This window comes from Serpentinimonas maccroryi, from assembly GCF_000828915.1.
In the GTDB taxonomy this organism is placed as follows: domain Bacteria; phylum Pseudomonadota; class Gammaproteobacteria; order Burkholderiales; family Burkholderiaceae_C; genus Serpentinimonas; species Serpentinimonas maccroryi.
Map to the genome: position 1 here is coordinate 2,023,629 of NZ_AP014569.1, position 56,654 is coordinate 2,080,282.

Genomic DNA, 56,654 nt, shown 5'->3' on the forward strand with positions numbered 1-56,654 from the left:
GCGCAAGCCATTGACCAAGCGCATGTGCAACCAGGCGGCGTAAGTGAACCAGCTGATCAGCGACCAGGTTTCTTTGGGGTCCCAACTCCAGTACGCGCCCCACGCTTCAGCCGCCCACAGCGCGCCCAAAATGGTGGCGATGGTGAAAAACAGCAGCCCAATGGCGATGCACTTGTACATGATGTCGTCGAGCACCTCGAGCGCTGGCAGCTTGGCCGCAAAGCGGTCGCGCGCCATGACGATGAACCCGATGATCAGGACCGCCACACCCACGTAGACCGCCCAGAAGTTGCTCATGCCCACGGCGGCAGCGTAGTTGGTCTCACCCGGCGCCACGGTGTAAACCCCGAACAAAAACGGCTCGAGCAAAAACACGGCGGCCAGCAGCCAAACCGGCGTCAGCTTGAGCCAGCTCAACTTGAAGGTGCTTTGCTTGAGCAGATAGGCAAAGGCCAGCATGGCCGCGATGGTCCAAGTGCCGTAGCTCACGAAGTTGGTGGGCACGTGCAGCTTCATCCACCAGCTTTGCAGGGCCGGGATGAGCGGCTGGATCTCGTGCGCTTCTCGCGTCACCATGTACCAGAGCAAAAAAGCCACCGAGGCGCTGACCACCAGCATAGAAAAAGCGCCGATCTTGCGCGTTTGGTACCGGTCTTCGTAGTAGAGGATGTAGAGCGTGGTCATCCAGCCGAACATGATGAACACTTCGTACAAATTGCTGATCGGGATGTAGCCCAAGCCGGTGTTGTGCAGGTAGGTCTCGTACCAGCGCACGCAAAACGCCACCAAGCCCATGGTGACCGCCACCCAAGCGATCTTGGCACCGACTTCCTCGAACCCGGCACCGTTTTTCTTTGCCAGCAAGCCCACCCAGTAAAACACGGTGCTGGCCAGCAGCAGCAGGCTCATGTGCAACACGGCGGTCTGGCTGGCCAAGAAGAACTTGAGCAGAAACACCTCTTCGGCGCGGGCATAAACGCCTACGCCATCGACCTGATAGAGTTCTATGGCGGTGAGCGACAGCACCGCCACCACCACGCTCAGGTAGCTGATCGGGCGCCAGAACCAAGCCAGCGCGATCCAGCTCGGGGCGGTGAGCAGCAGCACGAAAATCTCGTAGCGGTCGAGGTACGGCTGAAACAGGAAGTAGCTGTAGGTGAGGCCGCCCACCACCATGGCGGCAAAAATCCAGTCCCAAGCCTTGAGCCGGGAAAAATAACCCGGCCGCATGGGCTGCGAGCCCGCGCTCTTCTTGAGTTCAATGGTCTGTGTGGCAGCAGTCATGAGGTGGCCTCGGGTGCTTGATTAAACAGGTGACGGCGCAATTGCTCAAACTCGCGGTCGTTGTCGGAGATTTTACGGTTGGACGACATCGCCATGGTGGCATCCAGTGTGTCGGAGTCGGGTTTAGGCGCCAGCCAGACCCAGACCCGGCGCTCGCGCACGTAGAGCATGGCGATCATGCCGAGCGTCAACAACAGGCAGCCAAAGTAGACGATGTTGCGCCCTGGTGCGCGCGATACCTGAAACACGCTGGCCTCGACCTGCTCGAAGCTGGTCATCATGAAGGTCAGGGGCGCGGGGTAAAAGAACGAATCGCTCAGGCCCAGCACCGATTGGGTCATGAAGCTGGCGGTCTGCTCGTTGAGCGGGGCTGGGTTCAGGCCGGCGCGCTCGCGCGTGATCTGGTAGAGCTCGAGCAGGCTGCCGTTGAGGATGCGCAACATGAGCTCGCCGGCGCGCTCGCGCTCGGTCTCGGGCACGTTGACCTCGAGGAAGGCCGACACCGCCTGCAGCCCAGCCAGCACGGGCATGTCGCGCCGTGGCAAGGTGGCGATTTCGGGGTCTTGGCCTGCGAACAAATCGAGCGCCCGCTGCGCCGACAGCATCAGGGCCTGCTGCAGCTCGGCGCGCTGACCGGCGGCCGCCGCCGCCACGTAGCGCAGCACCGCTTCGCGCCGCAGCTGCGGGTCGGCCAGCGCCGTGCGCAAGCGTATGAAACCGTCGATGCTGTCGCGGTCGTCTACCGGGATGCGCAGGTAGCGGAAGTCATCGGCCTCGGTCTCGCGCACGCCCAGCACGAACACGCGCCGGCCGTCGAGGTCGATGGGCAACATGAAGTTGTGGAACTCGCGCGCTTGGCCGGCTGCGTCGCGCAAGCGGTAGGTGATGCTGGGGCCGACGTTTTTCATCTGGGCCTCGGCGACGGTGCGGTGCGCCGAACCGAGGCGCTGCGTGATCTCATTTTGCAAACTGAAGCCAGCGATGGCCGCTGCCTCTTCGGCGGCTTGGGTGTTGGCCAGGTTTTCGACGTTGTAGAGGCTGAAGTCGGTGAACTCGAGCGTGAAGGTCTCGCCGCCCCGGTGCAGCGTGGTCGATTGGCCGATGCGGCCCTCAACGGTAAAGGCCTCGGCGCCGTCGCCCATGGGCAAGCCGCGCAGCTGCACCAGCGAGCCGCCGTCGTCGTAGCTGGCCTGGAAGATGGTGACGCCGCGGTGGTGCGCCGGGTGGTTGACCTCGACCCGCTTGGGGATGATCTCGCCGGTGTATTTGTCGTGGATCAGGATTTCGCTGGCAAACAGGCGCGGCATGCCGGTGTCGTAGTACTCGACGATGAAGTCTTTGAGCTCGATCGAAAACGGTAGCTCTTGCAACAACACCCCGCCCGGCTGCGGCAGGATGGCGGTGCCGGTGTTGGCGCCTTCGGTGACCAAGATGCTGCCGCGGAAGGTGGGGTTCCAGTCGCTCAGGCGGTGCTGCTCGGGCACGTCCGAGATCAGGCCACCGCCCTCGAAGGTGGTTTTGCCCAAAAACAGGGTGTGCAACTGCACCATCAGGCGCCCATCGAGCAAGGCCCCGGCGCAGATGATCACGATCGCTGAGTGCGTGAGGATGTAACCGAGCTTGTTCCACGCCCCGGCCTTGGCCGCCACCATCCAGCCCACGCCGGCGGCGCTCTCGCGCCGTTGCAGCTTCACTTTCCAGCCCGAAGCCAGCAGGGTTTGGCCGATGCGCTGCGCCGCCGCTTCACCCGCTTCGGCGAGTTCAGCCCGCGCCTTGAAGGGGAAGGCCTTCAGGCTTTGTTCGCGCATGTCCTCTTTGAACTGGCGAATGTCGTTGAGCATCTTGGGCGAGGTGCGCACCACGCACAGCAAGGTGCTGGTGACCAAAAACAGCAGCATCAGGGCATACCACCAGGCGCTGAAGATGGTGTAGATGCCCATGATCTCGAACACCCGGTACCAGAACGGGCCGAACTGGTTGATGTAGTTGTTGAGGGGCTCGTTTTGCAGCACCACGGTGCCGCTGACCGAGGCGATGCTGATCACCGTCAGCAACGCGATGGCAAAGCGCATCGACGACAACAGCTCGATCAGATCGCGCACCAGCGGCGAGCCACGCTCGATGACGATGCCAGCAGTAGAAACACTCATCAGTTGCAAACCAGTGTGGGGGTGGGGCTCGGTTGAGCTGGGCGTAGCTTAGTGGCGCGTTGGGCGCTGCAGGTTCCCATCTATCGCAGCGATTGTCGGCTCTGGAGCGATCAAGGTGCGAGGCCAAGCAAAAAACCCCTCGATTTAGGAGGGGCCCAGAAAGTGCGGTGCGCTATAGGCCTAGGCCTTAACGCAGGCCAGCAATGAAGTCGGACACGGCCTCGATTTCGCGGTCGGTCATGTGGCGGGCGATGCGCGCCATTTCGGGGCTGTTGCCGCGCGCACCGGTGCGGAACTGTTTCATTTGGTCGGCGGTGTAGCGGGCGTGCTGACCTGCCAGACGCGGGTACAGCGCCGGCATGCCGCGCCCGGCCGGGCCGTGGCAGGCCATGCAAGAGGCGATGTTGCGATCGGCCAAGCCGGCGCGCCAAATGCGCTCGCCTTCGCGCACCAGTTCGGGGTCGCGGGCGTAGTTGGGGGCCGGGGTTTGGCGCGCCAACCAGTGCGAAACGTCGCGCTTGTCGTCGTCGGTGAGTGCGGCTGCAAAGCCCGACATGATGGCGTTTTGGCGCTTGCCCGATTTGTAGTCGCGCAGTTGCTTGATCAGGTACTCTGGCAACTGCCCGGCCAGCGAGGGGTTTTCGGCCATGGTCGAGTTGCCGGCCACGCCGTGGCAGGCCATGCACATCTGCATGTAAATTTGTTCACCGCGGGCGAAGTTGGGCACCGAGTCGGAGCGCGCCGCCTGGGCATGCGCAAACGAAGCAGTGAACGAAAAAGCAGCCAACGCGGCGGCCCCGATGAGCGTGACGAAAGATTTCATGTCGGATTCGGAGGTCAACGGCAAAAAAGGGGGAAAGTGCCCACGCAGCCACGAGCACAGGAGATTTTGTGCGTAATTCTACAATGCCGTATGCTGCCCGCTTCAAACAACCACACCCTTTACTCCAGTGACCCCTCTCTCTGAAGCCGGCAAAGCCGCCATGGCGTGGCTGCACACGGCGCGCTTTTTGACCGAAGCGCCACAACTGCAGCACCTGCCCGACTCCACTTTGCCCGAGATCGCCTTCGTCGGCCGCTCCAACGCCGGCAAGTCCACCTGCATCAACACCCTGACGCAGCAAAAGCGCCTCGCTTTTGCCTCCAAAACCCCCGGGCGCACGCAGAGCATCAACCTCTTTGCCCTAGGCAAACAGGGGCTGACCGACGCCGTGCTGGCCGACCTGCCCGGCTACGGCTACGCGGCGGTGCCGCAAGCGGCCAAGCGGCGCTGGCAAGAGGTGATGGCCAACTACCTGGTGAGCCGGCCCAACCTGCGCGCCGTGGTGCTGCTGTGCGATGCGCGCTTAGGGCTGACCGAACTCGACGAAGCGCTGCTGCAGGTCATCCGCCCACGGGTCGAGGATGGGCTAGCCTTCAGGGTGCTGCTCACCAAAGCCGACAAGCTCAACCGGCAGGAGGCCGCCAAGGCCTTGTCGGTGGCGCGCCTGCAAACCGCCGGCGGCAGCGCGCAGCTGTTTTCGGCCAGCAGCAAGCTCGGGCTGGAAGAAACCGCGATCCAGATTTGGGATTGGGCGCACCCGGAGGCCCCCGCTGCGGCCCCACCCCCGGCCTAGCCCTTGTAGCGCGCATAGCCCCACAGGTACTGCGCCGGGCAGTGCCCGATCACCGCCTGCATGGCCTGGTTGATCTGCGCCGCTGCGGCCTGCGGCTCGTGCGCCAGCGGCGCGCCCACCACATCTATCCACGGGCGCACGTGCAGCACGTAGCCGCGGCCCCAGCGCCGCCGCTCGCCCCAGATCAGCAACACCTGCGTGCCCGGCACCTGCGCCAGCCGCGCCGCCAGCGTCATGGTGTAGGCGCGGCGACCAAAAAACGGCGCCCACACCCCCATGCCGGCGGGCGGCACTTGGTCGGGCAGCAGGCCCACGGTCTGCCCCTGCTTGAGCGCTTTGAGCAACTGGCGCACCCCGCTCAGGTCGGTGGGCACGCTGTGCATGCCGGGGCGCTCGCGCGCCGCCTGCAGCACCGGGTGCAGCGCCGCCACGCGCGGCGGCCGATAGAGCACGGTGATTGGGCGCGGGGCGTGCGCGTCCGCTTCCACCGCCCCCCCGCTTTGCCCCTCAGGCTGCACCCCAAAGCGCTGCGCATAGGCCTGAGCCGTGAGCTCAAAGCAGCCCAAGTGCGGTGTCAGAAACAGCAGCCCCTGGCCTTGGCGCAGCGCAGCTTCGATGTGCTGCGCCCCGTCCCAGCGCAGCGGAACCGGGGCCCCAAACCAGATGCGCGGCAGCTCCGCCATCTGTTGCCCGGCCGCGCCCACCGAGGCCCAGCGCACCCGCCCGGCCAGCCCGGCCTGGGCCGTGTGGTCGCGCCAGCGCTGGCGGTAGGTGGGGCTCAACAGCCAGATCAGCCAGCCCAGCAACCAGCCCAGCGCGTGCAGCGGCGGCAGCGGCAGCCGCCCCATGAGCCTGAAAAAAAACAGCATCGGGTGTCGATAGAAGCGGTGTCGTTACAATGCGCGCATCGCCGAGTTAGAGAACAACTTGCGGGCGATTCATAAATCCTGCTAAAGCGTTCGCCGCAGCACCTCCAGCGCCGGGCGAATCGCCCAAGCGCAATCCTTGGAGTGTATGCAACAAATGGCGAACGACTTTCTTTTCACCTCCGAATCGGTTTCCGAAGGCCACCCGGACAAGGTCGCCGACCAGATCTCGGACGCGATCCTGGACGCGATCTTCGAGCAAGACCCGCGCTCGCGCGTGGCTGCCGAAACGCTGACCAACACCGGGCTGGTGGTGCTGGCCGGCGAGATCACCACCAACGCGCACGTCGATTACATCCAGACCGCGCGCGACACCATTAAGCGCATCGGCTACGACAACACCGACTACGGCATCGACTACAAGGGCTGCGCCGTCATGGTCTGCTACGACAAGCAGAGCAACGACATCGCCCAAGGCGTGGACCACGCCAGCGACGACTACCTCAACACCGGCGCCGGCGACCAGGGCCTGATGTTCGGCTACGCCTGCGATGAAACGCCGGTGCTCATGCCCGCGCCCATCTACTACGCGCACCGCATCGTCGAGCGCCAGGCGCAACTGCGCAAAGACGGCCGCCTGCCCTTCTTGCGCCCCGACGCCAAGAGCCAGGTCACCATGCGCTACGTCGATGGCCGGCCACACAGCATCGACACCGTGGTGCTCTCGAGCCAACACGCGCCCGAGATGAGCGACGGCAAGCACATGCTGCCGGCCTTCATCGAGGCCTGCGTCGAAGAAATCATCAAGCCGGTGCTGCCGCGCGAGTGGCTGCAAAACACGCGCTACCTCATCAACCCCACCGGGCGCTTCGTGATTGGCGGCCCGCAAGGCGACTGCGGCCTGACCGGGCGCAAGATCATCGTGGACACCTACGGCGGCGCCTGCCCGCACGGCGGCGGTGCCTTCAGCGGCAAGGACCCGACCAAGGTCGATCGCTCGGCCGCCTACGCGGCGCGCTACGTGGCCAAAAACATCGTCGCCGCCGGGCTGGCCAAGCAGTGCCAGATTCAGGTCGCCTACGCCATCGGCGTGGCCAGGCCCATGAACGTGACCGTCTATACCGAAGGCACGGGCGTGATCCCGGACGACAAAATCGCCCACATCGTCGGTGAGGTGTTCGACCTGCGCCCGCGCGGCATCATCCAGATGCTGGACTTGTTGCGCCCGATCTACAGCAAAACCGCCGCCTACGGCCACTTCGGCCGCGACGAACCCGAGTTCACCTGGGAGCGCACCGACAAGGTGCAGGTGCTGCGCGAGCTGGCTGGGTTGAAGTAATCACCGCTGCCCGCTCAATCAAAACACTCCGCCTGCGCCAAGCTGGCCGCAGCCACGTCTTTGGCCGCCAGCAGCGGCTGCTCCACTCCGGCCTGCGTCAAGGGCCAGTGGATGCCCAGTGCCGCGTCGCACCAGAGCACGCTGCGCTCGTGCGCCGGGCTGTAATAGGCGGTGGTTTTGTAGAGGAATTCGGCCGATTCGCTGAGGGTGAGAAAGCCGTGCGCGAAACCCGGCGGCACCCAGAGCTGGCGGTGGTTGTCGGCCGACAGCTCAACCCCATCCCAACGGCCAAAGGTGGGGGAGCTGCGGCGCAAATCCACCACCACGTCATAGACCGCGCCGTGGGTGACGCGCACCAGCTTGCCCTGCGCCTGCGGTGGCAGCTGGTAGTGCAGGCCGCGCAGCACGCCGCGCGCCGAGCGGCTGTGGTTGTCTTGCACAAACTGCACGCCGGCCAAGCCGGTGGCGGCGTCGAAGTCGCGCTGGTTGAAGCTCTCGTAGAAGAAACCGCGCGCGTCGCCATAGACCTTGGGCGTGAGCACGAGCACGCCGGGCAAGGCGGTGGGGGTGACGGTGTAGGGCATGGGGGCTTGGGGCGGGCTAGGGCTAGGGCTGGGGTTGGGGGTTTGGGCTAGAACCGACGGCCTGTGCCCAGCAACGCCAGCAGGTACTGGCCGTAGCCGTTTTTGCGCAAGGGGGCGGCGAGGCGCTCGAGCTGGGCGGCATCGATCCAGCCGTTGCGCCAAGCGATTTCTTCCGGGCAAGCGACTTTGAGGCCTTGGCGGCGCTCGAGCGTGGCGATAAACTGACTGGCTTCGAGCAGGCTGTCGTGGGTGCCGGTGTCGAGCCAAGCATAGCCGCGGCCCATGGTCTGCACGTTGAGCTGGCCTTGCTCGAGGTAGGCTTGGTTGACGGCGGTGATTTCGAGCTCGCCGCGCGCGCTCGGGCGCACGGCTTTGGCGATCTCCACCACTTGCTGGTCGTAAAAATACAGGCCGGTGACGGCGTAGTTGCTCTTGGGTTGCACCGGTTTTTCTTCGATGCTGAGGGCGCGGCCTTGGGCGTCGAACTCGACCACGCCGTAGCGCTCGGGGTCGTGCACGTGGTAGGCGAACACGGTGGCGCCTTGGGTTTGGGCGCTGGCGGCGCGCACCAGCGGCTGGAAGTCGTGCCCGTGGTAGATGTTGTCGCCCAGCACCAGCGCGCTGTGGGCGCCGTCGATGAAGCGCTCACCGATGAGGAAGGCCTGCGCCAGCCCGTCGGGGCTGGGCTGCACGGCGTATTGCAGGCTCATGCCCCACTGCGCGCCGTCGCCCAGCAGCTGGGCAAAGCGCGGGGTGTCTTGCGGCGTGCTAATGATGAGCACCTCGCGCAGGCCCGCGAGCATGAGGGTGCTCAAGGGGTAGTAGATCATCGGCTTGTCATAAACTGGCAGCAGCTGTTTGCTGATGGCCAGCGTGGCCGGGTGCAGCCGGGTGCCGGAGCCACCGGCTAGGATGAGGCCTTTGCGAGAGGTCATGGTGTCTGTATCGGGGTTTGATTTTTTCACGCCAGCACCTCGGCCAACATGCGCTGCACGCCCTGCTGCCACGGCGGCAGGTGCAGGCCGAAGCGGCTTTGCAGCAAGGCGCAGTCGAGGCGCGAGTTGTGCGGGCGCTGCGCCGGGGTGGGGAAAGCGCTGCTGGGCACGGCGTCGATGGCCTGCACGCGCCAGTCGAGCTCGGGGCGCAAGCGCCGGGCCTGCTCGATCACGGCGCTGGCGTAGCCGTGCCAAGTGGTTTCGCCAGCGGCTGCGAGGTGGTAGGTGCCGGGTTCGGCAGCGCCTCTGAGCACCAGGGCCACGGCGTGGGCGCTGACGTCGGCGATCAGCTCGGCGCCGGTGGGGGCGCCGCATTGGTCATCGACCACGCTCAGGCGCTCGCGCTGCTGCGCCAGGCGCAGCATGGTTTTGGCGAAGTTGGCGCCGCGGGCGGCATAGACCCAGCTGGTGCGAAAGATCAGGTGCCGACGCCCGGCGGCGAGGATCGCCCCCTCCCCCGCCAGCTTGCTGTGGCCATAGACGTTGAGCGGGCCGGTCGGGCTGCCCTCGGCCCAAGGCAGGTGGCCGCTGCCGTTGAACACGTAGTCGGTGCTGTAGTGCACCAGCCAAGCCCCGCTCTGGTGCGCCAGTTGCGCCAGCAGGCCCGGCGCGTCGGCGTTGATGCGCTGCGCCAGCGCCGGCTCGCTCTCGGCTTTGTCGACTGCGGTGTAGGCGGCGGCGTTGACGATCACCTGCGGACGCAGCTGCTGCACCGTGCGCGCCAGCGCTTCGAGGTCGGCCAGATCGCCGCACAGCCGCGGCGCGTGCGGGTCGAGCGGATTCGGGCACGGGTGGCGGTCGAGGGCGATGAGTTCGCCCAGCGGCGCCAGGCTGCGCTGCAGCTCCCAGCCCACTTGGCCGTTTTTGCCCAGCAGCAGGATGCGCGGTGGGTGGCTCATGGGGCCTCCTGCGCTTGGCCGTAGTGCTGGCGCAGCCAGTCGCGGTAGCTGCCGCTTTGCACGTGCGCCACCCAATCGGGGTGCTCTAGGTACCAGCGCACGGTTTGGCGGATCCCGGTCTCGAAGGTGTGCGCCGGCTGCCAGCCGAGCTCGCGCGCTATTTTGCTGGCGTCGATGGCGTAGCGCCGGTCGTGGCCGGGGCGGTCGGCAACGAAGGCGATGAGCTCGGCGTAGCGCTGCAGCGGCACGCCGCTGTGGTGGTGGCGCACGCCACGCGCCTGCGCCGGGGCCAGCTCGTCGAGCAAGGCGCAGACGCTGTGCACGATCTCGAGGTTGGTTTTTTCGTTGCCACCGCCCACGTTATAAACCTCGCCCACGCGCCCGGCGGCGAGCACGCGGCGGATGGCGCTGCAGTGGTCTTGCACGTAGAGCCAGTCGCGCACCTGCAGGCCGTCGCCGTAGATGGGCAGCGGCGCGCCGGCCAGCGCCTTGACGATGAGCAGCGGAATCAGTTTTTCGGGGAAGTGGTAGGGACCGTAGTTGTTGGAGCAGTTGGTGGTGAGCACCGGCAGGCCGTAGCTGTGGTGCCAGGCGCGCACCAGGTGATCGCTGGCGGCCTTGCTGGCGCTGTAGGGGCTGTTGGGCTGGTAGGGGTGCTGCTCGGTGAAGGCTGGCTGACCGGGCTCGAGGCTGCCATAGACCTCGTCGGTGCTTACGTGCAGGAAGCGAAAGGCGGCTTGCTCGGTCGCGGGCAGCGCCGCCCAGTGGCCGCGCACGGCCTCGAGCAGCTCGTAGGTGCCCTGCACATTGGTTTGGATGAAGGCGCCCGGGCCGTGCAGCGAGCGATCGACGTGGCTTTCGGCGGCGAAGTTGAGCACGGCGCGCGGCCGGCGCTCGGCCAGCAGGCGCTGCACCAAGGGTCGGTCGCCGATGCTGCCGTGCACGAACTGGTGCCGCGCATCGGCTTGCAGGCTGGCGAGGTTTTCGAGGTTGCCGGCGTAGGTGAGCAGGTCGAGGTTGACGACCGGCTCGTCGCTCTGGGCCAGCCAGTCGAGCACGAAGTTGCTGCCGATGAATCCGGCACCGCCGGTGACAAGGATGGCCATGTGGGTGGGCTGCGCGGAGCTATAAAAACAGATGAATGATCATAACCGGCGCTGACTGGTGTCAATTGCTTGTCAATTGCTGTCTTGGCAGCAGCAGATGCGGTCGTGAGGGGGGCTCGCTGGCGCACTTACGGTTGACAAAAAGCACGAACGATCGTACTATTACCGTCATGAACACCGATCTCAAATCCGCATTCGAAGCCGCCGTGGCGGCCAGCAAAGAGCTCACGCAACGGCCCGACAACGCCACTTTGCTCAAGCTCTACGCCCTGTACAAACAAGCCACCGAAGGCGACGTGAGCGGCGCCAAGCCGGGTTTTGGCGATCTGGTCGGGCGCGCCAAATGGGATGCTTGGGCGGCGCTCAAGGGCACCAGCACCGACGCAGCGATGCAACGCTACATCGATCTGGTGGACGGCCTAGAGTAAGCATCACGCGCACTGGTTGGCTGGGGCCTAGGCTTGCAGCCAGGCGTCGGGGTTTAAGCGGGCACGCTTGGGCGCGACCACGGGCTTTGGGCTAACATCGCCTTCGAGCCTATTGCAAGGAGGCAAGCATGAAACTCAACCCCGCCATCGTGGCTCAGGCCGAGCAGCTCACCGCGCTGCGGCGCGATTTGCACGCGCACCCCGAGCTGTGCTTTGAGGAGCACCGCACCGCCCAAGTGGTGGCCGAGCGCCTAGGCGCCTGGGGCCTGGAGGTGGTGCGCGGTTTGGGCAGCACAGGCGTGGTTGGGCTGCTGCACGGGCGCGACGGCGGCGCCTGTGGCCGCGCCGTGGGCTTGCGCGCCGACCTCGACGCGCTGCCCATGACCGAGCTCAACACCTTTGCCCATGCCAGCCGGCACCCGGGCCGGATGCACGCCTGCGGCCACGACGGCCACACCGCCATGCTGCTGGCCGCCGCCCAGTGCCTGAGCCAGACGCGTGACTTCGAGGGCACGGTGGTGTTCATCTTCCAGCCGGCCGAAGAAGGCGGCGGCGGGGCGCGGCACATGATCGCTGACGGCCTGTTTGAGCGCTTCCCGGTGCAGGCGGTGTTTGGCTTGCACAACTGGCCTGGCATGCCGGTGGGCAGTTTTGCCGTGAGCCCGGGGCCGGTGATGGCCTCGAGCAACGAGTTCAAAATCACCGTGCACGGCAAGGGCTGCCACGCGGCGCTGCCGCACAACGGCATCGACCCGCTGCTGGTGGCGTGCCAGATGGTGCAGGCGTTCCAGACCATCATCAGCCGCAACAAAAAACCGATCGAGGCCGGGGTGCTGAGCGTGACCATGATCGCCGCCGGCGAAGCCACCAACGTGGTGCCAGACCACTGCGTGCTGCAGGGCACGGTGCGCACCTTCAGCCTAGAGCTGCTGGATTTAATCGAGCAGCGCATGCGCACGGTGTGCGAGCACACGGCGGCGGCTTTTGGGGCCACGGCCACGTTTGAGTTCCACCGCAACTACCCGCCCACCATCAACAGCGCCGCCGAGGCCGAGTTTGCGCGCAGCGTGATGCTCGACCTGGTGGGGCCGCAGCAGGTGCTGGCCCAAGAGCCCACGCTGGGGGCAGAAGATTTTGCCTACATGCTGCAAGCCAAACCGGGTGCCTACGCCTTTATAGGCAACGGCGACGGCGCGCACCGCGATGGCTACGGCGCCGGCCACGACGCCGGGCCCTGCACCCTGCACAACCCGCGCTACGACTTCAACGACGAGCTGATCGCGCTCGGCGGCAGCTACTGGGTGGAGCTGGCTAGGCGCTGGTTGGCGCGGTCGGACGCGCGCTGATGCGCGATCGCCAGCAGGCCGTCGAAGATCAAGGTGTCGACCAGCTCAAACGATACGCTCATGCTGGGGGCCATTTTCCAAGCGGCGCCGCCGGTCATGTAACACACCGGGGTTTGGCCGCAGTGCTGGGCCAGCTGGTCAACCATGCGCTGCACCGCGCCGGCGATGGCGAAGGTGCCGCCGCTGGTGAGAGCGTCGCTGGTGTTGGTGGGAAAGGGCTTGACCACGCCGGTGGGCACGTGCAGGCCGGCGGTGCCCGATTCGAGCGCGCGCAGCATGATGCCGTGCCCGGGCAGGATGCAACCGCCCAGAAAACGCCCTTCGGCGTCGAGCGCCTCGATCGTGACTGCGGTGCCGACCATCACCACCACACAGGGCCGCAGCTGCTGGCGCGCCAGCAGGCGCTGGCGCGCGCCGATCATGGCCACCCAGCGGTCGGCCCCTAAGCGGGCCGGATGGTCGTAGCCGTTGATCACGCCGGCCTCGGCGGCGCTGGGCACCACCCATTCGGGCGCGGCGTCCCAGATTTCGAGCTGTGCTTCGACCCGGCGCTTGATGGCATCGGAGGCCACCACGCTGCCCAGCACCATGCGCGGCGGGCGCAGGTTGATCCAGTCGCCCTCGGTCAGTTTGTCGATGTTTTCAAGGAACTGCACCCCGTGCGCCAGCATGCGCGCACCCATGACGGGCTGCTCATACAGCGCCCATTTCAGGCGGGTGTTGCCCACGTCGAGTGCCAGCAAGCTCATGCGCGCCGATGATACGCCAATGCTTGCGCTGAACCCCGGCCGAGCCCCGGCTAATCCAGATTCTGGCTGCGCGCCCAGTGCATTTCGTCGGTGATCAGGCCATCGACACCGAGTGCGCGCAGGCGCTGCACGTCGGCGGCGCGGTTGGCGGTGTAGCACAGCACGCGCCAGCCCATGGCGCGCGCCTGCTGCATCAGCGCCGCGTCTGGCAGCCGATGCTGGCAGACGATGGCCACACAGCCGAGCTGCGCCGCCACCTCGGGCCAGCCGCTCCAGAGGGTATCGAGCAGCAGCGCGCGCGGCAGCTCGGGCGCGGCCTGCTGCGCCGCTTGCAAGGCAGCGGGCTGGAAGGAGCTGAGCAGCGGCGGCACGCGCTGGCCCTGCCAGAGCGCGCGCGCGGCCAGCGCCACGGCGCTGCCAGTGGCGGCCTCCTGCCCCGGCATGGGCTTGATTTCGATGTTCAGCGCCGCGCCTTGCTGCAGGCAGTGGGCGGCGATGGTGGCCAGCGTGGGCAAGGGCTCGCCGGCGCTGTTGCTCGAATGCCAGCCGCCGGCGTCGAGCTGCGCCAGTTCGGCCCAAGGCAGCGCGTCGGCTGGGCCGCGGCCGTTGGTGGTGCGCTCCAGCGTGTCGTCGTGCAGCAAAAAGGGCACGCCGTCGGCGCTGAGCTTGACGTCGCACTCGAACATAGAAAATCCGCAGGCGCTGCCGTGCTCGAAGGCGCACAAGGTGTTTTCGGGCCGCTCTTTGCCGGCGCCGCGGTGCGCGATCCAGTAGGGGTAGGGCCAGTCGGACAGGCCGGTGGGGTTGGCTGGGTTCATGGGTGCGTCAAGAACGGCTAAGCCCCGTGGCGGCGTCGAAGGTGTGGATGAACTCGGGCTGCGGCTGCACGCGCAGGGCTTGACCGAGGTCGGGGATGGCGCGCTGGGCCGAGACCCGGATGGTGAGCAACTCATCCCCAAGGCGGGCGTGGATCAGGCGCTCGGCCCCGAGCAGCTCGACCGAATCGACCACCGTGTCCCAGCCGCTGTCGCCAATGACCAGGTGCTCGGGCCGGATGCCCAGCACCGTGCCCGGGCGCACACCGCTGGCGTGGCGCAGCAGGTTCATGGGCGGCGCGCCCATGAAGCCGGCCACGAACAGGCTGGCCGGGCGCTCATAGACCTCTTCGGGGGTGCCAAATTGCTCCACCCGGCCGGCGTTCATGACCAACATGCGCTGCGCCAGCGTCATGGCCTCGACCTGGTCGTGCGTGACAAAAAGCGAGGTGATGCCCAGTTCGCGGTGCAGCTTCTGGATTTCGAGCCGGGTTTGGGCGCGCAGCTTGGCGTCGAGGTTGGAGAGCGGTTCATCGAACAAAAAAGCCTGCGGCTGGCGCACGATGGCGCGCCCCATGGCCACGCGCTGGCGCTGCCCGCCCGAGAGCTGGCTCGGTTTGCGCTCGAGCAGCGGCGCGAGCTCGAGGATGCGGGCGGCGGCATCGACGCGCGCGCGGATTTGGGGCGCCGTCAGGCCGCGTATGCGCAGCCCATACGCCATGTTGTCGAACACGCTCATGTGCGGGTAGAGCGCGTAGTTCTGGAACACCATGGCGATGTCGCGCTCGGCCGGTTGCACATTGTTGACGACGCGCTCGCCGATCTGGATCGTGCCGGAGGTAATCGACTCGAGCCCGGCGACCATGCGCAGCAGGGTGCTTTTGCCGCAGCCCGAGGGGCCGACGATGACCACGAACTCGCCGTCGGCGATCTGCGCATCGACGCCGTGGATGACTTGGAGCGCGCCCGGACCGATGCCGTAGCTTTTTTTGACTTGATTGAGTGCCAGCGTAGCCATAATTTTTCGTATTTTCGGAGTTTATTTTTCGCTGTCCACCAGCCCTTTGACGAACCACTTTTGCATCAGCAGCACCACCAGCGCCGGCGGCAGCAAGGCCAGCAGCGTGGTCGCCATGACCAGGTTCCAGTCGGTGGTGGCGTCGCCCGTGCCGATGAGCTTGGCGATGCCGACGACGATGGTGTCGAGGTTCTGGTCGGTGACGATGAGCAGCGGCCACAGGTACTGGTTCCAGCCATAGACGAACATGATCACGAACAGCGCCGCCAGCTGGGTGCGGGTGAGCGGCAGCACCACGTCCCAGAAAAAGCGCAGCGGGCCGGCGCCGTCCATCTTGGCGGCCTCGACCAGCTCGTCGGGCAGGGTGAGAAAGAACTGGCGCAGCAGCAGCGTGGCGGTGGCCGAAGCGATGAGCGGCAGCGTCAGGCCGGCAAAGGTGTTGAGCAGCCCGAGATCGGTGACCACTTCGTAAGTGGGCAAGATGCGCACCTCGACCGGAAGCATGAGGGTGATGAAGATCAGCCAAAAGCAGAACATGCGCCCGGGGAAGCGGAAAAACACCACCGCGTAGGCCGAGATGATGGAGACCGAAATCTTGCCCACGGCGATCACCAGCGCCATGATCAAGCTGTTAAACAGCATGAGCCAGACCGGCGGCGACAAATGCCCGCCCTGCATGCCCTCGATGATCACCGTGCGGTAGTTCTCCCACCCTTGGTCGCCCGGCCACAGGGGCATGGGGGCTTGGGCGATGTCGGGGTTGCTGAGGGTGGAGGCGACAAAAGCGATGTACAGCGGCAGCGCCGTGATGGCGATGCCGATCCAGATCACGGCGTGCGCCAGCGCCTGACCCGGCAGCGAGTGCGATGGGCTGTTGTTCATGAGTAGTGCACCCGGCGCTCGAGGAAGCGAAACTGCAGCGTGGTCAGGCCGATGACCATGAGCATGAGCAGCACCGACTGCGCCGCCGAGCCGCCGAGGTCGAGCGCGATCATGCCGTCGGTATAGACCTTATAGACCAGCGTGGTGGTGTCGGTGGCCGGGCCGCCGGCGGTGACGGCGTGGATGACGCCAAAGGTGTCGAAAAAGGCATAGACCAAGCCGACCACGAGCAAAAAGAAGGTGGTGGGCGAGAGCAGCGGAAAAACAATGGTGCGAAAGCGCCGCCATGGGCCGGCGCCGTCGATGGCTGCGGCCTCGAGCAGCGAGCGTGGAATCGACTGCAAGCCCGCCAGAAAGAACAAAAAGTTGTAGGCCACCTGCTTCCAAGCCGAGGCCATGATGACCAGCAGCATGGCGTCGTTGCCGTCGAGCGTGGGGTTCCAGTCCAGCCCCAGCACCTGCAAGGTGTGCGCCACCACACCGATGGCGGGGTTGAACATGAACAACCACAGCACCCCGGCAATGGCCGGCGCGATGGCGTAGGGGATCATGAGCGCGGTGGTGTAGGCGCTGCGCGCGCGCAGCAAGGCGTCGGCGGCCAGCGCCAGCAGCAGCGCCGGCACCATGGCCAACAGCGTGACCGCCGTTGCAAACACCAGCGTGCGCACCAAGGTGTTGTAGTACTCGGGGTCGGTCAAGACCATAACGAAATTGTCGAACCAGACAAAGCGCACGGACAGACCGAAGGGGTCTTGCTCCTGAAACGCCATCATGAGCGCCTGCAGGCTGGGCCAGATAAAGAAGATTAGGGTCACCACCAGCTGCGGCGCCAGCAGGGCGTAGGGCAGCCAGCGGTTGGGGAATATGACTTTTCTTTGCATAAGCAAACCCGCCCCGGGTGGGGGGCGGGCTGTAAGGGCGGGCGCGGTTCGATTACCCGAGCCCGCCTAAGTGGCGGGGTTAAAGCTCAGAGGCTGGGAGGCAATAGTGCGTGTTTGGATCTTAGTTGACCGAGCGCTCAAAGGCGCGCAGTTGCGCGTTGCCGCGGCGCTCGAAGTTGCGCAGGGCCTGGGCGGCGGTCTGGCGGCCTTGCAGGGCGCGCTCAACTTCTTCGTGGTAGATGTCGCGGATTTCGGTCCAGCGGCCAAAGCGGTAGCCTTGGGTGAACTGGCCTTGGCGCGCTTCGATCAGCGACAGGATGGGCACATCGCGGCCCGGGTTTTGGGTGAAGAAGCCGGCTTGCTGCATGGCGCGGAACGAACTGTTGGTCGCCGGCAGGAAGCCGGTGGTGCGCGCCCACTCGGTCATCACGCGGTCGGAGCGCAAAAAGTCGAGGAACATGGCGATGCCGCGCATCTCTTGCGGCGTGCGGTTGGGGGCGTTAAAAACCCACAGCGAGGCGCCGCCGATGGTGGTGGCAAAGGGCGCGCCTTGCACGTCAGGCCAATGCGGCAGTTGGGCGGTGCCCAGGGCAAAGCGGCCGTCGCGCTGGATGGCGGCCAAACCGCCCGAAGACTGCAGCAGCATGGCGCACTGGCCGCTGATGAACTTGGCCGCAGCGTCGTTGGAGCGCCCGCCGTAGGAGAAGGCGCGCGTGGGCTGCAGGTCGATCAGGGTTTGCACCATGCGCTGGTTGAGCGCGTTGTTCACCGTGAGCTCGGAGGCAGCGCCGCCACGGCCGTTGTCCAGCGTGCCGATCTGCTGGTTGTGGCGGGCGTTGAACTGCTCGAGCATGATCCAAGCCAGCCAAGTGGTGGTGAAACCACACTCGGCGGCGTTGCGCTCACGAATTTGCTTGGCGGCGGCGATCATCTCGGGCCAAGTGCGCGGTGGGCGGTTGGGGTCGAGGCCGGCGCGGGTGAAGGCGTCGCGGTTGTAAAACAGCACGGCGGTCGAGACGTTGAACGGCATCGACAGCAGCTCGCCGTTGGGCAGGCCGTAGTAGCCGCGCGCCGGGGCGATGAAGTCGGCTGGGTTGAAGGCGATGCCAGCACGCTGGAACACCTGCGACACCGGGATGATGGCGCCGCGCGACTGGATCATGTCGCCCGAACCGGCGTCAAACATCTGCATGATGTGGGGCGGGTTGCCGGCGCGAAAAGCGGCCATGGCGGCGGCGCGCTGCTCGGGGTACTGGCCACGGAACGAGACCACGACGCGGTACTCGTTTTGGCTGCGGTTGAAGTCTTCGCCAAAGCGGCTGAGCAACTCGCCGTTGACGCCGGTCAGGCCCATCCACATCTGGATTTCGGTGCGCGGCTGGGCGGCAGCCGGCGCTTGTGCGTGTGCGACCACGGCGCTGGTGGCGGCCGCAAAAGCCAGCGTGTATGCCAGCAAGGTTTTCTTCAAGGCCATGAGAGTAGGCTCCTGGTTAAGCGTAAAAAACATGCAGCCAATCCCAACGACTGGCCTGAGGCTGCGCATTGTGCTCGCTGTTTATGTCGTTTTGATGAAGATTAGATGACGCATGGTGCCGCAAAAGCGCGCGCACCGCAAGCGCAGACAAACCCTGATTTGTCACGATTACTTCATCAATGCGTCACGCGCCTGTTACGCATTGCGCCCAGCATGTGGCGCATGAACGCCCCCGACCCCTGCCCGCTCCTGATCGAAGATTTTCCGCACACGCCGCGCTCGCTGCGCGTGGCGCTGGTGAGCGAGACCTACGCCCCCGAGGTCAACGGCGTCGCGCTCACGCTCGAGCGCATGGTGCACGGTCTGCGCGCGCGCGGTCACGACCTGCAGGTGGTGCGCTCGCGCCAAGCCGGCACCGATGCGCCCAGCGCACAAGCTGGTTTGGAGCAGGTGCTGATGCGCAGCCTGCCCATCCCGAACTACCCGCAGGTTCGTTTCGGCCTGCCGGCCAAAAGCGCATTGCTGCGGCTGTGGTCGCTGCGCCGGCCCGATCTGGTGCACATCGCCACCGAGGGGCCGCTGGGCTGGTCGGCGCTGCAAGCGGCGCGCAAGCTCAAGCTGCCGGTGAGCACCGACTTTCACACCAATTTCCACGCCTACAGCCGCCACTACGGCGTCGGTTGGCTGCAAAAACCGATCGCCGCCTATCTGCGCAAGTTTCACAACGGCGCCGACTGCACCTTGGTGCCCACCGCCAGCCTCAAGGCCGAGTTGCAGGCGTTGGGCTTTGAGCGGCTGCTGGTGGTGGGGCGCGGGGTCGATACCCAGCGCTTCAACCCGGGGCAGCGCAACCCAGCACTGCGCGCCGCCTGGGGCGCGGCCGACGACGACTGCGTGGCGCTGTTTGTGAGCCGCTTGGCGCCCGAGAAAAACCTTAACCTGCTGCTGCAAGCCTTTGCCGCCATGCAGCAGGTGCAGCCGCGCTGCAAGCTGGTGTTGGTGGGCGACGGCCCCGAACGCGCCCGCTTGGAGGCGCAGTGCCCGCAAGCGCTGGTGTGCGGCATGCGCACCGGCACCGACCTGGCCCAGCACTACGCCAGCGCCGACGTGTTTTTGTTCCCCAGCCAGACCGAGACCTACGGCAACGTGATCCCCGAGGCCATGGCCAGCGGCCTGGCGGTGCTGGCCTACGACTACGCCGCCCCGGCCGAGCTGATCCGGCACCAAGAAAGCGGTCTGCTGGCACCCTTTGGCGACAGCGCCCGCTTCATCGAGCACGCGCAGCTGCTGGCGGCACAGCCCGAGCTTGTGCAGGCGCTGCGGCGGGCCGCCCGCGCGCGCACCGAGGCGCTGGACTGGGGCCAGATCGTGCAGCAGACCGAAAATTTGTGGTTGCAAATGCTCAAAGAAAGCGCAGGCACACGCCCGGCTTGAGCGCGGGGCGCTGTTGAGCAACCCCTTCACAACAGCGCGGCCACGCCCTGCTGCTGCCGTTGCTTGCCGCGCGCTTGCTGCAACCGCGCCACGCCCAGCCGATTGCGCCGCCCAATACCCAGGTAGGCTAGGCCGTGCTGCTCGAGCAATTGCGGGTCGTACAGATTGCGGCCATCCAGAACTAGGGGCTGGCGCAGCAGCGCCCGCAAGCGGGCGAAATCGGGGTTCTGGAAGCATTTCCACTCGGTCAGAATCAGCAGGGCGTCGGCCTGTTGCAGCGCCTGCTCGGGCCGCTCGCACCAGCGCAACTGCCCCGGCTCGAGCTGCACCGACTCTAGGTCGTGCTGCAGGGCGCGGCGCGCCTCATCGAGCGCCACCGGGTCGTGCGCGCACACCTGCGCGCCGCGCGCCAGCAGCCCGGCGATCACGCTGCGGCTGGGGGCTTCGCGCATGTCGCTGGTGTTGGGCTTGAAAGCCAGGCCCCAGACGGCAAAGCGGCAGCCGCTCAGGTCTGGGCCCATGAGCTCGAGCACCAGTTGCAACAGGCGCTGCTTTTGCTCGGTATTGATGGCCTCGACGGCGCTGGCGATGCGCATGGGCAGGCCGTGGCTGGCCGCCGTCTGCACCAGCGCCCGGATGTCTTTGGGAAAGCAACTGCCGCCGTAACCCGTGCCGGCGTAGAGAAAACTGTGGCCGATGCGGCTGTCGGCGCCGATGCCACGGCGCACCGAATCGATGTCGGCCCCCACCCGATCGGCCAGCGCGGCGATCTCATTCATGAACGAGATCCGCGTCGCCAGCATGGCGTTGGCGGCGTACTTGGTGAGCTCGGCGCTGCACACGTCCATCCACACGGTGCGCTGGTGGTGGCGGTTGAAGGGCTCGTAGAGGCGGGTCAGCAACAGCCGCGCGCGCTCGCCCTCGGCCCCGGCGGGCAGCCCGATGACGATCCGGTCGGGCCGCGTGAAGTCCTCCATCGCCGCCCCCTCCTTGAGAAACTCGGGGTTTGAGACCACCGCAAAAGGGCTGCCGCTGCGCCCGCGGCGACGCAACGCGCTGGCAATCGCCTCGGACACCGCCGCCGGCGTGCCGACGGCGATGAACAGCAGCTCGGCCTGCTGCACCCCCTGCGCCATGGAATGCGCAAAACGCAGCCGCCCGGCCTCGCGGTTGCGGCGCACGCATTCCTCGAGCCCGGGTTCGTAGATCGGGACGCCGCCCGCTTGCAGCAGCAGCACACGGGTCTGATCCTGATCCACCACCAGCACCTGATTGCCCACTTCGGCCAAGCAGGCCGCCGTCACCAGCCCGACGTAGCCCGCCCCCACCACGGTGATCTTCATGCTCGCACTCCTCGCATTGATGCGCACCTGATGCTGCCGCCTGAGCGTGTCACTGTTGCTGCAAGCCCATGAAATATTGATGAATGCCCGATTTTTGGCAGCTGTCACGATTAATTCATGCCAGTGCCATTTGCAGGACACACGGCAGCCCAAGAATCGCTAGCCAAAGGAGCTTTCATCCATGACCGATCTGTCTGTGCTGGAAAAACTGCGTCAACCCCAAGGGTTGGGCCTGCCGCCGGTGGCGCCGCGCCCAGCGGCTTGCCAGAGCGCCCCCCTCCACGTCAGCTGGGCCCGCCATCTGGACGAAGTGCGCGCCGCACAGCGCCTGCGCTACCAGGTGTTTGCGCTCGAGATGGGCGCGCGCCTGCCGCAGACCCTGCCCGGGCACGACATCGATCTGTTCGACGACTTCTGCGAGCACCTGCTGGTGCGCGACGCCGCCAGCGAGCAGGTGATCGGCACCTACCGCGTGCTCACGCCCACCCAAGCCAAGCGCGTGGGCGGCTTTTACAGCGAAACCGAATTCGACCTGACGCGGCTGCGGCTGCTGCGCGAGCAGATGGTGGAACTCGGGCGCAGCTGCGTGCACCCCGAGCACCGCCACGGCGGCGTGATTCTGGCGCTTTGGAGCGCGCTGGGCGAGTTCATGACGCGCAACCGGCTGCACACCATGATCGGCTGCGCCAGCATCCCCATGACCTCCGAATCGGGCGGCGGCCACGCGGCGGCCAGCATCTGGCGGCAGCTGAGCCTCAAGCACTTGGCTTCGGTCGAGTTTCATGTGCGCCCGCGCCTGCCGCTGCCGATCGAGCGCCTCGATTCCACCTTGGTCGTCGAACCGCCGGCGCTCATCAAAGGCTATCTGCGCTTGGGCACCAAGGTGCTGGGCCCGCCGGCCTGGGACCCGGACTTCAACACCGCCGACCTGCCGATGATGATGCGCTTGGCCGACCTGCCGCCGCGCTACCGCAAACACCTGCTGGGGGCCTGATGCGCAGCGGCTTTGCCCCCGACACCCACCTGCAAGGACTGTGGTCTGCCGGGGCGGCTGCCGATTCGGCGGCGGCGTCTGCGTTGGCCCATCCGCACCCGGCCGACGACGACGGCGACGGCGACGACGCACTGCACGCCTCGGGGCGGCGCCTGCGCACGGTGTTCATCTCCGACCTTCACCTCGGCACCGCCGGCTGCCAAGCCAAGGCGCTGCTGGCCTTCCTGAAGGCGCACCCGAGCGAAAAGCTGTATCTGGTGGGTGACATCATCGATGGCTGGCAGCTGCGCCGCAAGTGGTACTGGCCGCAGAGCCACAACGACGTGGTACAAAAGATTTTGCGCCGTGCGCGCAAGGGCTGCAAGGTCATCTACGTGCCGGGCAACCACGACGAGTTTGCGCGCCACTTCATCGGCCACCAGTTTGGCGGCGTCGAGGTGGTGGAAGACGCGATCCACCAGACCGCTGACGGCAAAAAGCTGTGGGTGATCCACGGCGACCACTTCGACGGCGTGATCCAGTACGCCAAGTGGCTGGCCTACTTGGCCGACAACCTCTACGATCTGGCGCTGCGCCTGAACACGCGCTTCAACTCGCTGCGCGCCCGGATCGGGCTGCCGTACTGGTCGCTGTCGCAGTACCTGAAATACAGCGTCAAGGGCGCGGTCAAGTACATCCAGCAGTTCGAGCGCGCGGTGGCGGCCGAGGCGCGCAAGCGCGGCTTCGATGGCGTGGTCTGCGGCCACATCCACCACGCCGAAATCCGCGACATCGACGGCACGCTGTACTGCAACGACGGCGACTGGGTCGAGAGCCTCACCGCCTTGGTCGAGCACCACGACGGCCGACTCGAGATCGTGCACTGGCCCCAGCGCAGCGGGCAGCGCACGGCGCCAGAAGCGCAAACCCAAGCCGTGCCGGAAAAGCTCAGCGCATAACTCAGCGCATAACTCAGCGCACAGCTCAGCGTATAAACCAGCGCAACAACTGGCGCAGCAGCCAGCCGCCACCAGCGGGCGCGTAGGGCGGATAGACCAGCTCGCCGCTGTTGAAGCGCCCCTTGGCGTGCACGCCCTTGGCCTTGGAGAAGGTGAGAAAGCCCTCGTGGCCATGGTACTGCCCCATGCCGGATGCGCCCACGCCACCAAAGGGCAGCTCGTCTTGGGCCACGTGCATGAGGGTGTCGTTGATCGTGACGCCGCCGCTGTGCGTGCGCTCGAGCACCTGCTGCTGCACCTGCCGGTCGTGGCTGAACAGGTACAGCGCCAGCGGGCGCGCGCCGCTGCGGATGTGCGCCAGCGCTTGGTCCAAGCTGGCGTAGCCGATGACCGGCAGCAGCGGGCCAAAAATCTCCTCTTGCAGCACGCTGGCGCTTTCGGGCACCCCGAGCAGCAGCTGCAGCGGCATTTTGCGCGTGCCCTCGAAGGTTTCGGCGGCCGGGTTGCATTCGATCACCTGCGCCCCGCTGGCGCGCGCCTGCTCCAGCCAAGCCTGCAGGCGCTGGTGCTGGCGCTGGTTGACGATGGCGCTGTAGTCGGGGTTGGCGCGCAAAGTGGGGTAGAGCTGCGCCACCGCCGCTTGCATGGCCTGCGCAAAAGCCTGTTCTTGGCCAGCGGGCAGCAGCACGTAGTCGGGGGCGATGCAGGTCTGGCCGGCGTTGAGCAGCTTGCCAAAAGCGATGCGCCGCGCCGCCACCGCCAGATCGGCGTCGGGCGCGATGAGGGCTGGCGACTTGCCGCCGAGCTCGAGCGTCACCGGAGTCAGGTTGCGCGCCGCCGCCGCCATCACGATCTTGCCCACCGCCGTGGAGCCGGTGAACAGCAGATGGTCCCAAGGCTGCTGTGCAAAGGCGCTCGAGACCTCGAGCGCGCCTTCGACCACGGCCACCGTGTCTTCTTCGAAAGCCTCGGCCAGCAGGGTGCGCAGGGCTTGGTTGGTGGCCGGTGTGAACTCCGAGAGCTTGAGCATGACGCGGTTGCCCGCCGCCAGCGCCCCCACCAGCGGCAGCAGGGCCAGCTGGATGGGGTAGTTCCACGGCACCATCACCCCCACCACCCCGAGCGGCTGGAAATAGACCCGGTTGCTGGCCGGCGCAAACAGCACGCTGACGCTGCGCCGCTGCGGTTTCATCCAGCCGCGCAAGTGTCGCGCCGTGTGCGCGATGCCCTGCAGCGTGGTGAGGATTTCGGCCAGCAGGGTTTCGTGGCGCGAGCGGGCCGAAAAATCGCTGTGCACGGCCGCGATCAGCGCCTCTTGGTGGCGCACGAGGGCGCTGCGCAGCGCGTGCAGGCCCGCTAGGCGCTGGTGCAAGGTGGGCATGGGCGCGCGCGCAAAGGCGGCGCGCTGCTGCTCGAACAGGGCCTGCAAATGCTCAACGGGAGACGGATCGGTGTTCATGGCGGGTGGGGCGTGCTGGTGCAAGGGCGCAAACCCCGATTGTGTAGGCAAGCGCAGCCGGGCCGCCGGGCATCAAGGCGGCAGCAGGCGGATCAGCTGGCCGTCGCGCTCGTCGGTGAGCACATAGAGCAGGCCGTCTGGGCCTTCGCGCACGTCGCGGATGCGCTGCCCCAGGTCTTCGAGCAGGCGCTGCTGGGCCAGCACGCGCGTGCCCTCGAGCTGCAGGCGCAGCAGGTGCTGGCCGCGCAACGCGCCCACGAACAAATTGCCCTGCCACTGCGGCCCGTAGCGGTTGCTGCGCAAAAACGCCATGCCCGAGGGCGCGATCGAGGGCGTCCAGTGCACCAGCGGCTGCTCCATGCCGGGGTGCTCGGTGATGCCGGCCCCTATGCGCGTGCCGATGTAGTTGACGCCGTGCGTGATCACCGGCCAGCCGTAGTTGCGCCCCGGCAACACGCGGTTGAGCTCGTCGCCGCCGCGCGGGCCGTGGTCGTGAATCCACAGTTGGCCATCCGGCCCCCAAGCCGCCCCCTGCGGGTTGCGGTGCCCCCAGCTCCAGATTTCTGGCAGGGCGCCGGCGCGGCCCAGCAGCGGGTTGTCGCGCGGCACCGAACCGTCTTTGGCCACGCGCACCACCTTGCCGTGGTGGTTGTCCAGCGTTTGCGCATCGTCCATGCGGCTGAAGCGGTCGCCCAGCGTGAGGAACAGATGGCCGTCGGGCGCCTCGACGATGCGGCAGCCAAAGTGGTGCCGACTGCCGACCTTGGGGCTTTGGCGAAACAGCACGCGCACTTGCTCGAGGCGGCGCAAGTCGGCCGACAGGCGCGCGCTGGCCAAGGCGGTGGAGTTGCCGCCGCCGGCCGGGGCTGGTTCGGAATAGCAAAAGTAAATGGTGCGGTTGCTGGCAAAGGCGCTGTCGGAGATGACGTCGAGCAGGCCGCCCTGCCCGCCTTCGTCGATGTCGGGCAGGCCCTGCAGCGGCGCGCTGATGCGGCCGTCGAAGCCGACCACGCGCAAGCGCCCGGCGCGCTCGCTCACCAGCACCTGTTCGGGGCCGATGAAGGCCAGCGCCCACGGGTGCTCCAGCCCCTGCGCCAGCACCTGGGTGCGCACCGGGCTGGCTTGCGCCTGGGCAGCGCTGAGCCACAGTGCCAGCACCAGAATCAGCCCTGTAAGGGCCAAGCGCCCCCACGCGTGGTGTGCTGCCCCAAAGGCCAAACGGCCCGCGCATGCCCAGGAGAAGGTTCAAAGTCAGATGCAAACATTTTTCTCCACTCGCCTAAACCGCGCTTGTTTGCGCTTGATCAAACCAAGTTGCGCGCAACGCGCAGGATAATAAAAGAATTCAATCGGAGGAAGCGCCCTATGATAAGCCCCCGCTCCCAAATCGCCCTGTTTGACTTTTTGGATCAATCCCACCGCGACTTGCAACGCCACTTGCTTTTGTTGCGCGCCACGGTCGAGGCCTGCCAGACACAGACGCTCGACGCCGCCGGGCGCCGGCAGGCGCGCACAGTGCTGGATTTTTTCAACGGCGAAGCGCGCCAACACCATCTGGACGAAGAGGCCCACATCTTTCCGGTGCTGCTGGCCAGCCGCGACGAAGAACTGGCTGCCGCCGCGCGCCGCTTGGTACAAGACCACGGCTGGCTGGAAGAAAACTGGCTGCACATCGCACCCGCCATCTCTGCATTGAGCACGGGCAGCCAATGGTTTGACCACGCCGAGCTGCAACACGCGCTGGAGGTGTTCGAGGCGCTGTACCTCGATCACCTGCTGCTCGAAGAATCGCTGGCCTACCCGGAAGCGCAAAAGCGCCTGCAAGCCTACGACCAAGCGGGCATGGGTCGCGAGATGGCACAGCGGCGCGCCCAAACGCGCAGCGCCACTGCGCCAGCCTGAGTCTGGCCGCCTACGGAGCCTACCGACTGGCTTGCTGGCGCGCCCTGCTTCGGGGCTGCACTGTTCCTGCTTCGGCAGTGTCTTTTTGGGTTCTTGCCACCGCCGCTCTTGGCACTCAACGCCATAGAGTGCTAATATTCAATTGTTGCCCTATCGGCCAGAGCCGCACGGCTTGACTATCAAAGGAGATGCCCCCATGAGCAGCACCGCCCTTGCCCCGTTTACGCCTTACCAACTCGCGCCCTCCGCCCCCGTGGGCTGGACGGGCACCTCGGCGCTGGTCTTGCCCCCGCTGGGCAACCTAGACGCCTACATCAGCGCCGTCAACCGCCTGCCGCTGCTCACCGCCGAGGAAGAGCACGACTACGCGCAGCGCCTGCAGCAGCACAACGACCTCGAGGCCGCCGGGCGGCTGGTGATGTCGCACCTGCGGCTGGTGGTGTCGGTGTCGCGCCAGTACCTGGGCTACGGCCTGCCGCACGCCGACCTGATCCAAGAGGGCAACGTGGGGCTGATGAAGGCCGTCAAGCGCTTCGACCCGCAGCAGGGGGTGCGGCTGGTGAGCTACGCGCTGCACTGGATCAAGGCCGAAATCCACGAATACATCATCAAAAACTGGCGCATGGTGCGCGTGGCCACGACCAAGGCGCAGCGCAAGCTGTTTTTCAACCTGCGCAGCATGAAGCAGGCTTTCAAGGCGCAGGCGAGCGATGCCGACACGCACCGCGAGCAACTGAGCGAGTTCGAGGTGGACGCGATGGCGCGCGAGCTCAAGGTGCGCCGCGCCGACGTGCTCGAGATGCAGACCCGGCTCGCTGGCGGCGACGTGGTGCTCGACCCCAGCCCGGGCGACGACGGCGAGGAGGCCTACGGCCCGATCGCCTACTTGGCCGACAACGGCCACGAACCGAGTGCGGTGCTGGAGGCGCGCGAGCGCGACCACTTGGCCAGCGAGGGCGTGCAGCAGGCGCTGGGGCAGCTCGATGAGCGCGCGCGCCGCATTGTGAGCGAGCGCTGGCTCAAGGTGGCCGACGACGGCAGCGGCGGCATGACGCTGCACCAACTGGCGGCCGAATACGGCGTGAGCGCCGAGCGCATTCGGCAGATCGAGGCTGCGGCGCTGAAAAAAATGCGCTTGGCGCTGGAGGCGGCTTAAGCCGTTGAGGCGCGCTGAGAGGCTGGCAAGGCTAGGCCGCCCTGCCCCTCTGCCCCTCCTGATTCAGCCCTCCCGGCGCAGCGCCGGGAACAGAATCACGTCGCGGATGCTGGGGCTGTCGGTGAGCAGCATCAGCAAGCGGTCGATGCCGATGCCGCAACCGCCGGCCGGCGGCATGCCGTACTCGAGCGCGCGCACGAAGTCGGCGTCGTAGTACATGGCCTCGTCGTCGCCGCCGTCTTTGTGGCCCGCTTGGGCGGCAAAGCGCGCGGCTTGGTCTTCGGCGTCGTTGAGCTCGCTAAAGCCGTTGGCCACTTCGCGCCCGCTGATGTAGAGCTCGAAGCGCTCGGTAATGCTCGGGTCAGTATCGGAAGCGCGCGCCAGCGGCGAGATTTCGGTCGGGTGGTTGCAGATGAAGGTGGGCTGCCACAGCTGCGGCTCGACGGTTTCTTCAAAGTACATGACTTGCAAACCGGCCAGGCTGCGCTCGGCCAGCCGCTGCTTGACTGGGTCGAGGCCGAGCTGCTGCAACTGGGTTTGCAGCCAGGCGCGGTCGTCGGCGTGGGCGCCGGCGTGGCTGTACTTGGCGATGGCCTCGCGGATGGTGAGGCGCTCGAACGGCGCGCCCAAATCCACATCGCGCCCTTGGTACTGCAACCGCGTGCCGCCACAGACACGCTGCGCCACGTGGCGGATCATCTGCTCGGTAAACACCATCAGGTCGAGGTGGTTCCAGTAGCCCGCGTAGAACTCCATCATGGTGAACTCGGGGTTGTGGCGCACGCTGATGCCTTCGTTGCGGAAGTTGCGGTTGATCTCGAACACGCGCTCGAAACCGCCCACCAGCAGCCGCTTGAGGTAGAGCTCGGGGGCGATGCGCAGGTACATGTCCTGCTCGAGCGCGTTGTGGTGCGTGACGAAAGGCCGCGCATTGGCGCCGCCCGGTATGGGCTGCAGCATGGGCGTTTCGACCTCGAGAAAGTCGTGCGCCAGCATGAACTCGCGCAGGCTGCTCACGGCCAGGCTGCGCGCCAGAAAGCGGCGACGCGCTTGCGGGTCGGTGATCAGATCGACGTAGCGCTGGCGGTACTTGAGCTCTTGGTCGTGTACGCCGTGAAATTTGTCGGGCAGCGGCCGCAGGCTCTTGGTGACCAAGCGCAGCCGCTCGACTTGCAGCGTGAGCTCGCCGGTGCGGGTTTTGAACAGGGTGCCCTCGGCGGCCACGATGTCGCCCAGATCCCAGTGCTTGAAGGCGGCGTGCTGCTCGGCCCCGACGCTGGCGTCGTTGAGGTAGATCTGGATGCGCCCCTCGGTGGGCCCAAAGGAGCCGTCTTGCAGCGTGGCAAAGCTGGCTTTGCCCATCACGCGCTTGAGCATCATGCGCCCGGCCACGCTGGCGCGCACCTGCAGCGGCTCGAGCATCTCTTTGCTCAAGGCCCCGTACTCGGCGTGCAAGGCCTCGGCGCGCTGCTGCGGCTTGATGTCATTGGGGAACGCCACCGGCCCCCCAGCCGCCTGCGCTTGGCGCAGCGCCTGCAGCTTGGCGCGCCGCTCGGAGATCAGGTGGTTTTCGTCGGCGGGCAGGTGCGTGTCGTCGGCCATGGTGCGCTGTGGGGGTGTGGGTGCAAACCTTTGATTTTAGCGGGGGTGGGTGGCCTAGAATGGACGGGGACGGATGGAAACGGATGAGCGGCATCCGGTTTACGCAGCGGAGGGACACAGATGGACTGGGAACTTGAAGATGCAGCACAACCCGGCGCAGCCCAGTGGTCGGCGCTGCGCTGCTGGGCCCTGAGCGCTGGAGTGCTGGCATGAGCGAGCGCCCGATTGCCATCACCGCGCCGCCAGCGGGCTATGCCGACTGGCTGGCCGAGCTCAAAATCCGCATCCACAGCGCTCAGCAGCGCGCCGCGCTGGCGGTGAACCGCGAGCTGGTGCTGCTGTACTGGCAGATAGGCCGCGACATCTTGCAGCGCCAAAGCCGCGAGGGCTGGGGCGCCAAGGTGATCGAGCGGCTGGCGCACGATTTGCGCACCGCCTTCCCGGACATGAAGGGGTTTTCGCCGCGCAACCTCAAGTACATGCGCAGTTTTGCCCAAGCTTGGCCCGAGGCTGAATTTGTGCAAGCGGTGCTTGCACAATTGCCTTGGTACCACCAGCTTGCCCTACTGGACAAGTTGACCGAGAGCGCGGCACGGCGCTGGTATGCCACCAAGGCGATTGAGCACAACTGGTCGCGCAACGTCTTGGTGATGCAGATCGAAACCCGCGCCCACACCCGCGCAGGCCAAGCCATCACCAACTTTGCCGAGCGCCTGCCAGCGCCGCTCTCCGACTTGGCGCGCGAGTCGCTGAAGGACCCTTATCGCTTTGATTTTTTGGGTTTGCACGATGATGCACAGGAGCGCGCCATCGAGCAAGCGCTGGTGCAGCATGTGACGCAGTTTTTGCTCGAGCTGGGCGCAGGCTTTGCCTTTGTGGGGCGGCAGGTGCTGCTGGAGGTAGGGGGCGACGAGTTCTTCATCGACCTGCTGTTCTACCACCTGAAGCTGCGCTGCTACGTGGTGATCGAGCTCAAAGGCGGCCAGTTCAAGCCCGAGCATCTGGGGCAACTGGGTTTTTACCTCACTGCGGTGGACCGCCAGATCAAGGGTGAGCACGACCAACCCACCATCGGCCTGCTGCTGTGCAAGAGCAAGAACAAAGTGGTAGCCGAGTATGCCTTGGGCGACAAGACCCAACCCATGGGCGTGGCCGAGTTCAAGCTGCTGGAATCGTTGCCGGCTGAACTGCAAACCGGCCTGCCCAGCATTGAACAGATTGAGCGCGAGTTGCAGGCCCTACCCGGTGTGCCGACGGAAGGCGATTGATGGGCTGCCCCCGCCCACACACACCGCCTACTTACCCCGGCTGCGCCAGCGCTTCCACCACGGCGTGCTCACCAGCAAGCTAAAGCCCAAGGCCAGCAGCAGGATGACGGAGATCGGCGAGGTGAAAAACTCGGTGAAGAACAGCACCGGGTCTTCGCCCGTCATCAGGATCGACTGGCGGTAACTGCGCTCCAATAAGGGCCCCAGCACGATCCCCAAGATCACCGGCGCCACCGGGAAGCCGTAAATCTTCATCAGGTAACCCAGCACGCCAAAGCCCAGCATCCAGTACACATCGACCGGGTTGTTGTTGATCGCGTAGGCGCCGACGGCGGACAGAATCAAGATCACCGGCAACAAAAAGGCCTTCGGTGTTTCGACCACCTTGGCAAAAATGCGGATGCCGGTCAGGCCAAAGATGAGCAAGAAAATGTTGGCCAGCACGAGCGAGCCGACGATGAACCAGAACAAATCGGGCGTCTCGGTCATCAGCAGCGGCCCAGGGCGCAGGCCGTGGATGAACATGGCGCCGATGATCACCGCCGTCACGGCATCGCCCGGAATGCCCAGCGTCATCATGGGAATGTAGGCCCCGCCGACCGAGGCGTTGTTGGCGCTCTCGGGTGCCACCACCCCTTCGTAGGCGCCCTGACCAAAGGGGCGCGAGGGGTTTTTGGTCGAGCGCCGTGCGTGGTCGTAAGCCATCAAGGACGCAATGTCGCCACCGGCACCCGGCAACGCCCCGATGCCCACCCCGATGGCCGAGCTGCGCATGGAAAGCGGAAAGTGCTGCTTGACCAGCGCCCAAGACGGGATGATCTTGCTCACGTTTTGCTTGACCGCCTTGACGTGCAGGTAATGCATCTGCGCCAGCACCTCGGCCACGCCAAACAGCCCGATCATGGCGGCAATGAAGTTGATGCCCGCCGACAGCTGCAACGAATCGAAAGTCAGGCGCGCCTCGGCGGTGAGCGGGTCCAGCCCCACGGTCGAGATCAGCACCCCGAGGGCGGCGGCAAAAACGCCTTTGGCCATCGAGTCGCCCGTGAGCCCGCCCACCAGCAACAAACCCATCACGGCCAGCAGCAGGTAATCGCGCGGGCTGAACATCAGGGCCAGATCGGAAATCAATGGCGCCCCGATCGCCAGCACCGCAATGCCGACAAAACCGCCGATCACCGACATGACGGTGGACAGGCCGATCGCCTTGCCCGCTTCGCCCATTTTGGCCAAGGGGTAGCCGTCCAGCGTGGTGGCCACGGCCGCCGGCGCGCCCGGTATGTTGAGCAAAATGGCGCTGCGCGAGCCGCCATACACCCCACCCAGAAAGATGCCGGAAATCAGCACCAGCGCGTCATGTATCGGCCACTTGAAGGTGAACGAAACCAGAATCGACACCGCCATGGTGACCGACAGGCCCGGTATGGCGCCGATGTAAATCCCGGCAAAGGTGCCGATCGCGGCCAGCAGCAACAGCCACGGGTCGATCCAAGAGGCAAAGAAGGCGTGCACCAGTTCCATTATTGAAACACCCCTTGCCACAGGCGACCACCCGGCAAAACGACCGAAAACAGCTCTTCAAACACAATGTAGATCACCACCAGCGTGCCCACGCTCACCACCAGGTTCAGAAACCAGCGGAAACTGCCGAGCACAAACATCGAGGCGTACAAAAACAAAAAAGAGACCAATAAAAACCCCAGTTGCTCGAGCAGCACCACGTACAAGACGATGAGCACCAGCATGAACAGCAGAGCCGGGGGGGTGACTTGCACCATCAGGCGGCGCACCAAGCCGGCCTCTGGCTCGCCGGGTGGGCGGCGCAGCGTCTGCACCAAGATCACCAAGGCGCAGACCGCCATCAGTCCCGCAGCGGCCATGGGCACCGCCCCTGCCGAGGCAAAAGACTCAAAGCCCGAGATTGTGTAGGCCGACCAGAGCAAAAACAGGCTCACCGCCAGCAGCAGCAGCACAAAAAAGACTTCGCCCACGACCCTAGGCTTGGTATCTGACATCACAGCACCCGCTACAAAAAATGAAATGGGCGCGCAGCACGCCGCGCGCCCGCTTGCCAACGCGATCAGCGTGGCCGGGGAATGCCCAGCGTTTCCGGGTTCACCCGCGCTTGGCCAGCGTCTTGGTAGAGCCAGGCGGTGGTCGAGGTCCAGCGGTTGATGAAGCGCTGCGCCTCGTCGCCGCCGAGGTTGAGCATGGTGTTGCCGCGCCCCTCCATCATGCGCCGGTAGTCGGGGTTGTTGCCCGCTTCGCGGAAAGCCGCCACCAGCCGCGCCTTGGCGGCATCGGGCACCTCGCGCCGCACGAACACGCCAAACCAAGCACCCCAAGGCAAGAAGCGCGGCAAACCAGCCAGCGATGGCGCGTTGGTCATGGGGGCAATGCCTTGGAACGGCTGGTCGCTCAACACCCCCAAGGCTTTGAGGCGACCAGCGCGCACGTGCTCAATCGCGGCCGCCGAGGTGAGGAAACCGATATCTAGGTGGCCGCCTTGCAGGGCAGCGATGGCTGGCCCGTCGCCGTCGAAGGGCACCATTAGGGTTTCGAAGCGCGTCAGTCTGGAGATCATCAGGTTGACGGTAAAGGGCACCGTGCCGATGCCGGACAGGTATTGGCGCACCCGGCGTGGGTTGGCCTGCACGAAGCTCAAAATATCCTGCATGGTGTTCCACGGCGCATCGGGGCGCGTGACCAACAAAATGGTGTTGGCCATGGCGGCAATGTTGACCGGGAAAAACTCGTTGTAATCGAAGTCGGCCACCCCCATGACGCGAAACAGCGCTTGCGGCTCGGCCCCCATGAGCAGGGTGTAGCCATCGGCCGGTTGCTGGCGCACGAAGTTGGCGGCGATCGCGCCGGCCGCGCCCGGGCGGTTCGAGAGCACGATGTTGCGCCCCAGCACGCGCTCGGCGTGCGGCGCATAACCGCGCATGCTGATGTCGGTGCCACCGCCGGCACCAAACTGGATGATGCCGTTGAGGTCGCGGGTGGGAAAGGGCGCTTGGGCCAAGGCGAGCTTGCTCATCGAGGCGCTGGCCAGCGCAGCGAGCGTAGCACCCATGAATTGACGTTTGTCGAGCGACATGATGTGTGTCTCCTGAAAAATTGAACCGAATAAACCGACAAGGGACGCGGTGACTCAGACCTGCCGGCACCCACTCGATGGCTTGCCCCAAGTCTTGTAGGGTACTCTATGCGATGCCGCATAGCCTAGGAAGGTGCCGCCAGAAAGCGCCGATCGGTGAGCATACTTTGGCGAACGACTATCGATCGAAATCATGGAATACCCTAGATTTTTCGCCCATTTTTTGAGGGGTTCCGACTTTGATCCACTCTCGAAAATAAGGGTTAACGCCCATTTCGAGCGATCTTCATCCGATTCAGCGCGATCTTCGTACGTTTGCCGCCCGTTGCTCCCCGTGGGCGCCAGCGTCGTGCATAGAATGAAAAGCCCGAGGAGACCCATTTCATGATCAACGGCCACACTGAAATCATCGCCCACATTGGCTTTCCCACGCACAGCTTCAAGTCGCCGCAGATCTACAACCCCTACTTTCGCTCGATCGGTGAAAACTCGGTGGTGGTGCCGCTGGCCTGCGAAGCGCGGGACTATCCGCAGTTTTTGCGCGCCATTTTTGCGCTGCGCAACATCCGCGGCGCCTTGGTGACGATGCCGCACAAGATGACCACGCTCAATCTGGTCGATGTCGCCAGCCCGGCTGCCATGGTGGCCGGGGCTTGCAACGCGGTCAAAAAGGGGGCCGATGGGCGCCTGCTGGGCGATATGTTCGACGGCGAGGGCTTCAGCCGCGCCCTGTTGCGCAAAGGACACCCGATCAAGGGCAGCAAGGTGTTGATCGTGGGCTGCGGCGGCGTGGGCAGCGCCATTGCGGCCGCACTGGCGGCACACCAGCCGGCCATGCTGCGCCTGCACGACCGCCAGGCCGAGAGCGCGCACGCGCTGGCGCAGCGCCTGCAAACCTATTTCCCGGCCACGCGGGTTGCAGTCACCGACAACGACCCGGCCGGGATGGACACCGTCATCAACGCCAGCCCGCTGGGCATGAACCCAGACGACCCGCTGCCGCTGGATGTGCAGCGTCTGGCCCCGCAGACGCTGGTGGGCGATGTGGTGATGGCGCAAACCCTGACGCCGCTGCTGGCGGCTGCACAGCAACGGGGCTGCCCGATCCAGATCGGCACCGACATGCTGTTTGAGCAAATTCCGGTCTATCTGGAGTATTTTGGCTACCCCAGCACCGACGCCCAGACCCTGCGCTCGTTGGCGCAACTCGAAGCCTGAATACAGCCCCGCTTCAAAATCCGTAAAAAAGGCCGATCAGGCGCGCAAGCGCAGGCTGTTGGGAAAAGGCACCGAGCTGCGCAGCACATCGTCGGCCAGCCAGAGCGCCGACCGCTTGGCTTGCTGCACCACGTTGGGCAAGGGCATTTGCAGGTAGTCTTCGTTGAAGACCTCGAAGCTGTAATCGCCCGTGTAGCGCAGGGCATTCAGGCGCAGCACCAGATCGACCAATTGCTGGCTGTGCACCCCCTCGCCCGGGAACACCCTGAAGGTGCGCGCCGTGGCTATGCGCTCGGCAAAGGTTTTGGTCTCTTGCCACATGAAATCGGACAGTTGCACCAGCAGGATTTTTTCCGGGTCGATGTAGTCGATTTCTTCGATCGGCGTGCCGGCGGCAAAAATGTGGAACGAATCGATGCCCAGCCCCAGATTGGGCGCATCGGCGCGGCACACCACGTCCCACGCGGTGGTGAACTGGTTCACCACCCGCCCCCACGACAGCGCCTCGTAGGCGATTTTGATGCCCAAGGGCAGCGCCAGCATCGAGAGCTTGCGCAAATCGGCGGCCAAATGGTCGAGGTCGTGGCTGGCGTGCACCGAAGTGGATGAGCACACCAGCAGCAAGCGGCTCTCGAGCGTGGCACACAGTTCGAGCATGCTTTTGGCTACCTCGACCTTGTAATCGTGCAAATGGCCCGACAAGCCTTCGAAATCGCGCAGCACCTGAAAACCGGTCACGCGCAAGCCACTGGCCTTGACCGCCCGCACCGCCGCCTCGACCCCGCCCGGGTGCCCCACCAAGTCGTTGGCTTTGAGCATCACCTGCTCAAACCCGGCGCGCTGCATGGCTTCGAGCTTGGCCTCGAGGGTGCCCGGCAGCGTGATGGTGTCCATGCCAAAGGCGGTGGGCACCTGCCGCGCAGCTTGGGCAGCGCTCATGGCTGCACCCCCGGCGTGCTTTTGACGAGCTCGAACACCACCGCGCCGAGATAGGTTTTGCTGATGGCCCCGCGCGCCTCGCTGTGCGCGGCCTCGGTCTCCACAAACTCGACCCCATTGCGGCGCAACTGCTGCACCGCCTGCAACACATCGGGTACGCCCAAGCCTATGCGTTGCAGGCGCTCATCGACATCGATCACATTGGGCTCGGGCTCGATCAGCTGCAACAAAAATTCCGCCCCGGGGTGGATGGCGGGCAGGCGCATGAGCTTGCCTTTGGGCAAAATACCAAAGCGCTCCTCGTCGGGAATCAGGCGTGCCCCGAGCAGTTCGGTATAAAACTCGATCCAGTCGTTGCTGCGCTCGGGCCCAATGTACTGAACGACGCCAAAAAAATGAATCCCGGCGGTGGCCGGCGGGTGTTGCTCGACCCCGGGCACCGGGATGAAATCGACGTCGTAAATCGAAAACTCGCGGTAGCGATCGACAAAATAAATCCGGCTCCCGCCCACCCCGTGAATGGCCGGGATGTTGAGCTCCATCACTTCGGCGTGGGTGGGCACCGGCCAAGCGCCTTTGTCTTGCACGTAGCGGTAGGCGGCGCGCGCATCGCGCACGCGCAAGGCAATGGCTGACAGGCTGGCAACGCCCGAGGTGTCGGGCAAGCGGCCGTCGCGGCCCTGCGTCGTGTGCGCATTGACCACCACATTGAGCCCGCCTTGGCGGTACAGCAACACCTCGCGCGAGCGGTGGCGCGAGACGGGCTTGAAACCCATCATCTCCAGCACCTGCCCCAAGGCCTGCGGTTTGCTGGTGGCGTATTCGATGAACTCGATGCCATCGAGCCCGATCGGGTTGGCTTCGTCGCTGCTAAAGGCCAGCAAGGGTTCGCGCATCCCGGTGGCCAGGCTGCTGATTTCGTTCATGGGCGGTGCTCCTCTGTATATTTGGCACTGTAAGCGAGTTTGCTGGGCAAGTGACCACCCCGAGCGCTCGCCATTTGCGCTGATCGCTCATAATCGAACGATCATCGATCAAAACTCGTGCCACCATACCCCACGAGCGAAACACCACCCGCCATGCAACCCCACACCGCAGCCGCAACCCTCGAGCGCCGGGACTGGATCGCCGGACTGGAAAAAGGCCTGTCGATCATGCAGGTGTTCGACTCCGAGCACCCGCGCCTGACGGCCAGCCAGGCCGGTCAGCGCTGTGGCCTGACCCGCACCGCTGCCCGCCGCCACTTGCTCACGCTGGTGCATCTGGGCTATGTGGCCACCGACGGCAAGCTGTTTTGGCTCACGCCGCGCGTGCTGCGCCTGTCGCACGCCTACCTGGATTCGGCCCGGCTGCCGCGCGCCGTGCAGCCCTATTTGCAGCGCGTCACGGCGGGCACTGGGGAATCCTCGTATGTGGCGGTGCTGGATGAAAACGATGTGGTCTATCTGGCACGCAGCGGCACCCTGCGCCACACCCATTCGGGCTATATGCTGGGCTCGCGGGTGCAGGCGCACGTGACAGCGGCCGGGATCGTGATTCTGGGCATGCTCGGGCCCGCGCACTGGAACCCGTGGCTGGAGCGGCAAACCCTGCGCCCCTACACGGTTCACACCTTAAGCGACAAGGATCGGCTGCGCGCCTGTTTCGAGCAAGCCCGCCTGCAAGGCTGGTTCATTTCGGATCAGCAGCTCGAGGTGAATTTTCGTGGCGTTTCGGTGGCGCTGTACGACCACAAAGACCAGCTGCTGGGCGCTTTGAGCGTGACCATGCCCATCAACAACGAAAGCCAAGAGACGGCCCTCAAGCGCGTGCTGCCGGTGTTGCAGGAAACGGCGCGCAGCATGCGGCTGCTGCTTTAAAACGGCGCGGGCTTGCTGGCTCAGGGCTTGGAAGCGGCCGCATTGCGCGCACGCAGCTCGCGCAGCTTGTCGCCGATACGGATCTCGAGGCCGCGTGGCACCGGTTCGTACAGGGGGGGCGGGTGCAGGCCATCGGGGAAGTAGTTTTCGCCGGCAGCGAAGGCGTCGGGTTCGTCGTGCGCGTAGCGGTAGCCTTGGCCGTGCTCGAGCGTGCGCATGAGCGCCGTGGGGGCGTTGCGCAGGCGCAGCGGCACCGGCCGGCTGCCGTCGCGCTGCACCAAGGCGCGCGCGCTTTTGTAGGCGCTGTAGGCGGCGTTGCTCTTGGGGGCCACGGCGAGGTAGAGCGTGGCTTGGGCCAGCGTCAGCTCGCCTTCGGGGCTGCCCAAGCGCTCATAGACTTCGGCGGCGTCGAGCGCGATGCGCAGCGCGCGCGGGTCGGCCAGGCCGATGTCTTCGCTGGCCATGCGGATCAGCCGCCGCGCGAGGTAGCGCGGGTCGGCGCCGCCGTCGAGCATGCGCACCAGCCAGTACAGGGCGGCGTCGGGGTCGGAGCCGCGCACGCTTTTGTGCAGGGCGCTGATGCTGTCGTAGAAGGCGTCGCCGCCCTTGTCGAAGCGGCGCAGCTGCTGGCCCAGCAGGCCCAGCAGCCAGTCGGCGTTTATGGCCGGCAGCCGTTGCGCGCCGGCGGCCACGGCCACGGTCTCGAGGGTGTTGAGCAAGCGCCGGGCGTCGCCGTCGGCGTGGCCGATGAGGAGCTGGCGCGCGGCCGGATCGATCGCCGGCAGGCCAGTGTGGGCTTGGGCGCGCTCGAGCAGTTGCTCGAGCTCGGCCTCGCTCAAGGGCTGCAACACATAGACGGTAGCGCGCGAGAGCAGGGCCGAATTGACTTCGAAGCTCGGGTTTTCGGTGCTGGCACCGATGAAGGTAAAGAGCCCGCTTTCGACGTGCGGCAAAAAGGCGTCTTGCTGGCTTTTGTTGAAGCGGTGCACCTCATCGACGAACACCAGCGTGGCGCGCGGCGGCTGGCCGACACGCGCCTGCTGGGCGCGCTCGACGGCGTCGCGGATGTCGCGCACGCCCCCCAGCACGGCGCTGATGGCGATGAATTCGGCCTCGAAGGCCTGCGCCATGAGCCGCGCCAGCGTGGTTTTTCCGACCCCCGGCGGCCCCCACAGGATGCAGCTGTGCGGCTGCCCGGTCTCGAAGGCCACGCGCAGCGGCTTGCCGGGCCCGAGCAGGTGCGCTTGGCCGATCACGTCGGCCAAGGTCTGCGGGCGCAGCCGCTCTGCTAGTGGGCGGGTGCCGGCCTGCATAGAACTCAGCGTGGCCGGGGCTTCATTCGGGCCGGATCAGCGCCGCACCGGGCGGCACGCTGAAGCTGAAGTGGCCGGGCCGGAACGCGCTTCGGGTGTCGAGCCGCTCGAAGGCGATGTGCGAGCGCTGGCCGAAGCGGTCCAGAATCTCGAGCACCGCCAACTGGCCGCCGCGAAAGCCGATGCGCACCGCTTGCAGCGGCGCGTCGGCGCCCTTGGGCAACGCCTGCACCCAGCGCAGGCCGTCGGCGTCGGGGGCGTTGCTCAGGCTGAAGGCCTGCTGCAGGGTGCGCAGGTCGGCCCCGGAGGCCAGCAGGGCGGCCGGGGTCTGGCCCAGCACCTCGCGCTGCGCCCGCGCCGTGACTTGGGCCAGATCGGGGTCGTAGAGCCACAGGGTTTGGCCATCGGCGACGATGAGCTGCTCAAACGGCCGCTGGTAATGAAAGCGAAAGCGGTTCGGGCGCTGAAACTCGAACACCCCGTGGCTGATTTGCACCCGCGCGGCCGGGGCGTTGGCGGCCGCCAAGGCGTCGGGAGCGGGCGCCGGGCGCGGGCCGGTCACGGTCTGGGTGAAGGCGCTGCGGCCTTGCTGGGTCTGCCGCAAAAAGGCTTGCAAGTCGCCCAAGGCGGTGCCGGGGGTGGTGGCGGTGGCCGCCGCAGCGGCTGCCGGGGTGGCCGGGCCGCTGGCCGCTGGGGTAGCCACCGCCGCAACGGGCAGGGTGGCCAAGGCCGCCAGCGTGGCCCATGTGGCCATGGCGCGAGCCAGGCCGGGGAGCGTAAAGGGGTGTCGGTGCATGGTACCCATTTTGATGCAAAGCCGGCGCAGCGGTTGCAGACAGCGGCGGCGCAGGTGTAAGGAGTTGTGGCCGCAGCCTCTGTAGCCGCTCAATCGGCGCTGCGCCCGCCCACCAGAATGTCGCGCTGGCCGCTGCTGGTCAGGGCGCTCACCAGCCCGGCGCGCTCCATGTCTTCGAGCAGGCGCGCGGCGCGGTTGTAGCCGATCTTGAGCTTGCGCTGCACGTAGCTGATGCTGGCCTTGCGGTCTTGCAGCACGATCGCCACCGCCTGGTCGTAGAGCGGGTCGGTTTCGCCGCCCGCGCCCGCGCCGGCGTCGCCCTCGGCTTCGCTGCCGCCTTCGGCGTCGATCGGGGCTTCCAGCACGCCGTCGATGTAATCGGGCTCGCCGCACTGGGCCTTGAGCCAAGCCACCACGCGGTGCACTTCGTCGTCGCTGACAAAAGCGCCATGAACGCGGCTGGGGTAGCCGCTGCCGCTGGGCATGTAGAGCATGTCGCCCATGCCCAGCAGGGCCTCGGCACCCATCTGGTCCAAAATGGTGCGGCTGTCGATCTTGCTGCTGACCTGAAAGCTGATGCGCGTCGGGATGTTGGCCTTGATCAGGCCGGTGATCACATCGACACTGGGGCGCTGGGTGGCCAAAATCAGGTGGATGCCGGCGGCGCGCGCTTTTTGCGCCAAGCGGGCGATGAGCTCCTCGATTTTTTTGCCCACCACCATCATCAGGTCGGCCAGCTCGTCGATCACCACCACGATGTGCGGCAGGCGCTGCAGAGGCTCGGGCTGCTCGGGCGTGAGGCTAAAGGGGTTGCCGATGGGCTCGCCACGCGCCGCCGCCTCGGCGATCTTGGCGTTGTAGCCGGCCAGGTTGCGCACCCCGAGCTTGCTCAGCAGGCGGTAGCGCTTGTCCATCTCGGCCACGCACCAGTTGAGCGCGTTGGCGGCCTGCTTCATGTCGGTGACCACCGGCGCCAGCAGGTGCGCGATGCCCTCGTAGACGCTGAGCTCGAGCATCTTGGGGTCGATCAGCAGCAGGCGCACGTCGCGCGGGTCGGCCTTGTAGAGCAGGCTCAGGATCATGGCGTTGATGCCCACCGACTTGCCCGAACCGGTGGTGCCGGCCACCAAGCAATGCGGCATTTTGGCCAGATCGACCACCACCGGGTGCCCGCCGATGTCTTTGCCCAGCCCCATGGTGAGCAGGCTTTTGGCGTCGTGATAGACCTGCGAGCCCAGAATCTCGCTCAGGCGGATGGTCTGGCGCCGGGCGTTGGGCAGCTCGAGCGCCATCAGGTTTTTGCCGGGGATGGTTTCGATCACGCGGATGCTCACCAGCGACAGCGAGCGCGCCAGATCGCGCGCCAGATTCACCACCTGCGAGCCCTTGACGCCGGTGGCCGGCTCGATCTCGTAGCGCGTGATCACCGGCCCGGGCAGCGCCGCCACCACCTGCACCTGCACGCCAAAGTCGCCCAGCTTTTTCTCGATCAGGCGGCTGGTCATCTCCAGCGTTTCGGGGGCCACGCTGGCCGACTGGCGCGTGGCGGCGTCGAGCAGGTCGATCTGCGGCAGCTTGGTGTCGCTCAAATCGTGGAACAGCGGCTGCTGGCGCTCTTTGACCACGCGGCTGCTGGGTGGCACTTCGGTGAGCACGGGTTCGATCTGCAACGCCTTGGCCGCGGGTTTGGCGGCGGGTTTGGCCCCCGCAGCGGCGGCTGGCTTGTGTAGAGGCGGCTCCAACAACGGCTCGGCGTCGGTATCGTCGTCTTGCGCGCCGGGGCTGAGGCCACTGCCAAAGCTTGGGTCAACGGCGGCTCGCTCATCCCCTTGCACGCTCAACGGGTGCGCCGGGTGCAACTGCTCGTATTCCGATTCCTCGAGGCTGCGCTGGCGCAGGGCTTGGCGGCCGATGCGCAGGTCTTCTTTGGCCTCGCGGCGCAGGCGCCAGCGCTGCACCGCGTCGTCAACCCAGCGTCCCAAACCCTCGGCCGCCTCGGCCCAAGAAAACCGAAACACCCCCGCCATAGCCACCAGCAACAGGCAGATGGCGAGCAAGGCCGACCCAGTCTGCCCCAGCCAGAGCTGCGCCGGCGGCCCCAGCAGGCTGCCCAACAGGCCACCGGACTCACCCGGCAGCCACGCATCCCAGCGGTGCAGCCGACTCCACTCCAGCACCGTGCTGGTCGCCAGCAGCAACAACAGCCCGGCGCCAAACGCTACCCCAGGCCACGGCGGCTGCTGCAAGCGAGCACGCAAAGCGGCCAGCGGTGTATCGGGCCGCGCCACAGATCTGCTGGGCCCGGCAGCAGCAGGCACGCGCAACCAGCGCGCCAACCCCATCAGCCAGATATGCGAGGCTGCCAGCACCAACCACCACACCGACGCCCCCAGCAAAAGGTAGCTGAAATCGGCCAGCCAGGCGCCGGCGCGCCCGCCCCAGTTGGCGCTGGCCGAGGCCACGCCCGAGGTGGACCAAGCGGCATCGCCGGGGCTGTAGCTCAGCAGCGCGAGCCACCAAAACAGCAGCCCGGCCGCTCCCAGCAGCAGGGCAAACTCCTGCGTGAAGCGCCGAATGCCGCGGGCCGCGCTGCGCGCTGCGTCTTTGTTGAGGGTGTTGACAGGGGTACTCATGTGCAGGCGCTAGCTTAACCGAGGCCGCCCGCTGGTCAAAAATACATACCCCCACCTGCATTTGAGTTTGCTGCTACGATACACTCACCTTTAGCCCACTGCACCCGGAGAGCCCACACCATGAACCCCCGCCACGCCCAAGTCCTGATCCTCGGTTCCGGCCCGGCCGGCTACACCGCCGCCGTCTATGCCGCGCGCGCCAACCTCAAACCGCTCTTGATCACCGGCATGGCCCAAGGCGGCCAGCTCATGACCACCACCGACGTGGACAACTGGCCCGCCGACGCCCAAGGGGTGCAGGGCCCGGAACTGATGCAGCGCTTTCAGGCCCACGCCGAGCGCTTCCAGACCGAGATCGTGTTCGACCACATCCAGAGCGTGGACCTGAGCCAGCGCCCGTTTCGCCTCCAAGGCGACAGCGGCCAGTACAGCTGCGACAGCCTGATCATCGCCACCGGGGCCTCGGCCAAATACCTCGGCCTGCCCTCGGAGCAAGCCTTCATGGGCCGCGGCGTGAGCGGCTGCGCCACCTGCGACGGCTTTTTTTACCGCGACCAAGAGGTGTGCGTGGTGGGTGGCGGCAGCGCGGCGGTGGAAGAGGCGCTGTACCTGTCCAACATCGCCAGCAAGGTAACGCTGGTGCACCGGCGCGACGCTTTTCGCGCCGAACCGATCTTGGTGGACAAGCTCATGGCCAAGGTGGCCGAGGGCCGCATCGAGCTCAAGCTTTTTTATGTCCTTGACGAGGTGCTGGGTGACGAGCGCGGCGTGAATGGGGTGCGCATCAAGCAGGTGCAGACCGGGCAGACCCAGGACATCGCGCTGCACGGCTGCTTCATCGCCATCGGCCACAGTCCCAACACCGAACTGTTCAAAGGCCAGCTCGAGCTCAAAGACGGCTACATCGTGACCCAAAGCGGGCAAAACGGCTTTGCCACCCAGACCAGCGTGCCCGGCGTGTTCGCCGCGGGCGACGTGCAAGACCACATCTACCGCCAAGCCATCACCAGCGCCGGCACCGGCTGCATGGCGGCGCTGGACGCGCAGCGGTTTTTGGGGCGATAAGCCGCGAGTTGCGGCGCACATGTGCAACGCCGCGCAACGCCGCAGGGGGTGTTTGGCTGTGCAAGACGGGCAGGAACAATCGCCTCCCAGCCTCCCAGCCTCTCGGTGCACAATGGGGGCTTAAAAAGTTAGGAGACGCCCCGATGACCGTTTTGGAGACTAGGCTCAAAAACCGCAGCGCCGAGTTTTTGGCCAATCAAGAATCCATGCTCGCCCTGGTGGTCGATTTGCGCCAGCGGCTGGAACAGATCGCGCAGGGTGGCGGCGCGGCGGCGCGCGCCAAGCACACCGCCCGTGGCAAGCTGCTGCCACGCGAGCGCGTGCAAACCCTGCTCGACCCCGGCACCCCGTTTCTGGAGCTGGCCCCGCTGGCCGCGCTCGATGTCTATGACAACGACGCCCCCTGCGCCGGCCTGATCACTGGCATTGGCCGCGTGGCCGGCATCGAGTGCATGGTGGTGTGCAACGACGCCACCGTCAAGGGCGGCACCTACTACCCGCTGACGGTCAAAAAACACCTGCGCGCGCAAGAAATCGCACAGCAAAACCGCCTGCCCTGCATCTATCTGGTGGATTCGGGCGGCGCCAACCTGCCCAACCAAGACGAGGTGTTCCCAGACCGGGACCACTTTGGCCGCATTTTCTACAACCAGGCGCAGATGAGCGCGCAGGGCATCGCGCAGATCGCGGTGGTGATGGGCTCGTGCACCGCCGGCGGCGCCTACGTGCCGGCGATGAGCGACGAATCCATCATCGTGCAAAACCAGGGCACCATCTTTTTGGGCGGGCCGCCGCTGGTGAAGGCCGCCACCGGCGAGGTGGTGAGCGCCGAAGACTTGGGCGGCGGCGACGTGCACGCACGCCTGTCGGGCGTGGCCGACCACCTGGCGCAAAACGATCTGCACGCGCTGGCGCTGGCGCGGCAAGCGGTGGCGCACCTGGGGCGGCGCAAGCAACCCGAGGCGGTGCTGCGCACGCCGCAGCCGCCGCGCTACCCGGCCACCGATCTGCACGGCATCGTGCCCACCGACACGCGCAAGCCCTTTGATGTGCGCGAGATCATCGCCCGCCTTGTGGACGGCTCCGAATTCCACGAATTCAAGGCCCTGTACGGCAGCACGCTGGTCTGCGGCTTTGCCCACATCGAGGGCATGCCGGTGGGCATCGTGGCCAACAACGGCATCTTGTTCAGCGAATCGGCGCAAAAGGGCGCGCACTTCATCGAGCTGTGCTGCCAGCGCAAGGTGCCGCTGGTGTTTTTGCAAAACATCACCGGTTTCATGGTGGGGCGCAAGGTGGAAAACGAAGGCATCGCGCGCCACGGCGCCAAGATGGTGACGGCGGTGGCCACGGCGGCGGTGCCCAAGTTCACGGTGATCATCGGCGGCAGCTTTGGTGCCGGCAACTACGGCATGTGCGGGCGCGCTTTTGGCCCGCGCTTTTTGTGGATGTGGCCCAATGCGCGCATCAGCGTCATGGGCGGCGAGCAGGCGGCCAGCGTGCTGGCCACGCTCAAGCGCGACGCCATCGAGGCCAAGGGCGGCCAATGGGCGCTCGAGGACGAAGAGGCCTTCAAAGCCCCGCTGCGCCAGCAGTACGAAACCCAAGGCCACCCCTACTACGCCAGCGCGCGCCTGTGGGACGACGGCGTGATCGACCCCGCCGACACGCGCCGGGTGCTGGCGCTGGGGCTGTCGGCGGCGCTCAACGCACCCATAGCCGACACGCGCTTTGGCGTGTTTCGCATGTAAGGGGGCGCAGAGCATGGCCCACTTGCAGGTGACGGTGCGCGGTGCGCGCGCCACCGTGGTGCTGACGCGGCCCGAGCTGCGCAACGCCTTCAACGAGGAGCTGATTGCCGAGCTCAGCGCCGCTTTTCAGGCGCTGGGTGCGCGCGACGACGTGCGCGCCATCGTGCTGGCGGCCGAGGGGCCGGCCTTTTGCGCCGGGGCCGATCTGCACTGGATGCGCCGCATGGCCGACTACACGCGCGAGCAAAACCTGGCCGATGCCGGGCTGCTGGCGGCCATGCTGCGCGCCATTCACGACTGCCCCAAGCCCACCGTGGCGCGGGTGCAAGGCGATGTGTACGCCGGTGGGATGGGGCTGGTGGCGGCCTGCGACATGGCGGTGGCGGTGCAAGGGGCCCACTTTTGCCTGAGCGAAGTCAAGCTGGGCCTGATTCCGGCCACCATCGGCCCCTACGTGCAGCGCGCCATGGGCGCGCGCGCGGCGCAGCGCTACTTTTTGAGCGCCGAACGCTTCGATGCCGCCGAGGCGCTGCGCATCGGCTTCGTGCACGCCGTGGTGGCGCCCGAGGCGCTGGATGCGCGCGTCGATGAGCTCGTGGGCGCCCTGTGCACCAACGGCCCGGCCGCCGTGCGTGCCTGCAAGCGGCTGCTGCACGACATTGCCCAAGCGCCGCTGGACGAGGCGCTGGTGGCGCGCACGGTCGAGGCCATCGCCGACATCCGCGCCAGCGCCGAAGGGCGCGAGGGCGTGCAGTCGTTCCTACAAAAACGCAAGCCCAATTGGCTGGACTGAGGACACGCAGCATGTTTAAGAAAATCCTGATCGCCAACCGCGGCGAAATCGCCTGCCGCGTGGCCGCCACTGCGCGCCGCCTCGGCGTGCAGACGGTGGCCGTGTATTCCGACGCCGACGCGCAAGCCAAGCACGTGAGCGCCTGCGACGAGGCGATCCACATCGGCGGCTCGGCGCCCAAAGACAGCTACCTGCAATGGGCGCGCATCATCGCCGCGGCCCAAGCCACGGGCGCGCAAGCCATCCACCCCGGCTACGGTTTTTTGAGCGAAAACGCCGACTTTGCCCGCGCCTGCGCCGCCGCGGGCGTGGTGTTCATCGGGCCACCGGCGGCAGCGATCGAGGCCATGGGGCTCAAGGCCGAGTCCAAGCGCCTGATGGAGCAAGCCGGCGTGCCGCTGGTGCCGGGCTACCACGGCGCCGCGCAAGACCCGGCGCTGCTGCAGCGCGAGGCCGACCGCATCGGCTACCCGGTGCTGATCAAGGCCAGCGCCGGCGGGGGCGGCAAGGGCATGCGCGCAGTCGAATCCAGCGCCGACTTTGCCGCCGCGCTCGCCAGCTGCCAGCGCGAGGCGCGCAGCAGCTTTGGCGACGACGCGGTGCTGCTCGAAAAATACGTGCAGCGCCCACGCCACATCGAAATCCAGGTGTTTGCCGACTCGCACGGCCACTGCGTCTATCTGCACGAGCGCGACTGCTCGGTGCAGCGCCGGCACCAAAAGGTGCTCGAAGAAGCCCCGGCGCCGGGCCTCACCCCCGCCTTGCGCCAGCAAATGGGGCAGGCGGCGGTGGCGGCGGCGCAGGCGGTGGGCTATGTGGGCGCGGGCACGGTGGAGTTCATCGTTGAGCAGGCCGACTACGCCCAGCCCGAGGCGATGCGTTTCTACTTCATGGAGATGAACACGCGCCTGCAAGTGGAGCACCCGGTGACCGAGGCCATCACCGGCGTCGATCTGGTGGAGTGGCAGCTGCGCGTGGCCGCTGGCGAGGCGCTGCCGCTGCAGCAACACGAGCTGCGTCTGCAGGGCCACGCCATCGAGGCGCGCATCTGCGCCGAAAACCCCGACCAGCAGTTCCTACCCGCGACCGGCACGCTGGCGGTGTACCGCAAACCGGCGCACTGCGCCTTTGAGCGCGGCCCGCTGCGCTTCGACGACGGCGTGCGCGAGGGCGACGCCATCAGCCCGTTTTACGATTCGATGATCGCCAAGCTGATCGTGCACGCCGACACCCGCGAGCAGGCGCTGGCGCGGCTGGACGCGGCGCTGGCGCAGACGCACATCGTCGGGCTGGCGACCAACGTGCAATTTTTGCGCCACGTGGTGCGCAGCCCATCGTTTGCCCAAGCCCGGCTCGACACCGCCTTGATCCCGCGCGAGGCCGCGCGGCTTTTTGACCAAGACCCGGTCGGCCTGCCGCTGGCCGTGGCCGCGGCCACGGCGCAAACCCTGCTCGACGAGCGCGCCCTAGAAACCCCCGACCCCTTCAGCCGCCGCGACGGCTGGTGCAGCCACCCCAGCGCCGACGCCGCCCGGCGCCGCCTGGCCTTCGAGTACCGGGGCCAGCCGGTGGATGCCACCCTAATCTATGCGCGCGACGCCAGCGTGCAGCTGTGCGTGGAACCGCCGGCGGTGCAGGCGGCGCAGGCTGATGCCGAGGCCGCTGCGGCGGTTGCGCCCGCAGCCGCTGCAGCGGACTGCGCAGGCCCACTGCGCTTTCATTCACTGCCCGCTGGCAGCGCGTGGGCGCTGGAGCTGGGCTTTGGCGGGCACAGCAGCCGCGCCAGCGTTTACATGCTGAGCGAGCAGGTGCACGTCTTCACGCCGCAGGGCGCGGCGCAGATCGTCGAGATCGACCGGCTCGCCCACGCCGGCGACCACGCCCTCGAGGGCGGCCGTCTGAGCGCCCCGATGCCGGGCAAGGTGCTGTCGTTTTGCGTGAGCGCAGGCGAAGCGGTCAAAAAAGGGCAGCCGCTGGCGCTGATGGAGGCCATGAAAATGGAGCACACCCTATCCGCTCCCGCCGACGGCACCGTGGCCGAACTGCTCTACGCCCCCGGCGACCAGGTGAGCGAAGGGGCCGAGCTGCTGCGCTTCGTGCCCGCCTGAGCTGCATCCACCCTTATCGGAGCCGCGCATGAACCTCCCCCCCAAAGTGCATCTGGTCGAAGTCGGGCCGCGCGACGGGCTGCAAAACGAGGCCCAAGCGCTGCCCGCTGCGGTCAAGATCGAGCTGGTGCAGCGGCTGCAGGCGGCCGGTTTGCGCCACATCGAAGTCACCAGCTACGTCAGCCCCAAGTGGGTGCCGCAGATGGCCGACAACCACGCCGTGATGGCCGGCCTGGTGCGCCAGAGCGGCGTGCGCTACGCCGTGCTGGTGCCCAACCTCAAGGGCCTAGAGGCGGCGCTGCCCGACCGGCCCGACGAGATCGTGGTTTTTGGCTCGGCCAGCGAAGCCTTCAGCCAGAAAAACATCAACTGCAGCGTGGCCGAGAGCATCGAGCGCTTTGCGCCGGTGGTGCAAGCCGCGCGCGCGGCCGGCATTTTTGTGCGCGGCGCCATGAGCTGCACCGTGGGCTGCCCCTACGAGGGCGAGGTGGCGCCGCAGCAGGTGGGGCAGCTGGCGCGCTTGATGAAAAGCATCGGGGTGCAGCACGTGGGCGTGGCCGACACCACCGGCGTGGGCACGCCGCTCAAGGTGCAGCGCGCCTTCGAAGCCACCTTGCAGCACTACGCGCTGCATGAGGTCAGCGGCCACTTCCACGACACCTACGGCCAGGCGCTGGCCAACACGCTGGCGGCGCTGCAGCTGGGGGTGGCGCAGTTCGATGCCTCGGTGGCCGGGCTGGGCGGCTGCCCCTACGCCCGCGGGGCCAGCGGCAACGTGGCCACCGAAGACCTGGTCTATTTGCTGCACGGCATGGGGGTGCACACCGGCGTCGATCTCGAGGCGCTGGTCGAGGCCGGCGCGTACATCAGCGCCGCGCTTGGCCGCCCCAGCGGCTCGCGGGTGGCGCGCGCGCTGCTGGCGCGGCGCGCAGCGGGCAGCGCCTAGGGCCTGATGTTTTTTCGCCTCTGCCTGCAACGCCCCCTCGCGGCGCTTGGGTAGGGGCTTGGCGCTACCATGCCAGTATGAGTGCCACTGCCACCGACCCAGCCTGCGATCCTGCCTCCCCAGCGGCCACCACCGCCGCATTGCGCCGCCCCGATCTGGCCGCGGCGTTGCGCGCGGCCCGCGCCGGCCGTGGCTTGCCCTCGCCTTGCGTCGGCGTCTGCCGCATGGACGCCGCCAGCGGCCTGTGCCTGGGCTGCTGGCGCACGCTGGACGAAATCGCGCGCTGGGGCGCGGCCAGCGCCGCCGAGCAACTGGTGTGCTGGCAGCGCATCGGGCAGCGCCTGGCGCAATCAGCCAGCGACCCGGCAACCAGCCCAGCACCGCCCCAGCTTGGTTAAGATGATGGCCCCGCCGTGCAAACGGCTCAACGCATGGAGTCGCGATGTTCAAAAAAATCCTGGTGCCCTCTGATGGCTCCAAACTGGCGCATGGTGCGGCCGAATTTGCCGCCGGTCTGGCCAAGGTACACGGAGCCTCGGTGGTCGGGCTGTACGTGATCGACCCCTTCCCCTACATCGGCATCGGCGACGCCTCGGCCGCCGGCCTGCAAGCCTACATGGGCGAAGCGCAAGCCGCCGCCGACCGCGCGCTGGGCAATATTCAGAGCTGCTGCGAAGCGCAGGGGGTGGCGTTTGCCGCCGACACCATCGAGCGCAACAGCACCTACGAAGGCATCTTGGAAACCGCGCAAGACGAAGGCTGCGACCTGATCGTCATGGGCTCGCACGGCCGCACCGGCGTCAAGGCGCTGATTCTGGGCAGCGTGGCACAAAAAGTGCTCACTTACGCCAAGGTGCCAGTGCTGATCGTCAAGCCCTAAGCGGTTGCAAGGCCCTTGCTGCCGCCCGAACCCGTGCCGCCTGCGCCCGAAGGGCTGATCCGCATTCGCGGGGCGCGCCAGCACAACCTCAAAAACCTCGACCTCGATCTGCGCACCGGCGAGCTGACGGTGGTCACGGGGCCGAGCGGGTCGGGCAAATCCAGCCTGGTGTTCGACACCCTGTACGCTGAGGGGCAGCGCCGCTACGTCGAGACCTTCAGCGCCTACGCGCGCCAGTTCCTCGACCGCATGGACCGCCCGGCGGTCGATCGGGTCGAGGGCGTGCCGCCGGCCATCGCCATCGACCAGAGCAACCCGGTGCGCAACTCGCGCTCCACCGTGGGCACGATGAGCGAGCTCAACGACCACCTCAAGCTGCTCTATGCGCGCGCGGCGCAGCTTTACGACCGCCAGACAGCGCTGCCGGTGCGCGCCGACCACCCCGACACCCTCTACGCCGAGCTGCTGCGCCGCAGCGCGCAAGAGCACGCCCGCACGGGGCAGGAGCCGCGCCTGCTGCTCACTTTCCCGGTGCAGCTGCCGGCCAGCAGCAGCGCGCAAGAGGTGGAGCAGTGGCTGAGCGCCAGCGGCTACACCCGGGTGCTGGGGCAGCGCCAGCAAGCCGGCAGCGGCCCCGACAGCGCGCCGGTGCAGGTGCTCGACGTGGTGGCCGACCGGCTGTTGCTCAGCCGCGCCGAGCGCGCGCGTGTGCTCGAAGCCATCGAGCGCTGCCTGGAGCACGGCGCTGGGCGCTTGAACGTGTATTTGCAAGATGCCCCGGGTGCGGACAGCGCGCCTTTGGCACATAGCACCTCGGCCGCGGACTCGCCCGCCCCTTCCAGCGCATCCGCCGCGCCCACGGTGTGGCGTTTTTCCACCGGCCTGCATTGCCCCGAGAGCGATATGCGCTACGCCGAGCCGCTGCCGGCGCATTTTTCTTTCAACTCGGCGCTGGGCGCCTGCCCCAGCTGCCGCGGTTTTGGCCGCGTCATCGGCATCGACTGGGGGCTGGTGATCCCGGACGAAAAACGCACCCTGCGCGCCGGCGCCATCAAGCCGATCCAGACCCCGGCCTACCAAGAATGCCAAGACGAGCTGCTGCTCCACGCCGAGGCGGCCGGCATCCCGCGCGACACGCCCTGGATGCACCTGAGCCCGGCGCAGCGCCACTGGGTGCTCGAAGGCGACCCCGGCTGGCGCGGCGACTGGAAGCGCCAGTGGTACGGCATCCGGCGCTTTTTCGACTACCTCGAGAGCAAGGCCTACAAGATGCACATTCGGGTGCTGCTGTCGAAATACCGCAGCTACACCGAATGCCCGGCCTGCCAAGGGGCGCGCCTCAAGCCCGAGGGCCTGCTGTGGCGCCTGGGCAGCCAAGCCGACGCCGACGCGGTATTGCCACCCGAACAGCGTTTCATGCCGCCCGGCGTGGCCTGGAGCCGCGCCCAACTCGAAGCCCTGCCGGGGCTGTGTCTGCACGACCTGATGCGCCTGCCGCTGCAGCGTTTGCGGGTGTTTTTTGCGCGGCTGTCTGTGGGGCGGGCGGGCGCTGTTGCGGGTGGGGGCGCTGCCGCGGCTGGGGGGGTGGCGGGTTCGTCAGTCGCAGGCTCCGATTCCTCACCCGCCACCCCCCCAGCCACGGAAGCGCCCATCCTCGGGGCGGCGGGCTCGTTTACTTCTGGTTCCGATTCCTCTGCCGCTTCCTCCCCGGCTGCGGCAGCGCCTCATGGCGCGCCCGCGCTCAAGCTGCTGCTCGACGAAATTTGCACCCGGTTGCAATACCTGTGCGAGGTCGGGCTGGGCTACCTGACGCTGGATCGGCAAAGCCGCACCCTGAGCGGCGGCGAGGTGCAGCGCATCAACCTGACCACGGCGCTGGGCTCCTCGCTGGTCAACACCCTGTTCGTTCTCGACGAGCCCAGCATCGGGCTGCACCCACGCGACATGGGGCGCATTCTGCAAGCCATGCAGCGCCTGCGCGACGCCGGCAACACCCTGGTGGTGGTGGAGCACGACCCGGCGCTCATGCTCGCCGCCGACCGCGTCATCGACATGGGCCCCGGCCCCGGCGCGCGCGGCGGCCAGATTGTGTTTGACGGCCCGCCCAGCGCCCTGGGCCACGCCGACACCCTCACCGGCGCCTACTTGGGCGGGCGCAAGCAGGTGGGTTTTGGCTTCAAGCGCATGGTCACGGCCAGCACGCCGCGGTTGCAGCTGCGCGGCGTGCGCGCCCACAATTTGCAGGCGATCGACGTCGATTTTCCGCTGCAGCGCCTGGTCTGCGTGACGGGCGTGAGCGGCAGCGGCAAATCGACCCTGATTCAGGACGTGCTGGCGCCGGCGCTGCAGCGCCATTTTGGCCAGCCCACCGATGCGCCGCTGGCGCACGATGCCCTGTTGGGCGCCGAGCGCTTGAGCGCGGTGGTGTTCATCGACCAGTCGCCGATCGGCAAAACGGCGCGCTCCAACCCCGCCAGCTACCTCGGCGCCTGGGACGCCCTGCGCGCGCTGCTGGCGGCGCAACCGCTGGCGCGCCAGCGCGGCTACAGCGCCGCCAAGTTCAGCTTCAACGGCGGCGACGGGCGCTGCCCGGGCTGCGGCGGCAGCGGTTTCGAGCGCGTCGAAATGCAGTTTTTGAGCGACGTCTATCTGCGCTGCCCCGATTGCTTGGGCAAGCGCTACCGGCCCGAGGTGCTGGAAGTCTGCCTGCAGCGCGGCGGCCGCAGCCTGAACGCCGCCGACCTGCTCGAGCTCACGGTGAGCGAGGCGCTGCAGCTGTTTGGTGCGGGTGCGGGTGCTGGCTCTGGCTCTGGCTCTGGCTCTGGCTTAGGTGTGGGTGTGGGTGTGGGTGTGGGTACAGACCACAGCACCGAGCCGCAGGCCGACCAAGCCACTGACCAAGCCACTGACCAAGCAGCCGACCAAATCGCCGCCCAGCCCGCAAACCAATCCAGCGACCCGAGCCGCCACAGCCCCCCTGCCGTTGATCCGGCCCAAGCCAAGCTGGAGCGCGCCTTTTGCGCCGCCCTGCAGCCCTTGGTGGATGTGGGACTGGAGTACCTCAAACTCGGTCAACCCGTGCCCACCCTCAGCGGTGGCGAGGCGCAGCGCCTCAAGCTAGCGGCGCACCTAGCGATCGCGGCGCAGACCGACGCAGCTACCGCCGCTGCCGCCCGGCGCCGCCCTGCCCGGCCGGGCGCGGCCACCCAGCAGCCCGCCAGCCCGGCCGCGCACACCGCGGCCGCAAGCTCCGCGACCGCAAGCTCCGCGACCGCAAGCTCCGCAGCCGCAAGCACCGCGACAGCGCGCACCAAAATCCCACCGCCGCTGGGGCAGTTGCTGCTGTTCGACGAGCCCACCACCGGGCTGCATTTCGACGACATCGCCAAGCTCATGCGCGCCCTGCGTAAGCTGGTGGACGCGGGCCATTCGCTGATCGTGATCGAGCACAACCTCGACGTGATCCGCGCCAGCGACTGGCTGATCGACCTCGGGCCCGACGCCGGTGCCGACGGCGGCCTGGTGGTGGCCCAAGGCCCCCCCGAAGAGGTGCGCCTGCACCCCAGCAGCCACACCGCCGCCGCCCTGCGCGCCTACGCCGAGGCTGAGGGCTTGCGCGCACAAGAGCCCCCGCCACCGTGGCTACCAAACCTCACACCAGCCGCCGCAACTCGCGACCACGCCCCGTCGATCCAGATCGTCAACGCCAAAGAGCACAACCTGAAGAACCTCTCGCTGGCCATTCCGCGCGGGCGCTTCAGCGTCATCACCGGCGTGAGCGGCTCTGGCAAATCGACGCTGGCCTTCGACATCTTGTTCAACGAGGGCCAGCGCCGCTACCTCGAAAGCCTCAACGCCTACGCGCGCAGCATCGTGCAACCGGCCGGGCGGCCCGAAGTCGATGCCGTGCACGGCATCCCGCCCACGGTGGCGATCGAGCAGCGGCTGTCGCGCGGCGGGCGCAAGTCCAGCGTCGGCACGGTGACCGAAGTCTGGCACTACCTGCGCCTGCTCTACGTCAAGCTGGGCACCCAGCACTGCGTCCACGACGACAGCCCGGTGCAGCCGCAGAGCCCGGCGGCGATCCTAGGGCAGCTGATGGGCCGCTTTCGTGGCCAGCACATCGGCTTGCTGGCGCCGCTGGTGCGCGGGCGCAAGGGCCTCTACACCGAGCTGGCCGACTGGGCGCGCCAGCGCGGCTACAGCCACCTGCGCGTCGATGGCGAGTTCGTGCCCACGCAGGGCTTCCCCAAGCTGGAGCGCTTTCGCGAGCACCAGATCGAGCTGCCGGTGGGCAGCCTCGAGGTGCAGCCCGAGCACGAGGCCGCGCTGCGCGAGCTGATCGAGCGCGCGCTCGAACACGGCAAGGGCGTGCTGCAAGTGCTCAGCGGCATCGGCGGCCCAGACGATGCCGCCCGCCCGGGCAGCTTGGCGCACGCGCTGGCGGCCGGAGGAAGCGGCGCCGGCGTGGGGCAGATCGAGGGCTACTCGACCCTGCGCGCCTGCCCGCTGTGCAGCAGCAGCTACGCCGAGCTGGATCCGCGCCTGTTTTCCTACAACAGCAAGCACGGCTGGTGCCCGGATTGCGTCGGCACCGGGGTGCAGCTGAACCGCCAGCAGCGCGCGGCGTTCGACGACAGCCGCCCGCCCGACGACGGCCAGGGCCGCGAGCAAAGCCTGAGCGAACCCGACTTCGACGACCTGAGCGACCAGCCCTGCGGCACTTGCGGCGGCAGCCGTCTGAACCCGGTGGCGCGCGCCGTGAAGTTCCAAGGCCGAACCATCACCGAGCTGGCGCGGTTGAGCGTGCACGCGCTGCACGCCTGGGTGCAGGCACTGCCCGAGGGCGGAACCCTGTCGGCGCGGGAGGCGCAGATCGCGCGCGATCTGCTGCCCGAAATTTTGGGCCGCCTGCGGTTTTTGCAGCAAGTCGGGCTGGGCTACCTGACGCTGGAGCGCGGCGCACCAACGCTGAGCGGTGGCGAGGCGCAGCGCATCCGGCTGGCGGCACAGCTCGGCTCCAGTCTGCAAGGGGTGTGTTATGTGCTGGATGAGCCGACCATCGGCCTACACCCGCGCGACAACCGAATTTTGCTCGATGCCCTGCAACAGCTCGGCCGCCAAGGAAACACGCTGGTGGTGGTGGAGCACGACGAGGACACCATACGCCGCGCCGAGCACCTGATCGACATCGGCCCGGGCGCCGGGGTGCGCGGCGGCCAGGTGGTGGCCCAAGGCACCGTGGCCGACCTGATGGCCGCCCCCGATTCGCAAACCGGGCGCTACCTGCTGCACGCCATGCGCCATCCGCTGCAGGCGCGGCGCTGGGTGGCCTCAGTCACACGTTCCGATTCCTTGCCGGCCCCCACCCCCAGCCCACCCGGCGCAACAGGCGGCCTCACCGCGCACGCTGATTCCTTGCCGGCCCCCGACTGGCTGCTGGTCAAGGGGGCGCAGCGCCACAACCTGCAGCAGCTCACGCTGCAGCTGCCGCTGCGGCGGCTGGTGGCGGTCACGGGGGTGAGTGGGTCTGGCAAGTCCACGCTGGCGCGCGAGGTCTTGCTGGCCAACGCCGCCAGCGCGGTGCAGCTGCGCAGCACGCAGGCCGGGCGGCGCGCTTGGGACGCGGGCGAGCGCCCGGCTTGGCAGGGCTGCCAGGCGCTGATCGGCTGCGAAAGCATCGAGCGCGTGCTCGAAGTCGATCAAACCCCGATCGGCAAAACGCTGCGCTCCTGCCCCGCGACCTACATCGGCTTTTGGGACACCATCCGCAAGCTCTACGCCGACACGCTGGAAGCGCGGGCGCGCGGCTACGGGCCGGCGCGCTTTTCCTTCAACACCGGCGCCGGCCGCTGCCCGCACTGCGAGGGGCAAGGCTTGCGCACCATCGCCATGAGCTTTTTGCCCGACGTGAAGCTGCCGTGCGAGGTCTGCCACGGCGCGCGCTTCAACCCCGACACGCTGGCCGTGAGCTGGCGCGGCCGCAGCATCGCCGAGGTGCTGCGCATGGAGGTCGATCAGGCGCTGGATTTCTTTGCCGCCATGCCGGCCATCGCCCAGCCGCTGCAACTGCTGCACGACGTGGGGCTGGGCTACCTGACGCTGGGCCAGCCCTCGCCCACGCTCTCGGGTGGCGAGGCGCAGCGGCTCAAGCTGGTGACCGAGCTGAGCAAGGTGCGCCACGATCTGACGCGCCGCGGCCTCAAAATCCCGCACACCCTGTACGTGCTCGACGAACCCACGGTGGGGCTGCACATGGCCGATGTGGAGCGCCTGATCCGCGTGCTGCACCGGCTGGTGGATGGCGGCCATAGCGTGCTGGTGATCGAGCACGACCTGGACCTGATCGCCGCAGCCGACTGGGTGCTGGACCTCGGCCCCGAAGGCGGGCAAGATGGCGGCCGCTTGGTGGCGCAAGGCACCCCAGAAGACCTGGTGTGCCAAGGCAGCCACACCGGCATCGCCTTGGCGCCGGTGCTGGCGCGCGGCGCGGCGCCACCTCCGCGGGCCACGGCCTGAGCGCCAAGCTCCAAGCCCTGAGCCCGCAGCGCACCAAAGGCCACCGCCCATGCCCAAGCACTGGCAGCTGCTGCAGGTCGAGCCGCAGGCACCGGCCAAGCCTGCCCTAGGCCAGCCCTGCAACGGCTGCGGCCTGTGTTGCCTGGCTGAGCCGTGTCCGCTGGGCATGGTGCTCAGCTTGCGCGTGCGCGGCGCCTGCCGCTTGT

At 66.9% G+C, this 56,654-nt stretch carries 48 protein-coding genes (2 of these 48 cut by a window edge); 21 read left to right on the forward strand and 27 right to left on the reverse strand.

Going from position 1 to position 56,654, the window contains the following annotated elements; genetic code table 11:
• The 4 genes from ccsB to SMCB_RS13330 form a co-directional block, all read right to left on the reverse strand.
• Window positions 1-1,284 carry the 5' portion of a c-type cytochrome biogenesis protein CcsB gene (ccsB, locus tag SMCB_RS09390; protein ID WP_045536564.1) on the reverse strand. 108 nt of this gene lie to the left of the window's left edge, so only the first 1,284 of its 1,392 coding nucleotides appear in the window; it begins with the start codon at window positions 1,282-1,284; its stop codon lies off the left edge, out of view.
• A complete protein-coding gene (locus SMCB_RS09395; protein ID WP_045536565.1) occupies window positions 1,281-3,434 on the reverse strand; it encodes a cytochrome c biogenesis protein ResB in 2,154 nt (717 codons plus the stop codon). Before SMCB_RS09395 ends, ccsB begins: the two co-directional genes overlap by 4 nt.
• Window positions 3,435-3,621: 187 nt before the next feature.
• Window positions 3,622-4,257, reverse strand: coding sequence for a c-type cytochrome (locus SMCB_RS09400; RefSeq protein WP_045536566.1), 636 nt, complete (start codon window positions 4,255-4,257; stop codon window positions 3,622-3,624).
• Window positions 4,258-4,359: 102 nt separating this feature from the next.
• Window positions 4,360-4,485, reverse strand: a complete 126-nt coding sequence (locus SMCB_RS13330) for an SWIM zinc finger family protein (RefSeq protein WP_420834891.1) — start codon at window positions 4,483-4,485, stop codon at window positions 4,360-4,362.
• Here SMCB_RS13330 and yihA point away from each other — a divergent pair.
• A complete protein-coding gene (yihA, locus tag SMCB_RS09405; RefSeq protein ID WP_420834892.1) occupies window positions 4,445-5,050 on the forward strand; it encodes a ribosome biogenesis GTP-binding protein YihA/YsxC in 606 nt (201 codons plus the stop codon). The two genes, SMCB_RS13330 and yihA, sit on opposite strands and share 41 nt — an antisense overlap.
• Here the strand turns inward: yihA and SMCB_RS09410 are convergent.
• Window positions 5,047-5,919 carry an LpxL/LpxP family acyltransferase gene (locus SMCB_RS09410; RefSeq protein WP_045536568.1) on the reverse strand — a complete coding sequence of 291 codons (873 nt, stop codon included), beginning with the start codon at window positions 5,917-5,919 and terminating at the stop codon, window positions 5,047-5,049. The two genes, yihA and SMCB_RS09410, sit on opposite strands and share 4 nt — an antisense overlap.
• A 154-nt stretch (window positions 5,920-6,073) precedes the next feature.
• Here SMCB_RS09410 and metK point away from each other — a divergent pair, with 154 nt between their 5' ends.
• Window positions 6,074-7,255 carry a methionine adenosyltransferase gene (metK, locus tag SMCB_RS09415; RefSeq protein ID WP_045537974.1) on the forward strand — a complete coding sequence of 394 codons (1,182 nt, stop codon included), beginning with the start codon at window positions 6,074-6,076 and terminating at the stop codon, window positions 7,253-7,255.
• Window positions 7,256-7,269: 14 nt separating this feature from the next.
• Here the strand turns inward: metK and rfbC are convergent, their stop codons facing one another.
• The 4 genes from rfbC to rfbB are packed head-to-tail and all read right to left on the reverse strand — an operon-like array spanning window position 7,270 to window position 10,839.
• A complete protein-coding gene (rfbC, locus tag SMCB_RS09420) occupies window positions 7,270-7,839 on the reverse strand; it encodes a dTDP-4-dehydrorhamnose 3,5-epimerase (protein ID WP_045536570.1) in 570 nt (189 codons plus the stop codon).
• Between the two features lie 47 nt (window positions 7,840-7,886).
• A complete protein-coding gene (gene rfbA, locus SMCB_RS09425) occupies window positions 7,887-8,774 on the reverse strand; it encodes a glucose-1-phosphate thymidylyltransferase RfbA (RefSeq protein WP_045536572.1) in 888 nt (295 codons plus the stop codon).
• A gap of 26 nt (window positions 8,775-8,800) precedes the next feature.
• Window positions 8,801-9,733 carry a dTDP-4-dehydrorhamnose reductase gene (rfbD, locus tag SMCB_RS09430; protein ID WP_045536573.1) on the reverse strand — a complete coding sequence of 311 codons (933 nt, stop codon included), beginning with the start codon at window positions 9,731-9,733 and terminating at the stop codon, window positions 8,801-8,803.
• Window positions 9,730-10,839, reverse strand: coding sequence for a dTDP-glucose 4,6-dehydratase (gene rfbB, locus SMCB_RS09435; protein WP_045536574.1), 1,110 nt, complete (start codon window positions 10,837-10,839; stop codon window positions 9,730-9,732). Before rfbB ends, rfbD begins: the two co-directional genes overlap by 4 nt.
• A gap of 170 nt (window positions 10,840-11,009) precedes the next feature.
• Between rfbB and SMCB_RS09440 the strand changes: the two genes are divergently transcribed.
• Together SMCB_RS09440 and SMCB_RS09445 are read left to right on the forward strand one after the other, a co-directional pair.
• Entirely contained in the window at window positions 11,010-11,267 is a 258-nt protein-coding gene (locus tag SMCB_RS09440) for an acyl-CoA-binding protein (protein ID WP_045536575.1), read from the forward strand.
• Window positions 11,268-11,395: 128 nt separating this feature from the next.
• Window positions 11,396-12,613 carry a M20 aminoacylase family protein gene (locus SMCB_RS09445; RefSeq protein WP_045536576.1) on the forward strand — a complete coding sequence of 406 codons (1,218 nt, stop codon included), beginning with the start codon at window positions 11,396-11,398 and terminating at the stop codon, window positions 12,611-12,613.
• On the opposite strand, the gene SMCB_RS09450 is transcribed toward SMCB_RS09445, so the two are convergent.
• The 6 genes from SMCB_RS09450 to SMCB_RS09475 all read right to left on the reverse strand — a co-directional run bounded on the left by SMCB_RS09450 (window position 12,562) and on the right by SMCB_RS09475 (window position 18,432).
• The gene (locus SMCB_RS09450) at window positions 12,562-13,362 is read right to left on the reverse strand and encodes a type III pantothenate kinase (protein ID WP_045536577.1); all 801 of its coding nucleotides are present in this window, start codon (window positions 13,360-13,362) and stop codon (window positions 12,562-12,564) included. The genes SMCB_RS09445 and SMCB_RS09450 overlap by 52 nt on opposite strands.
• Before the next feature lie 50 nt (window positions 13,363-13,412).
• Window positions 13,413-14,180, reverse strand: a complete 768-nt coding sequence (gene ugpQ, locus SMCB_RS09455; RefSeq protein ID WP_045536579.1) for a glycerophosphodiester phosphodiesterase — start codon at window positions 14,178-14,180, stop codon at window positions 13,413-13,415.
• Between the two features lie 7 nt (window positions 14,181-14,187).
• Window positions 14,188-15,195, reverse strand: a complete 1,008-nt coding sequence (gene ugpC / locus SMCB_RS09460; RefSeq protein ID WP_045536581.1) for a sn-glycerol-3-phosphate ABC transporter ATP-binding protein UgpC — start codon at window positions 15,193-15,195, stop codon at window positions 14,188-14,190.
• Between the two features lie 21 nt (window positions 15,196-15,216).
• Complete coding sequence (gene ugpE, locus SMCB_RS09465; protein WP_045536582.1) at window positions 15,217-16,077, reverse strand: sn-glycerol-3-phosphate ABC transporter permease UgpE; 861 nt, start codon at window positions 16,075-16,077, stop codon at window positions 15,217-15,219.
• Window positions 16,074-16,958: a sn-glycerol-3-phosphate ABC transporter permease UgpA gene (ugpA, locus tag SMCB_RS09470; RefSeq protein WP_045536584.1), complete on the reverse strand. Its 885-nt coding sequence runs from the start codon at window positions 16,956-16,958 to the stop codon at window positions 16,074-16,076. The genes ugpE and ugpA overlap by 4 nt, the downstream gene beginning before the upstream one ends.
• Before the next feature lie 121 nt (window positions 16,959-17,079).
• On the reverse strand, window positions 17,080-18,432 hold the full coding sequence (locus tag SMCB_RS09475; RefSeq protein WP_045536586.1) for an extracellular solute-binding protein: 1,353 nt from the start codon (window positions 18,430-18,432) through the stop codon (window positions 17,080-17,082).
• Between the two features lie 222 nt (window positions 18,433-18,654).
• Here SMCB_RS09475 and SMCB_RS09480 point away from each other — a divergent pair, with 222 nt between their 5' ends.
• On the forward strand, window positions 18,655-19,866 hold the full coding sequence (locus SMCB_RS09480) for a glycosyltransferase family 4 protein (RefSeq protein WP_045536587.1): 1,212 nt from the start codon (window positions 18,655-18,657) through the stop codon (window positions 19,864-19,866).
• Between the two features lie 26 nt (window positions 19,867-19,892).
• Here SMCB_RS09480 and SMCB_RS09485 read toward each other — a convergent pair whose 3' ends face one another.
• The gene (locus SMCB_RS09485) at window positions 19,893-21,209 is read right to left on the reverse strand and encodes a UDP-glucose dehydrogenase family protein (RefSeq protein WP_045536589.1); all 1,317 of its coding nucleotides are present in this window, start codon (window positions 21,207-21,209) and stop codon (window positions 19,893-19,895) included.
• Between the two features lie 181 nt (window positions 21,210-21,390).
• Here SMCB_RS09485 and SMCB_RS09490 point away from each other — a divergent pair, with 181 nt between their 5' ends.
• On the forward strand, window positions 21,391-22,203 hold the full coding sequence (locus tag SMCB_RS09490; protein WP_082027344.1) for a GNAT family N-acetyltransferase: 813 nt from the start codon (window positions 21,391-21,393) through the stop codon (window positions 22,201-22,203).
• Complete coding sequence (locus SMCB_RS09495; protein ID WP_082027345.1) at window positions 22,203-23,141, forward strand: UDP-2,3-diacylglucosamine diphosphatase; 939 nt, start codon at window positions 22,203-22,205, stop codon at window positions 23,139-23,141. The genes SMCB_RS09490 and SMCB_RS09495 overlap by 1 nt, the downstream gene beginning before the upstream one ends.
• A gap of 25 nt (window positions 23,142-23,166) precedes the next feature.
• Here SMCB_RS09495 and SMCB_RS09500 read toward each other — a convergent pair whose 3' ends face one another.
• A complete protein-coding gene (locus tag SMCB_RS09500) occupies window positions 23,167-24,600 on the reverse strand; it encodes a coniferyl aldehyde dehydrogenase (protein WP_045536591.1) in 1,434 nt (477 codons plus the stop codon).
• 72 nt (window positions 24,601-24,672) lie between these two features.
• The gene (locus SMCB_RS09505; RefSeq protein WP_082027462.1) at window positions 24,673-25,782 is read right to left on the reverse strand and encodes a PQQ-dependent sugar dehydrogenase; all 1,110 of its coding nucleotides are present in this window, start codon (window positions 25,780-25,782) and stop codon (window positions 24,673-24,675) included.
• Window positions 25,783-25,965: 183 nt separating this feature from the next.
• Here SMCB_RS09505 and SMCB_RS09510 point away from each other — a divergent pair, with 183 nt between their 5' ends.
• Both SMCB_RS09510 and rpoH read left to right on the forward strand, forming a co-directional pair.
• Window positions 25,966-26,502 carry a hemerythrin domain-containing protein gene (locus SMCB_RS09510; protein WP_045536593.1) on the forward strand — a complete coding sequence of 179 codons (537 nt, stop codon included), beginning with the start codon at window positions 25,966-25,968 and terminating at the stop codon, window positions 26,500-26,502.
• Window positions 26,503-26,698: 196 nt separating this feature from the next.
• Entirely contained in the window at window positions 26,699-27,658 is a 960-nt protein-coding gene (rpoH, locus tag SMCB_RS09515) for an RNA polymerase sigma factor RpoH (RefSeq protein ID WP_082027346.1), read from the forward strand.
• Between the two features lie 63 nt (window positions 27,659-27,721).
• Here the strand turns inward: rpoH and lysS are convergent, their stop codons facing one another.
• Window positions 27,722-29,260 carry a lysine--tRNA ligase gene (gene lysS / locus SMCB_RS09520; RefSeq protein WP_045536595.1) on the reverse strand — a complete coding sequence of 513 codons (1,539 nt, stop codon included), beginning with the start codon at window positions 29,258-29,260 and terminating at the stop codon, window positions 27,722-27,724.
• A gap of 209 nt (window positions 29,261-29,469) precedes the next feature.
• On the opposite strand from lysS, the gene SMCB_RS09525 reads away from it, so the two are divergent.
• Window positions 29,470-30,528 carry a PDDEXK nuclease domain-containing protein gene (locus SMCB_RS09525; RefSeq protein ID WP_045537980.1) on the forward strand — a complete coding sequence of 353 codons (1,059 nt, stop codon included), beginning with the start codon at window positions 29,470-29,472 and terminating at the stop codon, window positions 30,526-30,528.
• Between the two features lie 27 nt (window positions 30,529-30,555).
• On the opposite strand, the gene SMCB_RS09530 is transcribed toward SMCB_RS09525, so the two are convergent.
• The 3 genes from SMCB_RS09530 to SMCB_RS09540 form a co-directional block, all read right to left on the reverse strand.
• Window positions 30,556-32,049 carry a tripartite tricarboxylate transporter permease gene (locus tag SMCB_RS09530; RefSeq protein WP_045536597.1) on the reverse strand — a complete coding sequence of 498 codons (1,494 nt, stop codon included), beginning with the start codon at window positions 32,047-32,049 and terminating at the stop codon, window positions 30,556-30,558.
• Window positions 32,049-32,543, reverse strand: coding sequence for a tripartite tricarboxylate transporter TctB family protein (locus SMCB_RS09535; RefSeq protein ID WP_045536599.1), 495 nt, complete (start codon window positions 32,541-32,543; stop codon window positions 32,049-32,051). The genes SMCB_RS09530 and SMCB_RS09535 overlap by 1 nt, the downstream gene beginning before the upstream one ends.
• A 65-nt stretch (window positions 32,544-32,608) precedes the next feature.
• Window positions 32,609-33,628, reverse strand: coding sequence for a tripartite tricarboxylate transporter substrate binding protein (locus tag SMCB_RS09540; protein ID WP_197539300.1), 1,020 nt, complete (start codon window positions 33,626-33,628; stop codon window positions 32,609-32,611).
• A gap of 384 nt (window positions 33,629-34,012) precedes the next feature.
• Here SMCB_RS09540 and SMCB_RS09545 point away from each other — a divergent pair, with 384 nt between their 5' ends.
• Window positions 34,013-34,846 (forward strand): shikimate dehydrogenase family protein, encoded by an 834-nt coding sequence (locus SMCB_RS09545; protein ID WP_045536601.1) that lies wholly within the window; start codon window positions 34,013-34,015, stop codon window positions 34,844-34,846.
• A 36-nt stretch (window positions 34,847-34,882) separates the two neighbouring features.
• On the opposite strand, the gene SMCB_RS09550 is transcribed toward SMCB_RS09545, so the two are convergent.
• Both SMCB_RS09550 and SMCB_RS09555 read right to left on the reverse strand, forming a co-directional pair.
• Complete coding sequence (locus SMCB_RS09550) at window positions 34,883-35,785, reverse strand: sugar phosphate isomerase/epimerase family protein (RefSeq protein WP_045536603.1); 903 nt, start codon at window positions 35,783-35,785, stop codon at window positions 34,883-34,885.
• Complete coding sequence (locus SMCB_RS09555) at window positions 35,782-36,711, reverse strand: VOC family protein (protein WP_420834893.1); 930 nt, start codon at window positions 36,709-36,711, stop codon at window positions 35,782-35,784. Before SMCB_RS09555 ends, SMCB_RS09550 begins: the two co-directional genes overlap by 4 nt.
• Before the next feature lie 153 nt (window positions 36,712-36,864).
• Here SMCB_RS09555 and SMCB_RS09560 point away from each other — a divergent pair, with 153 nt between their 5' ends.
• Window positions 36,865-37,644 carry an IclR family transcriptional regulator domain-containing protein gene (locus SMCB_RS09560; protein WP_045536605.1) on the forward strand — a complete coding sequence of 260 codons (780 nt, stop codon included), beginning with the start codon at window positions 36,865-36,867 and terminating at the stop codon, window positions 37,642-37,644.
• Between the two features lie 20 nt (window positions 37,645-37,664).
• On the opposite strand, the gene SMCB_RS09565 is transcribed toward SMCB_RS09560, so the two are convergent.
• From SMCB_RS09565 to SMCB_RS09575, 3 genes are all read right to left on the reverse strand, one after another.
• Window positions 37,665-38,957: a replication-associated recombination protein A gene (locus SMCB_RS09565; RefSeq protein ID WP_045536607.1), complete on the reverse strand. Its 1,293-nt coding sequence runs from the start codon at window positions 38,955-38,957 to the stop codon at window positions 37,665-37,667.
• Between the two features lie 22 nt (window positions 38,958-38,979).
• Entirely contained in the window at window positions 38,980-39,711 is a 732-nt protein-coding gene (lolA, locus tag SMCB_RS09570) for an outer membrane lipoprotein periplasmic chaperone LolA (protein WP_082027464.1), read from the reverse strand.
• Between the two features lie 131 nt (window positions 39,712-39,842).
• On the reverse strand, window positions 39,843-42,386 hold the full coding sequence (locus SMCB_RS09575) for a DNA translocase FtsK (protein ID WP_045536609.1): 2,544 nt from the start codon (window positions 42,384-42,386) through the stop codon (window positions 39,843-39,845).
• Window positions 42,387-42,506: 120 nt separating this feature from the next.
• Between SMCB_RS09575 and trxB the strand changes: the two genes are divergently transcribed.
• From trxB to SMCB_RS09625, 9 genes are all read left to right on the forward strand, one after another.
• Window positions 42,507-43,451: a thioredoxin-disulfide reductase gene (trxB, locus tag SMCB_RS09580; protein ID WP_045536610.1), complete on the forward strand. Its 945-nt coding sequence runs from the start codon at window positions 42,507-42,509 to the stop codon at window positions 43,449-43,451.
• Between the two features lie 143 nt (window positions 43,452-43,594).
• The gene (locus SMCB_RS09585) at window positions 43,595-45,202 is read left to right on the forward strand and encodes a carboxyl transferase domain-containing protein (RefSeq protein ID WP_045536612.1); all 1,608 of its coding nucleotides are present in this window, start codon (window positions 43,595-43,597) and stop codon (window positions 45,200-45,202) included.
• Window positions 45,203-45,215: 13 nt separating this feature from the next.
• Window positions 45,216-45,995: an enoyl-CoA hydratase/isomerase family protein gene (locus SMCB_RS09590; RefSeq protein WP_045536614.1), complete on the forward strand. Its 780-nt coding sequence runs from the start codon at window positions 45,216-45,218 to the stop codon at window positions 45,993-45,995.
• A gap of 11 nt (window positions 45,996-46,006) precedes the next feature.
• Window positions 46,007-48,103 carry an acetyl/propionyl/methylcrotonyl-CoA carboxylase subunit alpha gene (locus SMCB_RS09595; protein WP_045536616.1) on the forward strand — a complete coding sequence of 699 codons (2,097 nt, stop codon included), beginning with the start codon at window positions 46,007-46,009 and terminating at the stop codon, window positions 48,101-48,103.
• Window positions 48,104-48,131: 28 nt separating this feature from the next.
• Window positions 48,132-49,049, forward strand: a complete 918-nt coding sequence (locus tag SMCB_RS09600; protein ID WP_045536618.1) for a hydroxymethylglutaryl-CoA lyase — start codon at window positions 48,132-48,134, stop codon at window positions 49,047-49,049.
• Window positions 49,050-49,126: 77 nt separating this feature from the next.
• Window positions 49,127-49,447: a DUF1289 domain-containing protein gene (locus tag SMCB_RS09605; protein ID WP_082027347.1), complete on the forward strand. Its 321-nt coding sequence runs from the start codon at window positions 49,127-49,129 to the stop codon at window positions 49,445-49,447.
• 44 nt (window positions 49,448-49,491) lie between these two features.
• Complete coding sequence (locus tag SMCB_RS09610) at window positions 49,492-49,929, forward strand: universal stress protein (RefSeq protein WP_045536620.1); 438 nt, start codon at window positions 49,492-49,494, stop codon at window positions 49,927-49,929.
• Between the two features lie 15 nt (window positions 49,930-49,944).
• Complete coding sequence (locus SMCB_RS13120; RefSeq protein WP_231851193.1) at window positions 49,945-56,448, forward strand: excinuclease ABC subunit UvrA; 6,504 nt, start codon at window positions 49,945-49,947, stop codon at window positions 56,446-56,448.
• Window positions 56,449-56,497: 49 nt separating this feature from the next.
• Window positions 56,498-56,654 carry the start of a hypothetical protein gene (locus SMCB_RS09625; RefSeq protein WP_045536622.1) on the forward strand. 203 nt of this gene lie beyond the right edge of the window, so only the first 157 of its 360 coding nucleotides appear in the window; it begins with the start codon at window positions 56,498-56,500; its stop codon lies beyond the right edge, outside the window.

Coding starts and splice junctions, on each gene's coding strand:
- SMCB_RS09395 (WP_045536565.1), bottom strand. CDS start 3,434: ATGAGTGTTTCTACTGCTGGCATCGTCATCGAGCGTGGCTCGCCGCTG.
- SMCB_RS09400 (WP_045536566.1), bottom strand. CDS start 4,257: ATGAAATCTTTCGTCACGCTCATCGGGGCCGCCGCGTTGGCTGCTTTT.
- SMCB_RS09410 (WP_045536568.1), bottom strand. CDS start 5,919: ATGCTGTTTTTTTTCAGGCTCATGGGGCGGCTGCCGCTGCCGCCGCTG.
- metK (WP_045537974.1), top strand. CDS start 6,074: ATGGCGAACGACTTTCTTTTCACCTCCGAATCGGTTTCCGAAGGCCAC.
- rfbC (WP_045536570.1), bottom strand. CDS start 7,839: ATGCCCTACACCGTCACCCCCACCGCCTTGCCCGGCGTGCTCGTGCTC.
- rfbA (WP_045536572.1), bottom strand. CDS start 8,774: ATGACCTCTCGCAAAGGCCTCATCCTAGCCGGTGGCTCCGGCACCCGG.
- rfbD (WP_045536573.1), bottom strand. CDS start 9,733: ATGAGCCACCCACCGCGCATCCTGCTGCTGGGCAAAAACGGCCAAGTG.
- rfbB (WP_045536574.1), bottom strand. CDS start 10,839: ATGGCCATCCTTGTCACCGGCGGTGCCGGATTCATCGGCAGCAACTTC.
- SMCB_RS09440 (WP_045536575.1), top strand. CDS start 11,010: ATGAACACCGATCTCAAATCCGCATTCGAAGCCGCCGTGGCGGCCAGC.
- SMCB_RS09445 (WP_045536576.1), top strand. CDS start 11,396: ATGAAACTCAACCCCGCCATCGTGGCTCAGGCCGAGCAGCTCACCGCG.
- SMCB_RS09450 (WP_045536577.1), bottom strand. CDS start 13,362: ATGAGCTTGCTGGCACTCGACGTGGGCAACACCCGCCTGAAATGGGCG.
- ugpQ (WP_045536579.1), bottom strand. CDS start 14,180: ATGAACCCAGCCAACCCCACCGGCCTGTCCGACTGGCCCTACCCCTAC.
- ugpC (WP_045536581.1), bottom strand. CDS start 15,195: ATGGCTACGCTGGCACTCAATCAAGTCAAAAAAAGCTACGGCATCGGT.
- ugpE (WP_045536582.1), bottom strand. CDS start 16,077: ATGAACAACAGCCCATCGCACTCGCTGCCGGGTCAGGCGCTGGCGCAC.
- ugpA (WP_045536584.1), bottom strand. CDS start 16,958: ATGCAAAGAAAAGTCATATTCCCCAACCGCTGGCTGCCCTACGCCCTG.
- SMCB_RS09475 (WP_045536586.1), bottom strand. CDS start 18,432: ATGGCCTTGAAGAAAACCTTGCTGGCATACACGCTGGCTTTTGCGGCC.
- SMCB_RS09480 (WP_045536587.1), top strand. CDS start 18,655: ATGAACGCCCCCGACCCCTGCCCGCTCCTGATCGAAGATTTTCCGCAC.
- SMCB_RS09485 (WP_045536589.1), bottom strand. CDS start 21,209: ATGAAGATCACCGTGGTGGGGGCGGGCTACGTCGGGCTGGTGACGGCG.
- SMCB_RS09490 (WP_082027344.1), top strand. CDS start 21,391: ATGACCGATCTGTCTGTGCTGGAAAAACTGCGTCAACCCCAAGGGTTG.
- SMCB_RS09495 (WP_082027345.1), top strand. CDS start 22,203: ATGCGCAGCGGCTTTGCCCCCGACACCCACCTGCAAGGACTGTGGTCT.
- SMCB_RS09500 (WP_045536591.1), bottom strand. CDS start 24,600: ATGAACACCGATCCGTCTCCCGTTGAGCATTTGCAGGCCCTGTTCGAG.
- SMCB_RS09510 (WP_045536593.1), top strand. CDS start 25,966: ATGATAAGCCCCCGCTCCCAAATCGCCCTGTTTGACTTTTTGGATCAA.
- rpoH (WP_082027346.1), top strand. CDS start 26,699: ATGAGCAGCACCGCCCTTGCCCCGTTTACGCCTTACCAACTCGCGCCC.
- lysS (WP_045536595.1), bottom strand. CDS start 29,260: ATGGCCGACGACACGCACCTGCCCGCCGACGAAAACCACCTGATCTCC.
- SMCB_RS09525 (WP_045537980.1), top strand. CDS start 29,470: ATGAGCGAGCGCCCGATTGCCATCACCGCGCCGCCAGCGGGCTATGCC.
- SMCB_RS09530 (WP_045536597.1), bottom strand. CDS start 32,049: ATGGAACTGGTGCACGCCTTCTTTGCCTCTTGGATCGACCCGTGGCTG.
- SMCB_RS09535 (WP_045536599.1), bottom strand. CDS start 32,543: ATGTCAGATACCAAGCCTAGGGTCGTGGGCGAAGTCTTTTTTGTGCTG.
- SMCB_RS09540 (WP_197539300.1), bottom strand. CDS start 33,628: ATGTCGCTCGACAAACGTCAATTCATGGGTGCTACGCTCGCTGCGCTG.
- SMCB_RS09545 (WP_045536601.1), top strand. CDS start 34,013: ATGATCAACGGCCACACTGAAATCATCGCCCACATTGGCTTTCCCACG.
- SMCB_RS09550 (WP_045536603.1), bottom strand. CDS start 35,785: ATGAGCGCTGCCCAAGCTGCGCGGCAGGTGCCCACCGCCTTTGGCATG.
- SMCB_RS09555 (WP_420834893.1), bottom strand. CDS start 36,711: ATGAACGAAATCAGCAGCCTGGCCACCGGGATGCGCGAACCCTTGCTG.
- SMCB_RS09560 (WP_045536605.1), top strand. CDS start 36,865: ATGCAACCCCACACCGCAGCCGCAACCCTCGAGCGCCGGGACTGGATC.
- SMCB_RS09565 (WP_045536607.1), bottom strand. CDS start 38,957: ATGCAGGCCGGCACCCGCCCACTAGCAGAGCGGCTGCGCCCGCAGACC.
- lolA (WP_082027464.1), bottom strand. CDS start 39,711: ATGGCCACATGGGCCACGCTGGCGGCCTTGGCCACCCTGCCCGTTGCG.
- SMCB_RS09575 (WP_045536609.1), bottom strand. CDS start 42,386: ATGAGTACCCCTGTCAACACCCTCAACAAAGACGCAGCGCGCAGCGCG.
- trxB (WP_045536610.1), top strand. CDS start 42,507: ATGAACCCCCGCCACGCCCAAGTCCTGATCCTCGGTTCCGGCCCGGCC.
- SMCB_RS09585 (WP_045536612.1), top strand. CDS start 43,595: ATGACCGTTTTGGAGACTAGGCTCAAAAACCGCAGCGCCGAGTTTTTG.
- SMCB_RS09590 (WP_045536614.1), top strand. CDS start 45,216: ATGGCCCACTTGCAGGTGACGGTGCGCGGTGCGCGCGCCACCGTGGTG.
- SMCB_RS09595 (WP_045536616.1), top strand. CDS start 46,007: ATGTTTAAGAAAATCCTGATCGCCAACCGCGGCGAAATCGCCTGCCGC.
- SMCB_RS09600 (WP_045536618.1), top strand. CDS start 48,132: ATGAACCTCCCCCCCAAAGTGCATCTGGTCGAAGTCGGGCCGCGCGAC.
- SMCB_RS09605 (WP_082027347.1), top strand. CDS start 49,127: ATGAGTGCCACTGCCACCGACCCAGCCTGCGATCCTGCCTCCCCAGCG.
- SMCB_RS09610 (WP_045536620.1), top strand. CDS start 49,492: ATGTTCAAAAAAATCCTGGTGCCCTCTGATGGCTCCAAACTGGCGCAT.